Below are 56,002 nucleotides of genomic sequence, written 5' to 3' on the forward strand. Positions count from 1 at the left end.
CCCCGCGGAACCGGGGCGGGGGCGCGCTTGGGCAGGGCGGGTCGCTCCTGCCCGCGGTCCTCGGGCTCCTCTTCGCGCGTCATCCGTCCCCTCCTCCACCGTCGCCGGGGTTCCTGAGCGACGCGCTCAGCCGGGCGGCCAGCTTCGGGGACAGAGCGCTGTCCGCCCGGGGCGCGGGACGCATACCGCTGGTGCCGGGCCGCCGTTTGGTGAGCGGCCCGGCCTCCGGGGCGGTCCGCTTCCTCTCGGGCAGGCGGCGGGTGAGGCCCCCTTCGGACCGGCGCGTCCCGGTGTCCACCAGGCCTGTGGCGGCCAGCCGGGCCAGGTCGATCATCGCCCCGCTCACGTCGCGTCCCAGCACGAAGGCGAGGTCGCGGGGGGTCCGGCGTCCGTCGGCACGGGCCAGGAGGTCCCGGTGTGCGGCGGAGGGCGCCTTCTCCGGGGGCGCGGCCGCCACCGGGCGCAGCCGGGCGAGGTCGGCGGGTGGGCCCCAGAGCCGTTCGATGGCGCCGTGGCGCCGTGCGGCCTCCTGCACGGCCCAGCCGGGTTCCCTGCCCTCGGCGAGGAACAGCGGGGGCGGTGGGGCGCCGGGCCGGACCTCGCCGCCGCGGTTGGACGGGCTCAGTCCGAGCACGAAGACGCCGTCGAGGAGGGCCCGGACCAGGGTGAGTTCCAGCAGCGCACCGCTGACGTGTCCACCGGTGCGGAGTTCGGCACCGAGGTCGCCCGTCGTGAGCGCGTGTTCGCGGACCGGTGCCCAGGTCCGGCCGGGCACGGCCCCGGAGCGGAGCAGGAGCGTGTCGGGGCCGGGGGCGCCCGGGGTCTGGGCCGCGACCAGCAGGCCGTCGCGGAAATGGAGCGTGGTGTCGGGCGGACCGAACACGAGCAGCGCACCGGTGAAGGACTCTTGGTGGAGTCCGCGCATGTCCGCCGCCAGCCCCCCGAACAGGGTCGGCCCGGCTTGGTGGGAATTCATACCAGCAGGGCCCCCGACCGCCCGTCGAGTTCGCGCCGCGCCAGGACCAGGTTGGTACGGGACCGGTCGAAGACCACGCTCAACAGAGGCCCGTCCGTACCGCCACCCGGAACGGGCACCGGACGGACGACATAGTGGTGTTCTGAGGTGGTCACCACGATGCTCTCGGCCTCCGCATGGCCGTGGCCACTTCCGGCCAGTTGGGCCTCCTGCGCCATTTGGTAGACCTCACTAACACTCTCCGCGGGAAGCAGGAGCGACCGTTCCCCGGCCCCCGCGAATACGTGCCCCGTGGCCCGGTCCACCAGCATCACCGCACGTGAGCCCGCACATTCCAGGACGTTCTCCACCGCCTCCACAAGCCTTGACACAGTCCTCCCCGAGGCACCGCCCGCAAATTCTAGGATCGCAATATATAGGGCAAAAGCCGCCTACCGGCAAACCTGTGCATAACAATCACCTGGTACACCAAGACTGCACTTACGGTTGACCTATTAACGTAGGTACTTTTTGTGGACTTAGGTCATCAAAGCGCCGGGGCTCCCGGGCACCGATCCCAAGGAAGTTGTATGGACACCGAAACCGCCGTCAAGGAAGCCCTGAGCGTCGAGGGGGCCATCGGTGCCGCCCTCGTCGACTACGAGAGCGGCATGTGCCTGGAAGCCTCGGGCGGTGGGCACGGGTTCGACCTCGAGGTCGCGGCCGCCGCCAACACCGAAGTGGTCCGCGCCAAGGTCCGTGCCCTGGGGACGATCGGCCTCGACGACCGGGTCGAGGACATCCTCATCACCCTGGGCGAGCAGTACCACATCATCCGCCTGCTGGAGCAGAGCAGCGGTTCGCTCTTCCTGTACATGGCCCTGGACCGCCAGCGCGGCAACCTGGCGCTGGCCCGCCACAAGCTCCGCAAGATCGACGGCGCACTCGACGTCTGAGCACCGCGGTCCTCTGGCGCTCGCCCCGGCACGGCGGTCAGTGGTCGCTGTGCCCGCCCCCGTGACCCTGCCCGCCGCCGTCACCGTGCCCGTCGGCGTGGTCGTGGCCGCCGTCCAACCCCAGGTCGCGCTCGACCTCGTCCTCCGTGCCCGGTTCGACCACCAGGAACTGGCCCATCATCCCCTGGTCCTCGTGTTCCAGGAGGTGGCAGTGGTACATGTACGGCGTCTCGGGGTCGACGTGCTCCCCGAACTCCACCGCGATCCGGACCGAGGTCTGGGGTGCGACGTAGACGGTGTCCTTGCGCCCCCGCAGCTCCGGCGGGGGCTCCGCACCGTCGATGTCCAGGACCCGGAACGCCACGTCGTGGATATGGAAGTTGTGCACGACGCTCGGGTTCTCGATGGTCCAGATCTCCGTGGTGCCGGCCGGGACCACCTCGTCGACCCGGGACATGTCCATGGAGTCCCCGTTGATGTGGGCGGTGCCCTCGAGGCTGAAGACCCGTTCGGTGGCCCCCTCGGGCGCGGTGATCTCGGGGGTGGTGGCGAGCTCAGCGGGAACCGGGTCGCTGGGCTCCAGTTCCTCCGCGGCGGTCAGGCGCAGGATGTCGAACTCGTCGTCGGAGCCGGACAGGCGGTCCTCGGCGAAGCTCCCGGCCTGCTTGGGTGCGTAACTGCGCAGCACGACGTCGTCTCCCGGAGCGAAGTCGACGACGATCTCGGCCCGCTCGCCGGGTGAGAGTCGGATCCGGTCCAGATCCACCGGTTCGTCCAGGAGACCGGTGTCCGTGCCCACCAGTTGGAAGGCGCGGTCGTCGTCGAGCCCGAAGTTCATCGAGCGCGTGTTGGAGCCGTTGAGCACCCGGAAACGCACCCGTTCGCCCTCCACCTCGAAATAGGGGTCATGGGTGCCGTTGACCAGGATCTCGTCGCCCATCAGCCCGTAGGTGGCTTGGGTCCACAGCGGGCCGGTCGCGTTCAGGTCGAGTTCGCCGTCGGAGCGGAAGGCCCGGTCCTGGACCACGAGGGGGACGTCGTCCACCCCGTAGTCGGCGGGCAGCCCCTCGGTGACGTCGTCGTCCTCCACGATGATCATCCCGGCGACGCCCCGGTAGACGTGCTCCGCGGTGGCTCCGTGGAGGTGGGGGTGGTACCAGAGGCTGGCCGCCGGCTGGTCGACGGTCCACTCCGCGGCCCACTCCTCCCCCGGTTCGATCTCCTGGTGCGGTCCTCCGTCCATGGCGGCGGGCACGCGCATGCCGTGCCAGTGCAGTGTGGAGGTCTCGGGCAGGTCGTTGGTGACGTCCATGGCCACGTCGTCGCCCCGCTCCAAGCGCATCGTCGGGCCGAGGTAGGCGCCGTTGACGCCCCAGGTGCCGGTCTCCTGCCCGGGCAGGAACTCGCTGGTGCCCTCCTGCATGGTGAGGTCGAAGCGCTTGCGCCCGTCCTCGTCGACGGAGGGCTCGAGCTCCGGCGGCACGTGTAGTTCGTTGCCGAAGGAGAGCTCGCCGACGTTGCTGACCCGCAGGGCCGAGTACACCCAGACCCCGCCTCCGGTGACGACGAGTGTGAGCACCGCCGCCACCGAGACCGTCCACTTGACGATTCTCCAGGGCAGGCCTGAACGTCCGGGCATGGAGTTCCTCCGGGGGTAGGGGGACGTGGTAGGTAAACCTTGTCACCCGGGCGTTCCAGGAACATCCGGATTTCCCCTGGGAGCCACCCCCGGCCGACCCCGTTTCCCCTCTCGGGGATCTGCCGGACGCACACCTGGCGAGGTCAGCAGCTGCGGCCCATGCCCTGCTCACTCGCCGGTCCTGACCGCTTCCGGTCACGCGCCCCCGTAGCCGCGGAGAACACAGCGGGACCCTCACCCCTCACCAGGTGTGCGGGCAAGCGCCAGGTCGACGGCTGTCCAGGCCATGGCGATCGCCCCGTCGACCACCGCGCGGTCCGCAGCCCCTGAGACCGCGGCGTCAGTGAAGCCGGGCTGATGGTTGACCGCTGGCAGACAGTCCAACCCGAGCATCGGGTGGATGGTCGGCACAGTGTGGGAAACGTTGCCCATGTCGGTGGCGGCGCCACCCATCGCTCCGGCCTCGGGTTCGACGGTTCCGCGTCCGAGGACCGCGGCGTTGGCACGGTAGAGAGACAGCAGGGCAGGGTCGGGTACCAGGTCGGCGTAGTCCGGACCGGACGGCTCGACGTCCAGTTCGCAACCGGTCGCCAAAGCACCCGCCTCGAAGCACCGCAGAACCCGCCGTTTCAGCTCAGCCAGGCCCTCCAGCGTGTCCGAGCGGACGATCCACTGCCCGCGGCCGGTGTCGGGGATGACGTTGGGCGCTGTCCCGGCCTCCGTGACGATGCCCTGGATGCGGTCGGTCCGCCGGGTCTGCTGCCGCAACAGCCCGATGGCGACCTGGGCCACGGTCATGGCGTCGGCGGCGTTGACACCGAGCTCCGGGTATGCCCCGGCGTGGGAGGGCTGGCCGCGGTAGACGACGTCGAACTGCGCGATGGCGGTTCCCGGCATAGCGGCCATGTCGGCAGCGGCAGGATGGACCATCATCGCGGCGTCCACTCCGTCGAAGGCACCGTGTTCGAGCATGTGGACCTTGCCGCCCCCGCCTTCCTCGGCGGGGGTTCCCAGAACCGTCACGGTCAGCCCGAGTTCGGTGGCGAGGGGCGCCAGAGCGAGTCCGGCACCCACCGCTGCCGCCGCGATGACGTTGTGCCCGCAGGCGTGTCCGATCTCGGGCAGTGCGTCGTACTCGGCGCAGATGGCGACGTGGACCGGGCCGGATCCGATGGTGGCGCGCACCGCCGTGTGCAGGCCGTAACACCCGTGCTGTACGGCGAACCCGGCGCCTTCGAGCGCCTCCGCCACCCACGCGCTGGCACGGATCTCTTCGAAGGCGAGCTCGGGGTGGGCGTGGATTCGGTGCGAGAGTTCGTGCAGCATCCCTTCGGACTCCCGGACCCGCTGTTCGATCCCCCTTTTCGCGCCGTCCGCCCACTCGGTAGCGGACGCGGAGGCGATCATCGCGTTCCCCCCTCGGACCGCGGTGCGTGGTGCACCGATGTGGGACGGGTGGCGGCGTCGTAGGAGGCACGCGCTCCGGTGGCACCCATTCCGCTGCTGCCGGCCGGCTCGTAGAGCCGCTCCGGGCCGCCGCCCTGCCACTGGTTGACCCAGACGACACCGGCAGGAAGCGCGGATGCCGCCTCTGCGTGCTCAGGGTCACGGGTGTAGACGGTGGCGGCCAACCCGTAGCTGGAAAGGGAGGCGCGCCGCAGCCCCTCCTCGAAGGTAGGGACGACGGTGACCGGGGCAATAGGCCCGAAGGTCTCCTCCGTCATCACCAGCATCGACTCGTCGACGTCCGTGAGGACCGTGGCGGGGTAGAAGTATCCGGTTCCGGACGGCACCTTCCCTCCCGTGCGGACTGTTGCGCCCCGAGCGACGGCGTCGGTGACGTGCCCGTGGACGATGTCGCGCTGACCGCCGTCGACCAGGGGACCCAGGACCGTGGTGCCGTGGTGCCCGTCTCCGAGGCTGTAGGTCTCAGCGGCCTCGACCAGGGCATCGACGAACCGGTCCGCGACGTCGCTGTGGACGTAGACGCGCTCCATCGACGTGCAGATCTGGCCCGAGTTCGCGAAGGCTCCGAAGGCGACCGCTTTGGCGGTGGCGACCGGGTCGACGTCAGCGTCCACCACGACCGGGTCCTTTCCGCCCAGTTCGAGCACCGCGCGCCGCAGACCGCCTCCGGCACTGGCCCCGACCCGACGGCCGCTGGCCACTGATCCGGTGAAGTGCACCAGTCCGATCCGCTCGTCCTCGACCAGAGCGGCTCCCGCCCTGGCGTCCCCGAGCACGAGGTTCACCACCCCTGCCGGAAGTGTCAGCAGTTCGGCCAGCCGTACCGCGGACGCCGGAGAACGCTCGGAGGGTTTCAGCACGACGGTGTTGCCAGCGATCAGCAGCGGACCGAGCGCGGCCAGCACCATCGGGACGGGGAAGTTCCAAGGGACGATGACCGCGGCCGCACCCACCGGGCGGCGGATCACCTCCGTGCTGGACCCGTCGGGTTTGGCGAACGTCTCGGTGAACGGGTAGCACTCCGCCTCGGAGATGGCGGCACCGAGTCCGGCGACGGCGCTATGGATGAAGGATCGGCCCAGCGCCACGGGTTTGCCCATCTCGTCGCACTCGATTCCGGCGAGTTCCCCGGCGTGGTCGGCGACCGTGTCCGCCCAACGACGCAGATGGGTGATGCGCTCGCCGACCGTGAGCGCCGCCCAACCGGGGGCGGCCCCGACTGCCGCGTCCACGGCGCGGGTGGCGTCGTCGGCCGCACCTCCGGGATGGTAGGCGATGACCTGCTCCGTCGCCGGGTTGACCAGCGGTAGGAACTGGTCGCTGTGCGAGTCCTCCCAGACTCCGCCGATGAGGTTCCGCAGGGTTTTCACGAGTACTCCTTCTGTGGCACGGGTGAGGGGGCGGGTCCGGTCTTCAGCCGATACGGTCCGCCATGAGTTCGCCGGCCATGATCACGGTGAGGTTGGTGTTGGCCCTGGGCACGGATGGGAGGACGGATGCGTCGATCACGCGCAGCCCTTCGACTCCGAGTACACGGCACTCCGGGTCGACCACGGACCCGGGGGCGTCGGAACCGCCCATCCGGCAGGTACTCGTGCCGTGCTGGGCGTCACCCGCGGTGGCCAACAGGTGGTCGTCCAGCCTTGCGTCGTCGTCGACGGCATCGAACAGGGCGCTGTTGAGGGTGTCCAGGGGAGAGGCTGCGATGGCCGTCACCTCGTCGCCCCGCGCCATGTCCAGCAGGGCTCGCACACCGGAGCGCAGTCGGGCGAGGTCCCGGTCGTCACTGAGCATCCGTTCGCGCACCAGCGGATGCACGGTGGGGTCGAGGGAACGCAGGGTGAGTGCGCCGCGGCTGTAGCACTGGTTGACCCACACTCCGAACGCACCTGCGCCGTACCGCAGGTCCGCACCCGCCATCGACAGGACGTTCTGGTTGAGCGACACGAACATCATGTCGTTCGGCTGCTCCCCCGGCCCGTCGCTGGTGGAGCGGACGCAGACGTTGGTGTGCCGATCGTCGGGGGAGGTCAGGGCGGCCTCTTCGCTGAGCGGGATCAGGACCCCAGCCATGGGATGGTCCTGCATACCCTGCCCCACCGGGAGGTCCTGCCGCACCCGCAGTCCCAGTTCACGCAGGTGTCCGGCGGGTCCGATCCCGGAACGCATGAGAATGGTGGGGGAATGGATCACACCCGCGCTGAGCACGACGAGATCCGCGTGCTCACGGTTCCGGGAGCCGTCTGAGAGCACCTCGACACCGACCGCGCGGTCGCCCTCGAAGAGCACACGGTCCACGACGGAGCCGCCGCGGACGGTGAGGTTGGCCCACTCCCGGGCGGGCTCCAGATAGGCGTCGTTCGTGGAGACCCGTCGGCCCGAGCGGGAGTTGATCGGGTACGGGGAGACACCGCTCGTCCCCGGCGCGTTCACGTCGGCGCACCAACCGTGGCCCGCCGCCAGGGCGGCCGCGGACAGGGCGGTATCGACTGAACCCCAGTCACGCCGCGCGGTCCGGTGCACCGGCGTCGGCCCGCCCCGGCCGTGATGGGGCGCGTCCCCGAACTCCTCGTCGTCCTCGAGTTTCGCGAAGTAGGGCAGGACCTGCTGCGGTGACCATCCGTCGCACCCCCAGGCGGCCCAGTCATCGAAGTCGTCCATGGGAGGGCGGATGGCGATCTGACCGTTGACGGACGAGCTACCGCCTGCTACGCGCCCCCTCCAGTAGGGCGCCGCCTCCTGCTGGTCCGTCCGGTGGGCGTCGAGCCCCGGCCACACGAGGTCCTGAAGGGCTTCCGGGTCCAGGAGGGCTCGGCCCGGGTTGGGAGACCGCCATGCTTCGGGCATCTGGGCCGACCGGTAGTCCCGACCGGCCTCCAGCAGGAGGACCCGCCGCCCGCGTTCCGCCCAACGGTGTGCGAGGACGGCACCGGCCGAACCCGCGCCCACAACGATGACATCCCACCTGTTCACGGTCATACCGAGCCTCCTGGCATGCTGTAGCGAGGGTGCGGCCCAAGGAAGAGCTGGTCAGCCGCCCACCCGGCCAGTGTGTCGCGTGCCATATTCTCAGTCAATACTGAACGTTCATTTTTATTTGAACACAGGAGGTCCCAGCATGCCCTTCGAGACCGACGGCGCCGATCGGGGGGACGACCCGCTGATCGACGAGTTCGGCGCCTCCATCAGCGGGGTGATGGGGTGGCCTCCGATGGCCGGCCGCGCCGCCGGGGTTCTGATGATGAGCAAGGGGCCCCTCACGCTGAGCGAACTCCAGGAGTCACTCGGCGCCAGCAAGGGTTCGGTATCGGAGACCACCCGCCTCCTGATCACCAACGGCACCGTCGAACGGTTCAAGGCGCCCGGTAGCCGACAGTTCGCCTACCGCTGGCGTGAGGACGCCTGGGTGGGATGCCTCGAACACCAGGTCCACCAGGCGGCCCAGCTACTCGAGGTGGCGCAGGGCATGGCGGACCGGTCTGGGGAGATGGCCGAGGAACAGCGTCGCAGGGTCGACGACATGCACGCCTACTACACGTTCATCGTGCAACGACTCGAAGAGGTCTTCCAGGAGTACAAGGCGTCAAGGGAAGGAGATCCGCCTACTCACCCGTGAAGGTCGGCTTGGTGCGGTCGAGGGAGGCGGTGACCCCGGCCTCGTTGTCCTTGGTGCCGAGCAGCTTGGTCTGTTCGACGACCTCCCGCTCCAGAGCCGCGGGGAGGGCCGCCAGCAGGTCGGCGCGCATCGTCCCCTTCATCGAACGCACCGCCAGCGGGGCGGAGGCGGCGATCTCGCGTGCGTAGCCCACGGCCTCCGCGCGGATGTGGTCCTCTCCCACCAGCAGGTCGGCCAGGCCCGCCGCGTGGGCTTCGGCTCCGGTGACCCTCCGGGCGGTGTAGAGCATGTCGGCTGCCTTCTGGCCGCCGACGATGCGGGGCAGGGATGCGGTCAGACCGAACCCCTGGTGCAGGCCCAGGAGCCCGAAGTTGGCGTGAAACCGCGAGGAGGGCGCGGCGACCCGGAAGTCCGCCGCGCACGCCAGTCCGAGTCCTCCGCCCACGGCCGCGCCCTGCACCGCGGCGACCACGGGTACCGGCAGGGAGAACAGGCGCAGCCCTTGCCCGTAGATGGCGCTGAGGGTCCGGACCGGCTGCTCGCCGACCCCGCCCGCGGCGAAGTCCACCCCGGCGCAGAAGTTCTTGCCCTCCGAGCACAGGACCAAGGCCCGGCAACCCTTTGGACCCGCGAGTTCCTCGGCCGTGTCGGCCAGTTCCGTGAGGACCTCGAGGTCGAAGTGGTTGTGTGGCGGGCGGCGGATCTCCAGGACACCGACGTGGCCGTCGATGTGCACGGACAGGTCCTCGCTCATGGGGCTGCCTTCCAGTTGTTCGGGGCTCGCGGCCGCACGGGATCACTCCCGCTCAGTCCACGGTTGACCAGCGACGAGGCTACCGGGCGCCCGCCTCCGAGGAACGGCGGGCGCCACCCATCCCATCAGCGGTGCCCCGGCGGAAGGCTGCCGGGGCACCGGTCAAGCCGCGACACGACCGGCTCAGGCGAACCGGGGCATGATCTGGTCGTGTACCAGGCGCAGCTGGGTGTTGACGTCCGCTGCACCCTCCAGGTCGCGGCCGGTGAAGGCCTTGACCAGCGCCCGGTCCGTGACGGCCAGGATCATGTGGTTGACCCCGCTCGGGGCGATGTTGTCGGCGAGCTTGGCCGCGCACTCCTCCGGTGTTCCGGCCACGGAGAGGCGCTCTGCGAGGTCGGGTGTGGTCAGCTCGACCCCCCGGGCCAGGTCTCCGGCACCGATGGCGTCGATGATGGGCTTGACCTCGGCCGGTTCGACTCCGTTGCGGCGCAGCTGCTCCTCGGGCATCGACGAGGCGTAGATACCCACCATGCTGCGCGCCGCGTCCTTGGCCGCCGCCGAGTCCGGCCCGGTCGCGAAGACCACCCAGGCGCCGATGTCCAGGCCCTTCCAGTCCTTTCCGGCGCGCTCGGCACCGATCCTGATGTTCTCGATCGCGTAGTCGTAGGCCTCCCTGGTATAGCTCAGGGCGTGGTGGCAGCCGTCGGACAGCTCCCCCGCGGCCTGGAAGGACTTCGGCCCGCGCATGGCGCCCAGCTTGAGCGGCACGCGGTCCTGCACCGGGCGCGCGAAGGTGAACAGCCCGTTGTAGGTGAAGAAGTCGCCGTCGAAGGTGATGACCCCGTCGTCGAGGAAGGTGCGCATCACCCCCAGCCCTTCCTTGACCCGGGAGAGCGGGCGGTTGCGGGCCCAGTCGATGCCGTACTGGGCGAGCAGCCCGAAGTTGCCGCTGGAGAGCACGGCCTCCGCGCGCCCGCCGGAGAGTTCGTCCAGCGTCGCCACGGCCTGCGCGATCAGAGTGGGCTCGCGCAGCACCACCGAGGACACACTCGGCCCGAAGCGGATGGTGTCGGTCTGGCCCGCGGCCGCGGCGAACAGCAGCCACAGGTCCTTGTGCCAGGTCTCGTCAGCCGCGTAACAGGCGTAGAAGCCCAGTTCGTCGGCGAGCCGGATCGATTCCAGCGAGTCGGCCAGCGGGTAGTCGGGAAGCATCACGTAGCTGAATCTCATGGCGTTCGCCCTCCCGGGGCATCCGGGCGCTGAAGCTCGTTCCTAGCCGTCCAGGCTGCTCATGACGTGCTTCACGCGGGTGTAGTCCTCGAATCCGTACTGGGACATGTCCTTGCCGTGCCCCGAGTTCTTGAAGCCGCCGTGCGGCATTTCGGCGATCAGCGGGATGTGGCAGTTGATCCACACACAGCCGAAGTCGAGTCGGCGCGAGACGCGCAGCGCGCGCCCGTGGTCGCGGGTCCAGACACTGGAGGCGAGACCGTAGTCGACCCCGTTGGCCCAGGCCACCGCCTGGTCCTCGTCGCTGAACCGCTGCACCGTGATGACCGGCCCGAACACCTCGTTCTGGATGATCTCGTCGTCCTGGAGCAGTCCGCCCACGACGGTGGGGTCGTAGAAGTAGCCGGGGTCGCGGGCCCGCCGTCCGCCCGCCAGCACCTCGGCGTGACCGGGCAGGCGGTCCACGAACCCCGAGACCCGCTGGAACTGCGCGGCGTTGTTCAGCGGCCCGAACGCGACGTCCTGGTCCGGCGGCCCGGTCCGGGTCTGCTTGGCCTGTTCGGCGAGCTCACCGAGGAAGTCGTCGTGCACCCCGGGCCCGGCCAGGATCCGGGTGGCCGCGGTGCAGTCCTGCCCGGCGTTGAAGAAACCGGCCTCCGCGATCGCCTCCGCTGCCGCGGCCGGGTCGGCGTCGTCGAACACGATCACCGGCGCCTTGCCGCCCAGTTCCAGGTGGGTGCGTTTGAGGTCTGCCCCTGCGGCCTGGGCGACCTCCCGGCCCGCGCGGACGCTGCCGGTGATGGACACCATCTCCGGCACGGGGTGGGCCACCAGCTCCCGGCCCGTGTCGCGGTCTCCGCAGACCACGTTGAACACGCCCGGAGGCAGGTGCTCGGCCATGACCTCGGCGCTGAGCAGGGTGGACAGGGGCGTGGTGTCGGAGGGTTTGAGCACCACCGTGTTGCCCGCGGCGATCGCGGGTGCCCACTTCCACACCGCCATCAGCATCGGGTAGTTCCACGGTGTGACCTGGGCGCACACCCCGACGGGCTCGCGGCGGACCCAGGAGGTGAACCCGGCCATGTACTCGCCGGCGGAACGGCCCTCCAGGTTGCGCGCGGCGCCGGCGAAGAACCGGACGGCGTCCAGGACCATCGGGATCTCTTCCTCAAGGGTGAGGCCGACGGGTTTACCGGTGTTGCGCGACTCCGCGCGCACGAACTCCTCCGCGCGCCGCTCGATGTCCTCCGCGATCCGGAACAGGGCGAGCTGGCGTTCGGCCGGTGTGCTGTCCCGCCACCGGTCGAATGCCTCCGCCGCGATCCGCACGGCCACGTCCACATCCTCGGGTCCGGACAGCGGTGCGCGTGCGAAGACCTGCTCGGTGACCGGGTCGACCAGGTCGTAGGTGCGCTCCCCCACCGCGGGGCGCGGGGCCCCGCCGACGAAGTTCTCCAGTATCTGGGGTTCTCCCGGCATCGGTTCCTCCTCGTCTGCCCTTCTTTGGGCCCGTGGTCACTCGTCGATCTCGGCCAGGACCTGTGAGCCGGACACGACGGTTCCGGCGAAGTGGCGGTGCATCCACTCCAAGTGGTCGCCGCGGGCCCGCATGATCCGCAGCGTGTCCCAGTTGGGGAAGGTCTGCTGCACCACCCACTCGTCCATCAGCCGCGGATCGACCTCGAAGAGGTCCTCGAACCGGGTGACGGCGACCTCGCTGGCCCGCTCGGCCTCGGGCGGGGTGAACTGTTCGGCGTACCGGAACGGCCGGGCCGCCCCGTTCTCCGCGCTCATCGGTGACCTCCCTGGTCGGTGTAGGCCCGGTCCAGCAGGTACTTGCCGGGGTTCATGATGTTGTTGGGGTCCAGGGAGCGTTTGACGTCGAGCATCACGTCGAACCCGCGACCCAGTTCCTCGGGGACCAGGTCGACCTCGCCCTCGCGGCAGGACCCGTGGCAGGCACTGATGGATCCGCCGTACCGGAGCGCGACGGCGGCGATGTCCCGCTTGGCCTTGACCCACATCTCCCAGGCCCGGTCGTTGAGCTGCTGCTCCCAGATGCCCACGTCGATCTCGGTGAGGTAGTCGACGCCGGTGGGACCGCTGGTGTAGCAGAAGGTGCCCCAGTCGTCGAAGACGTCGGTGCGCGAACGCAGCTCGGCGATGATGGCGTGCCACTCCCGCGTGACCTGGGGCAGATTCGTGTAGTTGACGGCGGCGTCTTCGCAGTGCCAGCTCATCGGGATGACCTGGCCCGAACGGGTGCGCCCGTGCAGGGGCGTGGCGTAGCGGTCGTGGCGGGCCGCCCAGTCGCCCTCGGAGATCTCGTCACCGAGGTAGCGGGCGCCGTGGTCGCGGGCGATGCGCATCAGTCGGCGTGCGCCGACGCGTACCTCGTCCTCGTTCCCGTAGAGCACTCCGCACGCCAAGGCACGGACGTCGGCGGGCTGCGGGATGTAGGCCTCGTCGTCGCGGCGCAGGTAGGCGACCTTCCACTCGTCGAACAGGACCGCTCCGGCGAAGGTGGCGACCCCCGCACGGGCCAGGGCGCCGACACACTTGTAGGCGCTGTCGTAGTCGCTGAAGGCGAAGAACGGCGAGAACTCCGCCTCGGGTTTCGGGTGGAGTTTCAAGGTGGCCCTGGTCGCGACCCCGAGCGTGCCCTGGTGGCCCATGAACAGGTGCTTGAGGTGGTAGCCGCTGGAGCTCTTGCTGATCTTGCCGCCCGCCCCGTCGCCCACGTGCATGACCTCACCCGTAGGGAGCACGTGGTCGAAGCTGAGCACGAGGTCGCGGGTGTGTCCGTAGCGCGACCCGATCAGCGACCAGCCGCTCGTACCGATCCGCCCGCCGACCAGGGAGCACGGGTAGGACGCGGGGTCGTCGGGGTAGATCAGACCGTACCGCGCGAGCTCCTCGTTGAGTTTGAGCATGCTGATGCCGGTGCCCACGGTGCAGGTGCGGTTCTCCGGGTCGATCTCGTGGATGCCGTTCATCCGCTTGACGTCGATGACGATGCCCCCGCGCGCGGGCACGGCGCCGTCGGTCAGCCCGGTGCCGCCATCCCTCGGCACGACGGGGATCAGGAAGTGGTTGGCGAGCTTGACGACCTCGACGACGTCCTCGGTGCTCTCCGGCAGGACGGCGAGATCGGGCAGGCGTTCGGCCCAGCGGTGGACTGGGAAGGGCGCCGGAACCCTGGCCCGGTTGAACCGGTCGGGTCGGCTGGTGAGGACCTGGTCGTCGCGCAGGACCCGGTGCAGGGCCTCGATGACGGGTGCGAGGGTCTCCTCGGTCATGGTGCTCATGAGTCGCCTCCCCCGCGGCTGCCGCCGACGGTGATACCGACGGATTCGGCGAGCAGCTCGTGGATGTCGACCACGTCGATATCGCGCTCCCGTCCGGCCTCGCCAAGGGGGCGCTCCGACCACGGGCAGGCGCTGACGAGGGTGTCGACCTCCAGCTCGGCTGCTTGGTCCAGCCTCCGGGCGCTGATCGCGGCGGTCAGCTCGGGTTTCTCCACAGGAAGCCCTCCCCCGCCTCCGGAGCAGTAGGACCACTGGGTCACCCGGTCGACGTCGTTGAACTCCAGGCCGGGGATGGCGCGCAGGATCTCGCGGGGCTCGGCCCACACGCCCTTGCGCTTGTTGAGCCGACAGGGGTCGTGGTAAGTGATGCTGCGCTCGATCGGCACGGTGGGTGTCAACCGGCCGTTCCGGAGCAGTTCGGCGAACAGCTCCACGAGCAGGACGACTTCGATGTCGTACTCTTCGCCGAAGTAGGCCGGGTAGTCCTCCGTGAAGGTGATGTAGTCATGCGGGTCCAGGACGAGCACCCGCTTGACCCCGTGGGCGCGCCAGTCGTCCAGGTTGTGCCGGGCGAAGCGCTGGGCCTGCTCCCGGTAGCCCATCTCAGCGGCGGGGCCGCCGCAGCACCACTGCTCCCCCATCAGCCCGAACTCCACGCCCGCCGCTTGCAGCAGCTGCGCGGCGGCCCGCGGCACCGAGGTCCGGTAGAAGGCGGCCTCGCAGTCGACGAAGAGGATGGTCTCGCCGCCGATCGGCAGGTCGAGGCCGTCGGCCCAGTCGCGTACGCGCTCCTGGCTGACGGCGTTGTCGCCGAGGACGGGTTCGTGGGTGCGCTCGTCAGTGCGCTGGTTCCAGGTCCGCCACTCGGGCTGGTGTACTCCGCTCTCCACAGCGAAGGAGCGCACTGCCTTGACCACGTCCACGGTCCGGGTGCGGAACCGGTAGAAGTCCCCGGTGAAGAGGGTGTTGGGACAGCGCAGCTCACAAGCGCCGCACTGGGTGCAGTTCACGTAGTCCGAGGCGATGTCGGCGACGTCCATCTCGCCCTTCTCCATCGCCACGACATTGGCGTGGAAGGCGGTCGGGGTCCACGACTCGTTGCGCGTGACCTGCATGACCGGGCAGACCTCCCGGCAGAACTTGTGCCCGGAGGAGAAGCAGTTGTAGGAGGCGTCGCGCCACTCCTCGACGAACTCCCGTGTCCTCTCGTCCCGTTCGGCTGAACGGGGCTCGGGCACCACGACGTCCTCGACCGGGATCATCGGCAGCGGCTGGGCACCGGGTGTGTGCGGACCAGAGTGAGGGTCAACCATGGGGACTCCCGGCAGGTTAAAACCTATGACTTTATATTTCACAGGTTCACTACCCATGTGTGTCCCGCATCACACGACCTTCAAGGCAGACTGGATACCTCCACCACGAGAAGAAAGCTGGTCTGGTGAGCCGACTCTCCACATCCGCCCGACGAGTAGTCTTCGCCCCGCTCGACGACGGCACGGGACGCGGCGAGGCGGTGGCCCGCAGGCTCGCCAAGGCGATCTCCCTGGGATTGATCGCCGACGGCGAGCAGCTTCCCTCAGAGTCGGACATGGCCACCGCGCTCAACGTGTCCACCGTGACCCTGCGCGACGCACTCTCCAGCCTGCGCGGCCAAGGACTCGTCGAGACCCGCAGGGGCCGCGGCGGCGGCAGCTTCGCCCGCGCCTCCGCCGAGATCCTCGGGGACCGCGCCTTGGCCCGCCTCCTGGAGATGGCCACCCCCGACCTGCGCGAGCTCGGCGACTACCACGCCGCCATCTCGGGAACCGCCGCGCGCCTGGCAGCCGAACGCGCCTCCGCGGACCACGTCACACGCCTCCGAGACATCGTGTGCCGCCTCGCCGAGGCCAGCGCCCCCGGCACCCAGCAACGGCTCGCCGGCCGATTCCACATCGAGGTCGCCGCCACAGCCCAGTCCGTGCGCCTGACCAGCCAGGAATTCGACGTCCAAGCCGAAGTCGGAGCACTCGCCTGGGTCCCGAACCACACGGCCCGCACCCACGGGGAAACAGTGGACACCCACCAAGCGGTCACCGACGCCATCGAGGCCCACGACGGCACACGCGCCCGCGAACTCACCGAACAACACGTCGAAGCGCTTACCCAAGGGCTCATCGAAATCCACTTCAACCTGGTCAAAGCCAGAAGCTGACCTACAAGGGGTGGTGTTTCCGCCTGTCCGGAGCTATGAAAAAGAAAGGTGGACCACGCCCGAGGGAGGGAGCCCGATGACCGCGCCTCAGCCCGCAGACCCCCATCCCGCTGACATCGTCACCTGGATCGCCGAGATCATCGAGGACGTCTTCACCCCGCTGGAGTCCCTCCGGCAGGACCTCATCACGTGCCACCGCTCCGCCGACCATCAGCTGACCTGCAAGGACCTGGCCAGCATCCGCCCCAGAGTGGTCGACTGGCTCAGCAGCCAAGAACTCGTCATCGGCGCGGGCGCCATCATCGCCCCCGGCCTCCTCGCCGACCAGCCCCGCAGGCTCGAATGGTGGTCCGGCCGACCCGATCCGGTCTTCCTCGACGTCGACCTCAACCCCGAGAGCCTCGATTTCTACGACTACGCCTGCGCCGAATGGTTCCGTGAACCCCGCACAACGGGCCGCCGCCACATCACCGGCCCACACGTGGACTTCGGCGGCACCGACAGCTACATCCTCACCTTCACCGTCCCCGTGTACTCGCAAGAGAGCTTCCTCGGCGTAGTAGGAGCCGACATACTCGCCGCCCACCTGGAATCCCGCCTGCTACCCGTACTCATCAGCCTGGACTACGAAGTCGTCCTCCTGAACGCCGAACGGCGCGTCATCACCTCAACCACCCCGTACCGCCCTTCCGGAACCCTGTGCGCCCTCCCCGACCAGGGACACAGCCTCCCCGACTCCCCCTGGCGCCTCCTGTGCTCACCCGGGCCCCGGTAGCCCCAGCCCCAAGTGGCCAAGGAGGCGCCACGGGCCCTGGGGCGCTGCGGGAACTTCCACGGACACCCGAATTCCTTCCCGGGCACGGACTTCCGGACAGAAAAAAGCGGACGTATCACCCTTTTCGCCTTGATTCTGCTGGATATTTGACCTGGGGGTGGATTGTGAGAGGGCGCCTACCTACTGTGGGCCTCCCGACGTTCAGTGGGGGCACCGTGCGTTAAGGCCCCCGATCTGCGGCCCGCGACCAGGAGCGTGATCGTGTGACCACCGCCCACGACATCCCGGATCTGCTCTCACCCGAGTTCCTCGCCGACCCCTACCCCGCCTACCAACTCCTCCGCGAGCACGACCCGCTGCACTGGCACGAGCCCACCGGAAGCTACGTCATCTCCAGGTACGCGGACGTACGCCGCGCCTTCAAGGACGGGGACTTCTCCACGGACAACTACAGCTGGCAGCTGGAACCGGTCCACGGGCGCACCATCCTCCAACTCGACGGCCGCGACCACGCCGTGCGCCGCGCCCTCGTCGCTCCCGCCTTCCGAGGCCGGGACCTGCGCGAACGCTTCCAGCCCGTGATCGAACGGAACAGCCGGGCACTGGTGGAGTCCTTCCGGCTCGACGGCCGCGTGGACCTCGTCTCCCAGTACGCGACACGGTTCCCGATCAACGTCATCGTGGACATGCTCGGCTTGGACCAGTCCGACCACGACCGCTTCCATGACTGGTACACCGCGATCATCGCCTTCCTCGGCAACCTCACCCAGGACCCGGAGGTCAACGCCGCCGGTCTGCGCACGAGCGAGGAGCTCGCGGCCTACATGCTCCCGATCATCCGTGAGCGCCGCGAGAACCCCGGCGACGACCTTCTCTCGACCCTCTGCCTCGCGGAGGTGGACGGTACCCGGATGACCGACGAGGAGATCAAGGCGTTCGTCAGCCTCCTCCTGGCCGCCGGCGGGGAGACCACCGACAAGGCCCTGGCCGGCCTGTTCGCGAACCTCCTGGCACACCCCGAGCAGCTCGACGCGGTGCGCGCCGACCGCTCCCTCGTGCCCCGTGCCCTCGCCGAGTCGTTGCGCTTCACCCCGCCCGTGCAGATGATCATGCGTCAGCCCGTGCGCGACGTGGAGATCGCGGGCGGCCGGGTTCCCGCCGGTTCAACGGTCACTTGCCTGATCGGGGCGGCCAACCGGGACCCCGCTCGCTTCTCGCACCCCGAGAGCTTCGACCTGTTCCGCGAGGAACTCTCCGGCACCACGTCGTTCTCCGCCGCGGCCGAACACCTCTCCTTCGCGTTGGGCCGACACTTCTGCGTCGGCGCACTGCTGGCCGAGGCCGAGGTCCGGGTGGCGGTCGACGACCTGCTCGACGCCATGCCGGACATGCGCCTGGCCGAGGACACCGAGCTCGTCGAGCAGGGCCTGTTCACCCGGGGCCTGCGCGAGCTGCCGTTGGTGTTCACCCCGGTCCCCCGTCCGCGCAGCGCGCCCTGACTCGGAGGCCCGGGGTCTTGGGGGTTCGGGGTCCGGTGCCTGGGACCTCAACCCCTACACGACAATCGGACTGAACCGCGCGGGCAGCTCGAACAACCCGCGCATCCAGACCGACGGCCGCCACCTCAGCTGCTCCGGTTCCACACCCATCCGTACGTCCGGCAACCGGTCCAACAGCGACTCCACGGCCGTGCGGGCGATCAGCTCCGCGACCTCAGGGGCTGGAAACGGGCACCCGTGCTCGCCGTGGCCGAACGACATCTGGGCCTGATTGGTGGCGTGGATACCGAGGTCCCCGGTGTTCAGCCTCGGGTCGCAGTTGGCCGCGGCCAGCCCCAGCACCAACAGGTCGCCCTGCTGGATCAGCCGGCCACCCAGTTCACAGGACTGGACCGCCCACCGGCCGATGAAGTTCTGGGTGGGGGTGTTCTTCCAGAGGACCTCGTTGAGCGCTTCACCGGAGCTGCTGCGCCCGCCTTGCAGGGTGAGGGAGAACCCGTCGTCGAGGAGCATGAGGCGGAGCGTGTTGCCGATCCAGTTGCCAGTCGGTGCCTGGGCGGCCGACATGATGACGAGCAGGTCGATGACCACCTCGTCGTCGGTGAGCCCGGCCGGGTGGAGGAGCAGCCGGGAGGGGACGTCGTCGCGCGGGTGGGCCCTGCGCTCGGTGACGATCCGCCGCATCGTGGCCTGCACCCGCTGATGGGCCGCGGCGGCTTCGGCCGTGACGTCCAAGGATATGAGGTTGTCCCGGACCATGCCGGGGACCTCCTGCCCCGACAACCCGTAGAGGCGGGCGATGACGCCCGCCGGGATCTGGTGGGCGTACTGGCTGACCAGGTCGGCCTGTCCGTCCCCGGCGAACTGGTCGATGAGCCCGTCGGCGACCTGCTGGCACAGCAGCCGCAGGTCCGCGCGGTCGGTGGCGTCGAGGGCGTCGCCGATCGCCCCTGCCCGCCTCTGGTGCTCGGCCCCCTCGGCGAACATCACCGAGGGGGTCCACATGACGTACGGCATCAGCGGCCAGGCGTCGTCGATGTGGTCCCACATGTTCCAGCGGCGGCAGTCGCGGGCGAACCACGCAGGCCTGCCGGTGACGTGGTGCAGTTCCCGGTAGCCGAGCACGAACCACGCGGGGATGTCGCCGTCGAGCAGGATGGGGGCGACCGGGCCGTAGAGGCGCCGCATCTCCTCGTACAGGGACACCGGGTCCCTGGCGATGTCGGGACCGTAGAAGCGCATGGCCTGCCGGTGGTCCGGCGACAGGGGCGCGGGCGCGGGTCCCGAATCGAGGTGCGGGCGGAGCGCCCCGTCGGCCGCGACCGGCCCCTGGGCTCCCGAGGTGCTGTTCAAGGTGACTCCTTCGTGGGCAAGGGCTGGGCCGCCGTCGGCTCGCCTGTGGCCGACTCCCTCGCGGCCGGTTCCCCACCCGCAGGCCCCGGCGGACGGCGCCTGGCCAAGTGGTGGACGAGGGCGATGAGGATGTCGCGGCTGGACTCGCGGCGGCGCGCGTCGCACTCCAGCAGGGGGACGTCGTTGGACAGGTCCAAGGCGCCCCGGACCTCTTCCAGGCTGGGTCCGGGACCGAAACGGTTGACCGCCACGATGAACGGTGTCCGGTGGTGTTCGAGGCGGTCGATGGCGTACCAGGAGTCCTCCACCCTGTCGGTGTCGACCAGGACGACCGCGCCGAGGCTTCCGGTGAAGAGCTGCTCCCACAGGAACCAGAAGCGCTTCTGGCCGGGTGCTCCGAAGAGGTAGAGGACACGGGTGGCGTCCACCGTGATCCGACCGAAGTCGAAGGCGGCGGTCGTGGTGCGTTTGTCCCGGACCGCGGTGAGGTCGTCGGTCTCCGCGCTGGCCTGGGTCATGATCTCCTCGGTGCTCAGCGGGCGCATTTCGCTGACCGAACCGACCATGGTCGTCTTTCCCACACCGAACCCGCCCACGATGACGATCTTGAGCGCGCTGCTCGCGGTGCTGGCGAGGGGAGGCCGCCCCGTGGCCGCCGCCCCGGCCGTCGCAGTCGCCGCGGCTATCCGGGTCGTCTGTTCAGAGGCGTTGGAGGGCAAGGAGCACCTGCTTCAGGGTGTCGGGGTCGTGTCGTGGCCCCTCCTCGGGGGTGGAGGGTACGGGATGCCGGGCGCTCACCGCCCCGGTGTCCAGCAGGTCGACGAGGAGGATCCGCACGACGCTCACCGGGAGCCCGAGTTCGGCGGAGATCTCCACCACGGCCGTCGGACGGGTGCACTGCCGGAGGATGTCGGCGTGCTCGGACTGCATGCCCGACGCGGGATCGGATTCGGCCACGACGAGGGCGACCGAGTCGAGGGAGGACTCGTCGGTTCCGCCACGGCCGCCGGTGACCGTGTACAGCCGGTCCGGAGCCTCCCGGTTCAGGGGGTCCGCGCTCATCGCGACTGGTCCGCCCCGGGGCCGCCGCGTCGGGGAGCGGCCGTCAGGTGGCCCCCGATCTGGTCGACCAGCTCGTTCATACGGTGGCCGACCTGGCCGACGTCGGCCTCGTATCCGGCGACGACGGCGAGGTGGGCTCCTTCTCCGGCTCCGACGATGAGCAGGAGCCCGCCGCCGTACTCGAGCATGGCCTGTCCGGCGCCGGTTCCGTCACCGAACTCGGCGGAGGCGCTGAGCGAGAGGCTCTGGACCCCGGCGCAGATCGCGGCGAGCTGGTCGGCCCGGTCCACGCCCAGTTCGGCGGTGTGGCACATCTTGAGTCCGTCCCTGGACAACACGAGGACGTGCCGGATACCCGGTGCCCTGTGTCGCAGGTTCTCCAGTAGCCAGTCGAGGCTGGGGTCCGTTGTGGTCATGGTCGCGCGGGGCAGCGGTCCGGACTCGGAACGTCCTGGTGCCCCTCCCTCCGTTCCTCTTCGGTCAGGTGTCCGTCTGTGCGCGGGCGAAGCCGTATCCGTCAATCGCTCTCCCCGGAGATCTCCTCGGGCTCACCACCGGGCTCCCGGAAAGCGGCGAACCGGGTGGGGGCCTGCTCCCGCGCACGGGATTCGAGGGGAGTGCGCTTCGTGGGGAAGAGCTGTTCGGGGTTCTCCCGGACCGCCTCGGCCAGGGTGTGGCCGCGGCGGCGCCGGGGGAGGTTGACGGGCTTCTTGACGGTGCCGGTGGAGGCGTCCTCACCGGTGGCGGCCCCGTCACCGCCGTCGTTGCCGTGGGTACCGCCACCTGAGGTGACCTGGGTGCCCGCGTCAGTGGGAAGGCCGGGGTTCTGCTGGGGTCCCGTGGCGGTCCGGGTTCCGTCGCGCCGGGGCAGGGGCGGACGGTGATCGTCGGTCGGCGCTGCGGCCGCGGACGCATCGGCCGCTGCCGGGACCCCGGACTCACCGGTCACGGCCGGAGGCTCGGACTCACCGGTCACGGCCAGGGCCTCCCCCGCCGACACGGGCACCCCGGCGGCAGCCCCTGAAACACCCCCGGCGGCAGAGGACTCACCGGCCGCTCGAGGCCGGCGCTTGGGCATCCGGGGCTCGGTGAGCAGGTTCGGCGGGATGAGGACGACCACGCCGATGCCTCCCCTGGCCGACGGGCGGAAGCTCACCGTGAGGCCGTACTTGTCGGCCAGACAGCCCACGACGGCCAGGCCCGTCTTACTGCCGGGAAGGGTGGACAGGTCGCGCGGTTCTGTGATCACGCTCTCGGCGACCCTGCGCTCACGGTGGCGCATGCCCAGACCGCTGTCCTCGACGGTGATGGCGACCCCGGTGTCCTCCTCCTCGACGTAGACGTGGACGTCTGTCCCGTGCGCGGAGAAGTTGGCGGCGTTGTCCATGAGCTCGGCCAGCGCCTGCATGACGCCCTCGGCCGCGTACCCGACCACCGCCACCCGGCTGGTGAAGTGCAGGCGCACACGCCGGTAGGCGGTGATCCGTCCCATCGCGCCGCGCAGGATGCTCTCCATGATGATGGGGCGGGTCCAGCGCCGCCCGGAGCGGCCATGGGCCAGGACGACGAACTTGTCGGCGAGGCGGCCGGTCCGGGAGACGTTGTGGTCGACCAGCAGGAGGTCGCTGAAGATGTCGGACCGGTCGCCGTAGCGGTCCTGGAGTTCGCGTAGTTGGGCGAGCAGGGTGGTCAGGTGTGCCTGGATCCGTGCGCCTGAGGAGGCGGCCGAGGCCAGGGCGGTGGCGGTGCGGCGTTCGGCGGCCAGGATCTCGTCCAGGATGCGTCCGCGCAGGTGCGCAACGGGTTCGTGGATGTCGTGGAACTCGCGGTTCAGGGATTCGGCGGCGGTGGGGCGGTCCTCGTGGATCCGGCGGATGATCCTGGGCAGCCCCGCGTCGGCCAGGTCGGTGACCTCTTCCTCGATTTCCACGCGGGTGGCGCGGTCTTCGGCGGCGCGGCGTTCGGCGCTGGCGACCTGGGTGGTGACGGCTCGGGCGAGCCGGTCGACGGTCGGGTGGGTGGGCCGGAGGTGCTCGTCGAGCACCTCCTGGACCGATCGCCCCTCCCGGGTGGCGTGGGCGACGGCGGGCAGGAGTACGTCCACGGCCCAGCCCGCCTCAGCTTCCAGGGTGCGTGCTCCGCCGCTGACCCGGGTCCCGTGGTCTCGGGCGTTGCGTGCTGCGGCAGCGTGGTACGCCGCCAGGGCCAGAGCGGCGCACAACAGGATCCCGGAGACGCCGCCGATCAGGGCGATGGCCGGGCGGGACGCGTCTGGGCTCTCGATCACCGTCCAGGACCAGGCGGGGGCGGTCAGCGCGGAGGCGACCAGGAGTGCGACGAGAGCCTGTTGTCCGGGGCGCAGGCGGCTGCGATTCCGGTCGGACGGGTGTGCTGCCATGGTTGGATTCCTCGCGGCGTGCGTGCGAACGGAGGCGTGCGGCTGGAGGAGCCGTTGCCGTCCCACCGGCCCGTGGCGCGGGCAGGGGAAATCAACCCGGAAGCCCGGATAAGGGGGTTTCCAAAGCGGTTGGATTTCACGTTAGCCCACGCACGTCAAGAGTGGGGGCATTCTTGGCACGCACCCACTCCCGCCAGCACAAAAACAGCTTTCGCGCACTATTTAAAATATCCTATGCAATGACATGGCACGTTTTATTACCTCAGAACCCTGAAGGGCGAAATCGGGCTTTTGAGAAGTTTCTTGCGCGGCGGCACACGATGACCCCGGCGCTTCACGTCGCGCACCCCCGGACCGCTTCCGGACCCTGACCCCGGCGCGCAGCACACCCCGCCCTGCCCCGAGCTCACCCCCGAGCTTGGCCCGGCTCGTTACTCACGTTGGAAAACACTCCCCCCGCAACACCCACACTTCGCACCGTAGCCAGTGGTCCACGGTATTTACATCGATGTAAGAATGTGCTCATATGGGCCCCTAGTGACCCTGCTCACACCGTCGGCTGTCACCTTCGACGAGGGGAAACCACGTGCAGACGCCCATGACGCCCGGCGACGGGACCACCGCGAACCAGCGCTCCGAGACCCCGCGCCCCGAGTACCCCCGGCCGCAGTTCACCCGCACCGAATGGCTGTGCCTGAACGGCACCTGGCAGTTCGAGATCGACCGGGCCGACAGCGGCCTGGAACGGGGGCTGCGCGACGCGGACCTGTCCGGCAGCATCACCGTCCCCTTCTGCCCGGAATCGGAGCTCTCCGGCGTGGGCGACACCGACTTCATGGAAGCGGTCTGGTACCGGCGCACCGTGCGCATCCCCCGCTCCTGGGCCGGGCGGCGCACCCTGCTGCACTTCCAGGCCGTCGACCACGACACCACCGTGTGGGTCAACGGCGTCGAGGCCGCACGCCACCGCGGCGGTTTCACCCCCTTCACCGCCGACCTGCACGGCGTCGCCGAACCCGGAGAGGAAGCCGTCGTGGTGGTGCGCGCACGCGACACACGCCACGGCCCGCAGGCACGCGGGAAGCAGTCCACTTGGTACGGCAACTCCGGATGCCACTACACGCGCACCACCGGGATCTGGCAGACCGTGTGGATGGAACCGGTCCCCGAGACGCACCTGCGGCGCCCACGCGTCACCCCCGACCTGGCCAACGGGGTCTTTCACGTGCGGATGCCCCTGTCCGGACTGAGGGAAGGGCTGCGCGTACGCGCCGTACTCGCCGACGGCGACGGGGAGGTCGCGGCGGCCGAAGCGCGCGCCGACCGCGACGCCGCACCACACGCCACCCTCACCGTCCCGGAGAGCAGACGCCGGGCGTGGTCGCCGCGGGACCCCCACCTGTACACACTGCGCCTGGAACTTCTCGACTCCGACGGTTCGATCGTGGACAGCGCGGAGTCGTACGCGGGGCTGCGCTCGGTGTCCGTCCAGGGCAAGTCCGTACTGATCAACGGTGAACGCGTCTTCCAGCGGCTCGTCCTCGACCAGGGCTACTACCCCGACGGGCTGATGACCGCGCCCGACGACGCTTCGCTCGTACGCGACATCGAGCTGGGGCAGCGGGCCGGTTTCAACGGCGCACGCCTGCACCAGAAGGTCTTCGAGGAGCGCTTCCTGTACCACGCCGACCGGCTCGGTTACCTGGTGTGGGGCGAGTTCGGCGACTGGGGCTGCGGTGACGCGGGCCCGGCCGCACAGGACAACCAGCGGCCCGGTCCCTCCTACGTGGCGCAGTGGCTGGAGGCCGTGGAACGCGACTACTCCCACCCCAGCATCGTCGGCTGGTGCCCCCTCAACGAGACCTTCCAGCAGCTGCACGACCGCGTCACCGTGCTCGACGACGTGACCCGGGCGATGTTCCTGGCCACCAAGGCGCTCGACCCCTCGCGTCCCGTGGTCGACGCCTCCGGGTACTCCCACCGTGTTCCCGAGACCGACGTCTACGACTCGCACAGCTACGAGCAGGACCCCGAGGCGTTCCGGGAGCAGATGCGCGGCCTGGACGAGGACTCCCCCTACGTCAACCTCGGCGACGGCGGCGGCCCCTGGTCGGTGCCCTACCGCGGGCAGCCCTACTTCTGCAGCGAGTTCGGCGGCATCCGCTGGGACCCCGACACGGCCTCCGGCACCGACTCCTGGGGCTACGGCAGCGACCCGGGCACTCCGGAGGAGTTCCACACCCGTTTCGAAGGCCTGACCGGCGTGCTGCTCGACGACCCGAACATGTTCGGCTACTGCTACACCCAGCTCACCGACGTGTTCCAGGAACGCAACGGCATCTACCGGTTCGACCGGAGCGAGAAGCTCGACACGGTTCGTGTCGCCGCTGCCCAGCGGCGGACCGCCGCGTTCGAGAAGGACGGCCCCCGGCCCGCCTGAAGCTACTGAGGCACACGTGCCCCTGAGGAACACCCGGCCGCCCCCAGCGGTCACCCCCCCACGGCGCCCCAGCGCGCAGAGTCGACCGAGGAGGTCGTCGATGTCCCCTTCACCCGGAGGATCCAGGAAATCCACCGGATCCGTATCCCCCCTGACCCGGCGCCAGGTGCTCCTCGGGGCCGGTGCGGCCGCCCTGGGCGGCTCGGCCCTGGGCTGTACCCCCGGCGGCACGCGCGACTCCACCGAAGTGCGCTTCTGGAGCCTGTTCCAAGGCGGTGACGGCGCCCGTTTGGAGAGCATGCTCGCCGACGTGCGGGAACAAGCACCCCACCTGAGCGTCACCCCCAGCACCCTGGCCTGGGGCCCGCCCTACTACACCAAGCTGGCGGTGGCATCCGTCGGCGGCCGCGCGCCCGAGAGCGCGATCATGCACCTGTCCCGGCTCCCCGGGTACGCCCCCGGCGGGCTGCTCGACCCCTTCGACCTGGACCTGCTGGCCGAGTTCGGGGTCACCCCCGAGGACTTCGTGCCCGACCTGTGGGAGCGCGGCATCCACGGCGGCGCCGCCTACGCGGTCCCCCTGGACACCCATCCCATGATCCTCTTCTACGACACGGAGATGGCCGACCAGGCGGGACTACTCGACTCCGAGGGCAAACTGCGCGAGCTCTCCTCCCCCGAGGAGTTCATCGAGGCCTCACGGGCGCTCGCCGAAGCGGGCGGCGGCAGCGGCGTCTCCTTCGGCCACGTCAACGACGACGCCCAGGGGTGGCGGCTGTTCTGGAGCCTGTACGACCAGACCGGGGCGACGATGAGCCTTCCGGAGGGCGGGCCCGCGGAGTTCGACCGCGACGCGGCGCTGCGGGTGTACACCTTCCTCGCCGAGCTCCTCGACGGCGAGACCTCGGAGGCGACCCAGTCGTACCAGAGCGCTCTCGCGGGCTTCAGCTCCGGACGGTCCGGCATGATCATCGTGGGCGAGTGGGAGCTGCCCTACCTGATGGACAGCGTCGAGAACCTGGGCGCCGCACCGTTCCCCACCGTCTTCGAGCAGCCCGGCAGTTACGCCGACTCCCACGCCTTCGTGCTGCCCCGGCAGAGCGACCCCGACCCCGAGCGGGTGCGCGCCGCCCACGAGTTCGTGGCCCTCATGGTGCGCAACAGCCTGACCTGGGGCGAGGCAGGACACGTGCCCGCCTACACCCCGGTCGCGGATTCTGCCGAGTACCAGGCGCTCACCCCGCAGTCCGACTACGCGGCCGCTGGTGAAGCGCCGGTCCTCGACCCGGAGGTCTGGTTCGCGGGTGCGGGTTCCCAGTTCCAGACGGACACGAGCGAGGCGCTGCGCACGGCGCTCACCGGTGCGGGGCCCGAAGCCGCCGTCGACCAGCTCGGCGATGCACTGGACTCCTGGGTGGCGAGAGCCAACCCCTCGGAAGGGGGCTCCTCATGAGCGCGCCCGCCGACACCACCACCCGCCCCCGTACGGACGGCAGCGCCCCGGGACCCGCGCCCGGCCCCATGCGCAGGTTCTGGCAGCGCGCCTCGGACTCGAGTCTGACCTTCCTGCTGCCCTTCCTCGCCGTGTACGCGGCCTTCCTGGTGTGGCCGCTGCTCAGTGGCCTGTGGATGAGCCTCACCGACATCGCGCTCAACGGTGCCGGAGGGGCCTTCGTCGGTCTGGAGAACTACGCTGAGGCGCTCGGCGATCCGATGGTGTGGCGGACGCTGGGCAACACGGTCTTCTTCACCGTGATCACCACGGTCCCCTTGGTCGCGGTCGCCTTGGCCATGGCGGTCCTGGTGCACACAGGGCTGCCCGGGCAGTGGGTGTGGCGCCTGTCGTTCTTCATGCCGTTCCTGCTGCCGGTGGCCACCGTCGCCCTGGTGTGGGACTTCCTTTTCATCGAGGACTTCGGCCTGTTCAACGAGGTACTCAGAGCCCTCGGGGCGGAGGGTCTGGGCTGGCTGACCGACGACGGCGTGGCCATGTGGTCGGTGGCCCTCACCACGGTGTGGTGGACCGTCGGCTTCAACTTCCTGCTGTACCTGGCCGCTCTCCAGTCGATCCCGGACCACCTGTACGAGGCCGCAGCACTGGACGGCGCCGGCGCGTGGGCCCGGCTGCGGTACGTCATCGTCCCCCAGCTGCGCAACATCACCGTGGTCGTACTGCTCTTGCAGGTCCTGGCCTCGTTGAAGGTCTTCGACCAGATCTACCTGTTGACCATGGGCGGGCCGGGCGACTCGACCCGTTCCCTGCTGCTCTACATCTACGACGTCGGGTTCACCGGCTACCGGTTCGGGTACAGCGCGGCCGTCTCCTACCTCTTCCTGGCGCTGGTCCTCGTCATCGCCGCCGTCCAGCTATGGCTCACGACGCGGAGAAAGGCCTGACATGACCGTGGAAACCCCCACCACCCGTTCGGGCCGACGGGCCGAGCGCTCCCGCGAACGCGCCAGGCAGCGCGACCTGGTCCTGGGCGGCGGGCTCGGACCGAGGATCGCGGCCATCACCGTGCTGGTCCTCCTCGCGGCTCTGTGGCTGCTGCCCATGCTGTGGTCGCTGGTCACCTCGTTCCAGTCCGAGCAGGACGCGATCGCGCTCCCGCTGACCCTGCTCCCCGAGTCGGGGTTCACCCTCGAGCAGTACCGCGACCTCTTCGCCGCGGGCAACGTCCAGGTGTGGATGTTCAACAGCCTGCTCATCGCCGTGCTGGTCACGGTCTTCACCCTCGCGGTGGCGGCACCGGCGGCCTTCGCGATGTCCCGCATGGCGTTCCGCGGCCGCACGGCGCTGATGTTCTTCACCGTCGCCGCGATCGTGGTGCCGCCGCAGCTGCTCATCGTGCCGCTGTTCCAGCAGATGGTGGCGCTGGACCTCGTCGACACCTACGCTGCGGTGATCCTGCCACAGCTGGTGATGCCGATCATCGTGTTCATCCTCAAGCGCTTCTTCGACGCCGTACCACGCGAACTGGACGAGGCGGCGCGGATCGACGGGGCCTCGTACTGGCGGCTGTTCACGACGGTCATCCTGCCGCTGTCCCGGCCCATCCTCGCGGCCTCGGCGATCTTCGTGTTCATCTCGGCATGGAACAACTTCCTGTGGCCCTTCATCGTCACGACGGATCCGGCGCTGATGACGCTACCCGTGGGCATCCCCAACATCCTGGACTCCTACGGGACCTTCTACGCCGCACAGCTGGCCTCGTCGATGGTCGCCGCGGCGCCGATGGTCGTCGTGTTCCTGCTGTTCCAGCGGCACATCGTCCGCAGCGTGGCCACGACGGGCCTCACCGGCCAGTGACGGCCGCCGACACGCGGGTCAGACCGTCAGGAAGAGGACGGCGCCGACGGTCAGGGCCGAGTTGAACAGGGCGGAGCGCACGCGTGTGCGCGACTTGTCGTCGTCCGCCCGCCAGGGCAGGTCCGGCCAGCGGGCGGCGACGGCGGCCAGGCCCACCGCGCTCGCGGCCGCGTTCACGAACCACAGGGCGGGCGGGACGACCGTCCACACCATGAGCAACAGGGTGACGGCCACCAGGAGGAACAGGATGGCGGAATGGGCGACGACGTCCCAGCGGTCGAGGAACGCGTGTTTTCCGCTCCCGCTCCGAGCGGAGCGCACCAAGCCTCCGGCGTTGACCACGAGCAGCACTGTCATGAGGGCCCAGATCGCCAGGCCGGTCCAGATGTCGATCACGCTTCCTCCAGAAGGTCCAGGGCGATCTGGTCCACCGGCACCTGGCTGTCCGAAAGGACGATCACCGCCCGGTCGGCCTCCCGGTCGAGGGCCAGCATGGCGGAGAACCCGCGACCCAATCCGTTGTGCCAGGTCACCTCGTTGCCGTCGTGGTCGGTGACGAACCATCCCAGCCCGACCCTGTCGCCCGCGTCCTCCCAGCGCGGTTCCAGAGCGTCCAGACCTGGGGCCTCGTCAGCCAGCAGGGCGCGGGCGAGGCGCCCCATGTCCTCTCCGGTGGAGTACACCCCGCCCGCGGGGGCCCAGGCGGCATCGGCCCAAGGGGCGAACGGGCGACCGTTCTGCCCGTACCCAGTGGCAGCTTCGGCCGGTACGTCCGCGGCAGCGGCGGGAACGACCGTGTGATCCATTGCCAGGGGGTCGAGGATCCGCTGGTGGAGAAGGGTCTCGTAATCGGTTCCAGCGGCCGCGGCCAGGGCGTGGCCGAGAGCGGAGACCCCGAGGTTGGAGTACTCGAACTCGCCCCGGTCTGTAAGGTCCGAGGCAGCCACCATCTCGACCAGTTGGTCGGGATCGGCGGAGTAAGGCTGGCGGTTGCGCATGTTGTCCAGGAACATGCGGATCCCAGTCAGCACTTCTGGTGGATTGTTGGGGAGTCCGGACTGGTGCCCGGACAGCTCAGCCAAGGTCACGGAGGCCGCGGGTGCGTCCCCCAGGGCCAGGAGGGAGCCGAGTTCGGTGTCCTCGGTGACCTCCCCGCGCTCGACGGCGTCGGCCAGGAGCAGGCCGGTGATGGCCTTGGAGATCGAGGCGAGCTCGTAGGCGGTCTCCTCACCCGCTCCGAAGTAGGCGCCCCGGGTCTGGTCCCCGTCGACCTCCACGACGGCGGCGGTGGCCCGCGGGTCCGCTTCGAGGAGCGGGGTGGCCCGTTCGACCAGTCCGGGGTCGCCGGTGGTCTCCGCGGACAGGGCCGGGGGTTGCGGTCGAACCGCGAACCCCGCGGCCAGGACGGCGGCGGCGGTGGTCGCGGCGATGACTCGGGACCGGGTTCTGGTCCGCACGGTGTCCTCTTCTCTCCGGTGGTCAGGAACCCCGTGCGGCGGTGAGGATCACCAGCAGGGGGATCACCCGTTCCGAGGGGATGAGGTAGTGCCCCCGCTTGCGGGTGTTGAGCCAACCCGCGGAGGCCAGCAGGTTGACGTGGTGGTAGATCTGGCCGGTGGTGCCGAACTCCGCGCGCTCCTTGAGCTGGGCGACGGTGTCGACCCCGGACCAGACCGCGCTGAGGATGCTGAGCCGGACGGGGTTTCCCAGCGCGTCGAGGCTTCCGGCCATCAGCGACCAGTCCTGGCCGCCCATCTCGGCGACGGACGCACCGTACTGCCACTCGACCGGTCCGGCCCCGGTCTGGGCGATCCCGGCGTAGACCACCTCACCGCCTTCGAGGGCGCGCTCCCTGAGCGCTTCCAGGGCGAAGAAGCGCTGCGTGTAAGCCGTCTCGGCGGACGCGGTTCCACCTTCCTCGGCATGCTGTTCCAGCTCGGCGACGCGGGCTTCCAGCGCGGCGACGCGGGCTTCCATGGTTCGTTCTGACACGGCACCAGCGTACAGGCTTATACGTTGTTACGTAAATACGTTCTTCCGGCTTATTAGCCGCAATGGAAGTCGCGGCCGCGCTCACTCCCGCACCCCAAGGGAGGGGCACAGGCACGACTGGGGAGTTTGCCGGATCGGGGAGAACCTGTTCCCTGGCCCTTACCGGCGGTCCCCGATCATGTAGGAGCGGCGTTCGGACCCGCCCGCACACGACACCCGAGGGGCCGTGCCCACCGGACCCATCGGTCCGCCGGACGGCCGGTAAGGAAGACCCATGCGGACGCAGCCCAACGGTTGGCAGTACTTCGTCGCTACGCTGCTCATCGTCATCGGTGCCATCAACGTCATCCAGGGCCTCGCGGCTATGTTCACCCCCGACTTCTACCTGGCCGCCGAAGCACAGATGCTGGTCCTCGAATACGAGGCCTGGGGCGTCCTGCTCGGCCTGTGGGGTGTGGTGATGGTCGTCGCCGGACTCGCGGTCCTGTCCGGCAGCACCTGGGCACGCGCCTTCGGTATCGTCCTCGCCTCGTTGAACGCCCTGGCCCAGTTGGCCTTCCTGATCGCCATGCCGCTGTGGTCGGTGGTGGTCATCGCCATCGACGTCCTGGTCATCTACGGCCTCACCGCGGGTTGGCCCTCCGCGATCGGCGGCGATCGACGGGAGGGGTCCAGCGAGTCCGTCTACCGGGCCGGGTACCGGGCCGCGCACGAGAAGCCCAAGGCGGCACCGCGCCCCACCTCGTCACCCGAGCAGGGCGGACAGCGCCAGCAGCCCACCAACTGACCGGTTCCGGCTGACCGGTTCAGTACCAGCTGGTTCACCGGCCTGGGGCACGAGCTCGGAAACGGGCTGCCCGGGCCGGGTCCACGGTCGGCGGAAATCCCCTGTGGACGACCGTTCTCGAAGCACGACAGTGCCTAGACTCAGAGGTATGGCCCACCCCCAGCACCACAACACCACCAGTGTGTCCGCGTCCGTGATGACCCACCCCTCCCGAGCGGCGTCCGCTCGGAAGGTCGCCGCCAGCACCGGCCTCCCGCTGAGCGGCGTCGCCCTCGACCCGCGGCCCGACGGCCCGCCGACCGCCCTGCGCGGAGCGAGGGTGGCTTTCGGGGAGGCAGCTCGGTACGACACCACCCACCACCTGGTCCTCCAGGACGACGCGCGCCTGGCCGACGGGTTCGCCGGAACCGTGGACCGGTACCTGGCTGCCCACCCGGAGGCGGCCGTGTCGTTCTTCGTCGAGTGGGGTTCGCGGACCGCCACGCTGGCCCGCTGGGCGGTGTTCACCGGAGCCGGGGCGGTACCGGTGGTCAACCCCTACGTGCCCACGGTGGCCCTGGCCCTGCCCTCGGAGCTGTCCGCGGAACTCGGCCGGTTCCTGGAGCGCGAGGCGGTGGACGGCGAGCCCGACGACCGGGCGGTGCTGCGCTTCGTGCGGCGCGCGGGTACGACGCCCCTGGTGGCGGTACCCAACCCGGTGGAGCACGAGGACCTGCCCAGCCTGGTGGGGAACTCCGGACACGGGACCCGGCGCTCGGTGTACTTCGCCCCGGGCCCGGTGGCGGCCTTCGACGCTTCGGTCCTGGAACCACCACGACCACTGCCCCACCTCAACTGGACCACAGGACAGGCGGTCCTGGTCGATCTGGCCAACGACGTTCCCGAGGCTCACGTACCCGTCGCCGAGGCGCTGGCCTCGTGGGGCGCCACCGAGGCGGGGCTGGCCGCTGCCCTGGCCGCGCAGGCCAGCGCGGGTCCGTTGGGCGCGCTGGTACCGGAGCCGCACCTGACCTCGGTCTGGCACACGGCGGTGGCCAACGGCGCCGTGTTGGAGAGCCGGTGGCCCGGCGTGGTCGGCGGCCTGCGCGCGCGGCTGGGCGAGGCTCCGGTCGAAGGGGTACTGGCCTCCCTGGTGCCGGGCGCCCTGCGCACCCGGGTCTCCACCGAGAAGCTGGGGGAGCACCGGCACGAGGTGGCCGAGCTGGCCCTGGCCGCCCTGGAGTACGGGGCCGAGCACTGCCCCGCCCCGAAGGAGGCCCTGTGAGCACGGACCACCCCGTGAACGCGAACGTCAGGATCTCGTGCGCGGTGATGACCCACCCGCGCCGTGCCGGGGCCGCCCGTCGGCTGGCCGACACCCTGCCCGAACTCTCACCGACCGTGGTCGCCGACCCCGCTCCGGACGGGTCCCCGTCCACGCTGCGGACCTCCCTCGCCGCCTGGTCGGCCGTACCTGACTGGGCCACGCACCACCTGCTCCTGCAGGACGACGCCGAGCCCGTGCCCGGCATGGTCGAAGCGCTGACCGCGCTGGTGGCCGTCCGGCCGGAGGCGCCGCTGAGCCTGTTCTGCGAGTGGGGCTCGGCCACCGCCACGATGGCCCGCTGGGCGGCCCTGGGCGGGTACGGGCTGGCCGACTGCGTGGACCAGTACGTGGCCACGGTCGGTTTTCTGCTGCCCGCCGAGGTCGCCCGTGAGCTGGTCTCCACCGTGACCCACGAGGGACAGGAAGACGAACCCGACGACGAGGCACTGGCCCGCTTCCTCGAGCGCACCGGGCGCTCGGCCCTGGTCACCGTGCCCAACCTGGTGGAGCACGACGGCGACCTGAGCCTGGTCGGCAACGGCCACCGGATGGGAGTGCGCCGCTCGGTCCTGCTCCGCGAGGCGTCGGACCCCGCGCCCTCCACCCGGGTGCTGCGGGCTCCGGAACTGGTGCCCTTCGTGAGCTGGCGCAGGGCCCGGTCCTCAGCGGCCTGTTGGGACCCGGACCGGCGCAGGCACACCGGCCACCGCGGACACCTGCGCGCGGAGCTGGAGCACACGGGGATCCCGCACGCCCTGCTGGTCCGTGACCTGGATACCTGGTTGGACACGGAGGCCGGGCAGCGGCTGGAGGGGAGCCTCGGTTACGGACTGCCGCACGAGCTGTGGCTGACCGCCGCCGCCCTGGCCGCGTGGGCCCCGCTCCCCTGTTCCGTCCTCGTCGACCCGGCACCAGCGGCCCGCCGGGCGCTCGCCACCCTCGCCCCGGGCGGCCTGAGAACGGTGGTGCCACAGGTACTGACCGACCCCTCCGCCCGCGACGACCTGACCGCGCTGCTGACCGCCGCCCACGCGTTCGGCACCGGCACCCGCGCGGCCAGGTCTCCGGCTGTGCGCTAGCGCTCCTTGGGGTGTAGCTGGCTGGTGACCGCGAGGCGGTTGTAGAGGTTGATCATGGAGATCGCGGACATCAGGGCGGCGATCTCGGTCTCGTCGAAGTGTTCGGCCACCTCGTCGTAGGCCTCGTCGGAGACCCCGTGCCCGCCCAGTTCGGTCATCTCGTCGGTCAGGGCGAGCGCGGCCCGCTCCCTCGCGGTGAAGCGCTCCCCGGCCTCGTGCCAGGTGGAGACCAGGAAGAGCCGCTGCTGGGATTCCCCCTCCTTGAGGGCCTTCTGGGTGTGCAGGTCCACGCAGAAAGCGCAGCCGTTGAGGACTGAGGAGCGGAGTTTGACCAGTTCCAACAGTCCGACGTCCAGGTGGTCGGCCACGATGAGGTCGATCTCGTCAAGCTTCTTGTAGACCTGCGGGAGCTTCTTCGCCCAGAGCACGCGATTGCCAGCCATGAGGGCCTCCTCCTTGCCGTCGAACACCGTGTCGAACCAGATGCTACGTTCTCGTTTCCGAAGAACGCGTACCACCCGAGGAGTCATCCCCTAGGGCGAGTACCCGCGTCGGAGCGCAGCGGGGACCGGGGCGGGCGCGGCCGGGACCGGAGGCAGTGGCGGAGCCACCCGGCTGACCGGCCCGTGAACGAGGGCCCACCGCGAGAGCGGTCAGGGCGTTCCGGCCCACTCGGTGAGGACGTTTCGAGTCTGCGCCGCGGAGGGGCGTTCGCCGCTCCAGGCGGCGTACCCGTCGGGACGAATCAGGAGGACGTCGGCGCCCTCGGGCAGGTCGCCCTCCACCCGCAGAGTCTGGACGCGGTCCGCCCAGGGTTCGGCGGCTGCGGCCGGGGCGCCGCCGGCGGTCGTGTCGAGCAGGGTGAACCGGGTGGGGTCCACCAGCTCGTACAGGCGGGCCGGTGCACCCTCGCTGACCAGCGGCAGGTCGGCCACGCGCTCGCCGTGGGCGGCGGAGGCGGCCACTTCCGCGGGTCGGTCGTAGCGCACGCCCAGCCCGGAGAGGAGGCGGCGCATCGCTCGGGCGATCCTCGGGACGCGCAGCAGGCGCGGGGCTACGACCGGGCGGATGGCGCGGACCGGGGCCGGTGCGACGGCCATGCGCTGGATGAGGTCGGTGACGCGCAGGGTGGCGCGGCCGACCGGGTGGCGTTCGGCCGCATAGGTGTCGAGCAGCCAGGGCGGCGCCCATCCCCGCTCCAGGGCCACGAGTTTCCAGGCCAGGTTGGCGGCGTCCTGGATGCCGGTGTTCATCCCCATCGCGCCCAGCGGTGAGTGCACATGCGCCGCGTCCCCGGCGAGCAGGACCCGGCCGACCCGGTAGTGGTCGGCCTGGCGCCGTTCGCTCAGGAACCGCGTGGACCAGCGCATCTCGGCGATGGAGACCGCACCTCCGGAGATGCGGCGCACGGATTCGTCCAGCTCGTCGAAGGTGACGGGTTCCGCCAGCGGCACGCCCTGGCGCCTGCGGTCCCAGATGGTGGCCCGGTACCAGCCGTCGCCGTAGGGCGGCAGCAATACCACCCCGTCGGACCCCATGAACGGGTTGACCGCCAAGGGCAGGTCCTGCTCTGTGCGCACGTCCGCGAGGATGATGTGCGTGTCGTAGCTGCGTCCGCTGAACCCCACTTCCAGGAGTGCGCGGACGGTGCTGTGCGCACCGTCGGTGCCCACCGCGTAGGAGGCCCGTTCGGTGTGCTCGCCGTCGGCGGTGCGGACCGTGAGGGTGACCCCCTCTTCGTCCTGGTCGAGCCCGGTGACCTCGGCGCCCCGGAGGACGGGTACACCCAGGCGTTCGGCGCGGCGCTGGAGGAGGGCCTCGGTGCGTGCCTGCTGGACGGTGAGTACGTACGGGAACCGGCTTTCAGGGTGGCGCATGTCGAGAAGGAGTTCCCGCTTTCCCATCGTGGGGCGGACTTCGGGGACCGGATGGCCCTGTTCGACGATCTCGTCCGCGATGCCCCGCATGTCGAAGAGCTCGAGAGTACGGGCGTGGAGGGCGAAGGCACGGGTCAGGTTGGACTCTTCTGCGCGCTTCTCGAGGACCGTGACCTCGACCCCTGCTTCAGCGAGGTCACCCGCGAGCATGAGGCCCGTCGGCCCCGATCCGATGACCATGACACTCATGGCGCCTCTCCTTCAGGAGGATGATCCGGTACTCTGAATACCGAAACTCTAAGTACCGATACTATGAGTATCAGAATTGCTGTCAAGGGCCCTGGGAGAAGTGGATGAGCAAGGGACGCGGAGGGCGCCGCCCGGACCCCGCCGCCGACGAGGCGATCCGGCGGGCAACGCTGGATCTGCTCCTGGAACGCGGGTTCGAGTTGACCTTCGACGAGGTGGCCGAACGCGCGGGCGTGGGCCGCAGCACCGTCTTCCGCCGCTACGCCACCAAGCAGGAGCTCGTCCTGTCAGTCGCTGAGCAACTCACCATCGGGCAGATCGACGTGCCCGACACCGGCTCGCTCCGTGGTGACCTGACAGCGGCTATCCGGGCCGTCTACGGGGTATTCGGCACACCCGCAGTGAACTCCTTGGCCCGGCACATGCTCGTGTCCGGCCTCCAAGGGCAGGTCGGGGCCCGGATCCTTCGCCCCATGCTCGAACAGCGCGTCGACCTGGTCACCGAAGTGCTGCAGCGTGCCGTGGACCGAGGCGAGATCGGCGGGACCGGCCGGGCACGGCTGGTCGCCGACCTGCTCACCGGCGTGATCATGGCGCGCATGGCCACCGACCTGCCCCTACCCGAGGACGACGAGCTCGAGGCCCTGGCCGCCGCGATGGCCGCCGCCGCGGGCACCCCTGGCTGAGCCCGGGGAACAGGACCCGCAGGCGCTCAGTCCTCCGGGGTCTGGGCGTCGTGGGTGAGGAGCGCCAACTGGATCCGGCCCGACAGGTCCAGTTTGGTGAGGGCGCTGGACACGTGTGCCTTGACCGTGCCCATGGACATGTACAGGCGCTCGGCGATCTCCACGTTGGACAGCCCAGCCGTCACCGCTTCAGCCACGTCGCGTTCCCGGTCGGAGAGCAGCGCCAGCCTGGCACGGGCACGCTCGCGTCGCGTGGGCACCTCGGAGGCCTCCCCCGGGGCGTCGCCGGCCGCGCGGTCCATGAGGGTGCGCGCCACGCCGGGCGACAACACCGGCTCCCCCGACGCGGCCCGGCGCACCGCCTCGACGATCCTCGCCGGGTCGGTGTGCTTCAGCAGGTAACCGGCGGCGCCCGCACGCAGGGCCCGGACCACGGTGGCGTCGGCGTCGAAGGTGGTGAGCACGATGACCTGCGGCCCGGAGCCCGCCGAACGGAGCTCCTCGGTGGCCGCGATCCCGTCGACCCCGGGCATCCGCACGTCCATCAGGACCACATCCGGCCGGTGCTCGGCCACCGCCGCGGCCACCCCCGCACCGTCGTCCACCCCGCCCACGACGTCGATGTCGCCGTCACCGGAGAGCATCAGCTGCAGGCCGGAACGGACCAGGGCATCGTCGTCCACCAATAGGACCCGGATCGGAGCGTTCACGGCCACCACTATGACACCTTCCGACGATCGTCCCCGGACGTGCCCGACTCCTGGCTTTCCGGCCAGGGCAGCACCGCGGTCAGCTGGAACCGGCCGCGCGCCGGGCCGTGTCTCAGGTGTCCCCCGTCCAGGTGCACCCGCTCGGCCAGCCCGGCCAGCCCGGCCCCCGCGCCGGGGATCTCCCGCGCGGCCCGTCCGACCGGCAGCACGTTGCTCACCACGACCACCAGGCCGTGGCCCGGGGCTCCGCTCACCGTGACCGCGACCTTGGCACCCGGGGCGTGCTTCCTGCTGTTGGTCAGCCCCTCCTGCACCACCCGGTACGCGGTGCGCTGTACCTGCTCACGGGGTTCGGCGTCCTCGGCCAGGTCCGAGGTGTAGACCACCCGCTCCCCCGCCTCCGCTGCCTCAGCCACCAGACGGGGAACACCGTCCAACCGCGGCTGGGGCGCCGCCTCGTCCTCGTCCTCCGGGGCGAGGTCCTCGGCGCGGAGGACGGAGAGGATGTCGCCGAGCTCGTCCAGGGCCCGGTGGGCGTTGTCGCGGATCACCCGCACCGCCGAACCCACCTCCGCCGGCTCCAGCTGCGCGGCCTCGCCGCTCTCGGCCCGCTCCGTCCGGTAGGCCAGCGCCCCGGCGTGCACGGACAGCAGGGACATGCGGTGGGCGACGACGTCGTGCATCTCGCGCGCGATCCGGCGGCGTTCGGCCAACCGGGCGGCGGTCAGGCGTTCCTCGTGCAGCCGGCGTTCGCGTCGCACGTCCTCCCGCAGCCGGTCGACCAGGCTGCGCCGGGAACGGATCGCGGCGCCCACGGCCACCAAGGCGCTCAGCAGCAGGACGATCGAGACCATGGTGAAGACCGAGTCAGCGGTACCGTACGGAACCAGCGCCACCCACGGCAGGGACAGGACCATGGCCAGCAGGGCCATACCCCCCGCCTGGGCCAACGGCCGGTAGATCGCCAGCCCGACCAAGGCCACCATCAGCACGCCGAGCACCGACGTGGAGAACGAGGAGACCAGGACGACACCGAGCGCCACGCCCAGCGGGTACCGGCGCCGCCACCACAGGGCGGCGCAGGCTGGCGGGAGGCAGGCCAGGTCCAGCCACAGGAGCCAGCCGGGAACCCGGTCGGCCGGGTGGAGGTCGTTGGCGTACCCGCCGAAGCTCATCAGACCCCACACCGCCGCGAACGCGATCAGGAGGGTGTCCACGCCCAGGTCGCGGCGGCTGCGGCGCCTCGGCTCCATGTGCCCCTCCCCGCTCGGTCTCGCCGGACGGTTCCAGCCTAGATCGGCGGCCCGCCCCGGTGCCTCGACCACGCGGCCAGGGAGGACGACGACGGGCCTGGCCACATGGCCGGGGGCCGTGTCCGTGTGGCCGATGCGCGCGCGGCACGGGCCGTCGGAGGATGGCGGGTATGACGAACACCGACGTGCGCGCGTCCGACGCACCAGTGGCCGACGTACCAGCGCTGGAGCTGGACGGGCTGACCAAGACCTTCAACGAGACCCGGGCCGCGGACGGTGTGAGCCTGTCCGTACCGCGCGGCACCATGCTGGGGCTCGTCGGCCCCAACGGTGCGGGCAAGACCACGTCGCTGTCGATGGCGGTGGGGCTGCTGCGCCCCGATTCCGGCACCGCCCGGGTACTGGGCGTGGACGTGTGGCGGGACCCGGTGGGGGCCAAGCGGCGGATGGGTGTGCTGCCGGACGGCCTGTCGCTGCCGGAACGCCTCACCGGCGGCGAGCTGCTCGACTACTGGGGGCGGCTGCGCGGGCTGGGCCGCGAGGTGACCCGCACGCGCGCCGAGGAACTCCTCAAGGTCCTGGAGCTGGACGGCGCGGAACGGGACGGCGTACTCGTCGCGGAGTACTCGACCGGTATGCGCAAGAAGATCGGCCTGGCAACGGCGCTCCTGCACGCTCCGGAGGTGCTGGTCCTGGACGAGCCGTACGAGGCGGTGGACCCGGTGTCGGCGCGGGTACTGACCGCGATCCTGCGCCGGTTCACCGACGGCGGCGGCGCCGTGGTCATCTCGAGCCACGTGATGGCCCTGGTGGAGCAGCTCACCGACCGGGTGGCGATCATCGCTGAGGGCCGCGTGATGGCGGACGGCACGCTCGAACAAGTGCGGGGCGCCGACGCCACCCTTGAGGACACGTTCGTGCGGCTGGTCGGGGCCCGCGAGGTCAGCGAGGAGGACCTGACGTGGTTGAACTCCTGATCCGGCTCAAGTTCGCGCTGGGGCGGCACACGGGCGGGGGCAGTCGGTGGTTCACGGTCGGCCTCCTCATCGGGGGGACCGCGCTGACCTGGTACCTGGCGCTTGCGGCCGTCTCCGCCGAGGTCCGGTCCACCCTGCTCATGATCGTGTTCGCGGTGTGGGGGGCGGCTTGGCTGCTCGGCCCGGTCATCACCAACGGGGTGGGGGTGCTGCGCTCGCAGTACTTCACCCTCCTGCCGCTGGACCGGGGCAAGGTGGGTTCCGGCCTGCTGGTGACGATGTTCGTCGGTGCGGGTGCGCCGCTGACCCTGGTGGCGGTGGCGACGGTGGCGTGGCACGCGTGGGCCGTGGATCCGGCCGTGATGTTCCTGGGACTGCTCGGCATGCTGATGCTGGTGGTCTTCATGGTGTCGCTGTCCCGCCTGGCGTTCCGGGCGCTGGGCGCGGCCATGCACAGCCGGATCGGCATGGAGATCGCGTCGGTGCAGTGGGGCCTGCTCGTGGCCGCGATGTTCTTCGGCTGGGTGGCGGTCCAGCCCGCGATCGCGGCGGCACGGAGCCTGACCGAGTTCGGGCTGGAGGGTACGGCGGCGACCGTGCTGGCGGGGATCCCGACCTCCTGGCCGGTACTGGCGGTGGACGCGGCCGCCGCGGGGGCTTGGGGTGAGGCCTTCGGCTGGCTCGGCGCGTTCGCCGCGCTTACCTTGATCACGGCTCTGGCCACCGTGCGGCTGCTGGCGCCGAGTGTGGCCTCCCGCGGCGTGCGGAGGCGGTCGCGGCCGCTCGGTTCCCGTGTGTTCGACGGCGGGCGCTCGTTCCTGCCGGACACCCCGCTGGGCGCGGTAGTCGCTAAGGAGCTGCGGCACTGGTTGCGTGACCCGTGGCGCGGCCTGGAACTGCGCTCAGCCCTCTACGCGGGGCTGTTCATCGGCGTGCTCGGGCTAATCAGCTACCTCCCGCAGATCGCCCCGTTCGCGGGTGTGCTGGCCGTGCTCATCATGGGCATGGGGAGCGGGAACATGTACGGGCACGACGGCAGTGCCCTGTGGCTGACCGTGGTCGGCCAGGACCGGGACACGCTCTGGGCCGACGTGCGGGGCAGGCAGATCGCGATCGCGCTGCTCATCACCCCGGCGGCGGCGCTGCTGAGCACGGCGGCGGTGGTCACCACTGGAGAGTACTGGTCGGTGCCGTTCGTGGTGGCGGGACTGGTGGTGTTCGCCGGGGTGACCAACGGACTGTCGGCCCTGTTGTCCGTGGTGACGGTGACCCCGGGTGTGGACCCGCACAAGCGGGTGGACGCGAACGATACGGGGGACAACCAGATCCAGGTTTGGACCTCGCTCGTGGCCGTCCCGCTGCTCTCGGCCCCGACCATCGCGGTCGCCGTGTGGGCAGGGCTCCAGGGGATGCCGTGGCTGGCGGTGCCGGTGGCCGCTGCCAACGGACTACTGGCCGCCTGGCTGCTGGGCAGGATCGCCTACCGGCGGTTGGAGAAGCGCCTACCCGAGACCTTCACCCGGATCCGGTACGGGAAGGCGATCGCCGCCCAGTCCGTCCCGAAGTCCGGCGGAAGCCTGCTGGACCAGTTGGAGCGCGGTGCGCTGGCCACCAACGAGGACATCAAGCCCACCGGTTCCTGACGGCCCTGCACCCCGGGCCGCGTGGACGGCGGCCCGGGGCGCGCGCACCAACATCGGCGGGGCGGCCCCATGGGCTGGCCAGCTTCTTGACCTGGAGCGCGCTCCACGCCCTAGCGTGAGCCGCATGACCACGAAACAGAGCAAGACCGGTTCCGGCTTCGGGATGCGCAGCACCGCAGCCGAGGTGCTCGAAGGCATCGACCTCACGGACAAGATCGCACTGGTGACCGGCGGATACTCCGGCATCGGGCTGGAGACCACACGGGCCCTCGCGGGGGCGGGTGCCCGCGTGGTCGTCCCTGCGCGCAGGCCTGAACAGGCGAAGGAGGCGCTCACGGGAATCCCGGGTGCGGAGGTCGCCGAGCTAGACCTGGCGGACCTGGAGAGCGTGCGGACCTTCGCGGACACCTTTCCGCACGACCGGATCGACCTGGCGATCAACAACGCCGGGATCATGGCCTGCCCGCACACCGAGGTCGGTCCCGGTTGGGAAGCGCAGTTCGCCGTCAACCACCTGGGGCACTTCGCCCTCGTCAACCGGCTCTGGCCCAGGATCTCCGACGGCGCACGGGTGGTGTCGGTGTCCTCGGGAGGGCACCACGGCTCGGGCATCCGCTGGGACGACCCGTGGTTCACCCGGGGCTACGACCGCTGGGAGGCCTACGGGCAGGCCAAGACCGCGAACGTCCTCTTCGCCGTGCACCTGGACCGGCTCGGCCGTGAGCACGGGGTGCGCGCCTTCTCCCTGCACCCCGGAGCGATCCTCACCCCGTTGCAGCGGCACCTGGCCAAGGAGGAGATGGTCGAGGCCGGGTGGATCGATGAGACGGGCCAGGCGGTCGACCCCACCTTCAAGACGCCCGAGCAGGGCGCCGCCACCCAGGTGTGGGCGGCCACCTCCCCCCAGCTCACGGGCATGGGCGGCCTGTACTGCGAGAACTCCGACATCGCCGAACTCCCCGAGAAGGCCGACCCGGACCGGGGCGAGGGCGGGGTCGCCGCCCACGCCGCGGACCCCGAACAGGCCGCGCGGCTGTGGGCCTGGTCCGCCGAGCTCACCGGAGTGGACGCCTTCGCGCGCCCCTGAACCCGCTCAGCTCCCGCGGTCCCGCTTCTCGGGCAGGCCCAGCAGGCGGACGTACATCGCCGTCAGCTCCCGGGCCGCCCGGTCGCGGTCCTCCGGTGCGGCGGCCAGACCGTCGGCGAACGCGGCGACCATGCCCCCGGCCGCTTGGGCGACCGCCTCCGGCGGGGCCGCCGGGGCCGCCGTGCCCCGTTCGACGAGGCGCCGGGTGTAGCGCGCGGACCGGTGCCGTGGCAGCCCGTGGATCTCCTCCCACAGGGCCCTCATCGCCGGGTCGGCGAGCGACTGGTGCTGCAGCACCGTGATGAACGCCAGGTGTTCGGTGTAGGCGTCCAGGAAGGCCGTGATGGTCGCCGCCGCCACCGCGTGGGGGTCGTCAGCGTCGATTCCGTCGAGCTCCTGGCTGGCCAGGAAGCGGTCCCGGACCAGCCCGGCCAGGACCGCGAACACCTCCTCTTTGGAGGCGAAGTAAACGTAGAAGGTGGCCCGGCCGACCCCCGCCTCGGCGGTGATTCCCGCGACGGTGGTGCGCGCGTAGCCGCTCCGCTCGAACACCCTCCGCGCCGCCGTGAGCAGTGCGGCCCGGGTGGCGCTGTCGGCTCGGTCGTACTTGACGCGGGTCGCCCACTCCTTCTTCTGCATGCGGCCGAGTATTCCAGAACGCCGATCGTTGACATCAGTGTCAACGCGAGTGCAGACTCGGGTCACCCCACCGGTCGAGGAAGGAATCCCCGTGTCCGCACCGTCCCGCCTGCTCGTCGCCAACCGGGGCGAGGTCGCCGTGCGGGTGCTCCGCGCCGCCGCGTTGCTGGGCCTGCGCACCGTCGCCGTGTACTCCGCCGAGGACGCCGGGTCCGCACACGTCCGTCTCGCCGACGAGGCCCGGCCGCTCGGAGCCTCGGGACCGGCCGCCTACCTGGACGCCGAGCGCCTCGTCGCCGTCGCCCAGGAGACCGGGTGCGGGCTGGTCCACCCCGGTTACGGGTTCCTCAGCGAGGACGCCGGCTTCGCCGCGCTGTGCGCCGGGTCCGGTCTGGTCTTCGTCGGCCCCTCACCCGACACCCTCGCCCTGTTCGGTGACAAGGCGCGTGCCCGAGCCCTGGCCGAGAGACTCGACGTCCCCGTCCTGCCCGGCACCACCGGCCCCACTTCCTTGGCGGAGGCCCACACCTTCCTGGAGGAGCTCGGACCCGGCGGGGCGGTTATGGTCAAGGCGCTGGCGGGCGGCGGCGGGCGCGGCATCCGCGCGGTCACGGCCCCGGAAGACCTGGCCTTCGCCTACGAGCGCTGCCGTTCGGAGGCCGAGACCGCGCTGAGCCGCGGCGACCTCTACGTCGAGCAACTTCTGCTGCGGGCCCGGCACGTCGAAGTGCAGGTGATCGGGGATGGAACCGGCGCCGTGACGCACCTGTGGGAGCGCGAGTGCAGCGTCCAGCGCCGCCACCAGAAACTGGTCGAGACCGCTCCCGCTCCGGGTCTGCCCGACGGTCTGCGCACCCGCCTGATCGACGCCGCCCTGGCCCTGGCCCGGAGGGTCTCCTACTCCGGCCTGTGCACCGTCGAGTTCCTCGTCGAGGACACCCCCGACGCCTCCGCCGCGGCCGCCTCCCCCACAGGGGAAGGCGCCCCCGCCTTCCACTTCATCGAGGCCAACCCGCGCCTGCAGGTGGAGCACACCGTCACCGAGGAGGTCACCGGCGTCGACCTGGTCGCCGCCCAGCTCGGGGTCGCCCTGGGCCGCACCCTCGCCGAACAGGACCTCGGCCAGGACTCCGTCCCCGCCCCGCGCGGCTGCGCCGTCCAGGCCCGGGTCAACCTGGAGGCCACCGGCCCAGACGGCTCGGCGTTGCCCACGTCAGGGACGCTGACCGCCTTCGCTCCGCCCACCGGCCCTGGGATCCGGGTGGACACCCACGGCGCGGTCGGGCACAGCGCCGTGGACGGCTTCGACCCGCTGCTGGCCAAGGTGGTCGCGCACGCCCCGCGCGGCGGGCTAAGCGCCGCCGCCGACCTCGCCGACCGCGCCCTGGCCGAGTTCACGGTGACCGGAGCGGAGACCAACACCGCCTTCCTGCGCGCGGTCCTGCGCCACCCGGTCTTCCGATCCGGCAGAGCCACCACCGCCTTCGTGGACGACCACCGCACCGAACTCCGTTCCGAGGCAGCGCGCGACTCCGCGGACGGGACGGTGCACGGCGCGGCCGATGGCCGAGGCCCCGCCGCCGACCACCTGGCCGCGCCCTTCGCCGCGACCGTCGTGTCAGTCGAGGCGGTACCCGGCGACCGGGTGCGGGCCGGAACACCGCTGCTCGTGCTGCAGGCGATGAAGATGGAGCACGTCCTGGCCGCCCCCGTTTCCGGAACGGTCGGCGCGTTCCGCACCGCCGTCGGGGCCGCCGTCGCCGAGGGCGACCCGCTCGTGGGATTCGCCCCGGACGGCGCCGAAGCGCAGGCCGGCCCGGTGGAGGAGGAGGTCGACCCCGACCACATCCGTCCCGACCTCGCCGACGTCCTCGAACGCCACGCCCTCGGTACCGACGAGCGCCGCCCCGACGCCGTGGCCAAACGGCGCCGCCTGGACCGCCGCACCGCCCGGGAGAACATCGCCGACCTGTGCGGGGCGGGCGGATTCACCGAGTACGGCGCGCTCGCCGTCGCCGCCCAGCACGGCCGCCGTTCCGAGGAGGACCTGGCTGCCGGCACCCCCGCCGACGGCATGGTGACCGGGGTGGGCCGGGTCAACGCGGACCGCTTCGACGCCGCCGACTGCGTCGTCATGTCGTACGACTACACGGTGCTGGCCGGGACCCAGGGAGTCATCAACCACCGGAAGACCGACCGCATGCTGGAGGCGGCGCACCGCCGACGGCTGCCGGTCGTACTGTTCGCCGAAGGCGGCGGCGGTCGTCCCGGCGACATCAACCCGAACTCCGCCTCCTCGCTGGACGTCACCACGTTCTCCGCCATGGGCCGCCTCAGCGGACGCGTGCCCACCGTCGGGGTGGCGTCGGGCCGCTGCTTCGCGGGCAACGCCGCCCTCCTGGGCTGCTGCGACGTCGTCATCGCCACCCCCGACGCCACCATCGGTATGGGCGGTCCGGCGATGATCGAGGGCGGCGGCCTGGGCACCTACCGGCCCGAGGAGGTCGGCCCGGTCGGCGTCCAGGAACCCAACGGGGTCATCGACCTGCTCGTCGAGGACGACGGGGCGGCCGTGCGCGCAGCCCGCGACTACCTCTCCTACTTCCAGGGCCCCGTGGATGACTGGGAGGCGGGCGACCAGCGACCGCTCCGCCACGCCGTCCCGGAGAACCGGCTGCGGGTCTACGACGTGCGCCGCGCGATCCACACCCTCGCCGACACCGGGTCCGTCCTGGAGCTGCGTCGCCGCTTCGGCCCGGGCACGGTCACCGCGCTCGTCCGGGTCGAGGGGCGCCCCATGGGCCTGATCGCCAACGACTCCGCCCACCTGGGCGGTGCCATCGACGCCGACGGCGCCGACAAGACCGCCCGTTTCCTGCAGCTGTGCGACGCCCACGGGCTCCCGGTGATCTCCCTGTGCGACACCCCGGGCTTCATGGTCGGCCCGGACTCCGAGCGCACGGCCACCGTCCGGCACTTCTCCCGGCTGTTCGTCATCGGCTCCCAGCTGCGTGTTCCCCTGGTCACCGTGGTGCTGCGCAAGGGGTACGGGCTGGGCGCCCAGGCCATGGCGGGCGGCCACTTCCGGGCTCCCGCGGCCACCCTGGCCTGGCCCACCGGCGAGGTCGGCCCGATGGGCCTGGAGGGCGCGGTCCGGCTGGGCTTCCGCCGCGAGCTGGAGGCGATCGAGGCCCCCGATGAGCGCGCCGCCACCTTCGACGCGATCCTCGCCGAGGCCTACCGGCGCGGCAAGGCCACCAACGCAGCCGCCGTGTTCGAGCTGGACGACGTCATCGACCCCGCCGACACCCGGCGGTGGATCACTGCGGCCCTCGCCGAGGGGCCCGGGCGCGCGCCCCGCCACGAGGCACCGACCCGGTACGTCGACCCCTGGTGACCGCCAGGGCCAGGACCAGACCGGAAGCGGCCGACAGGGCCGCGGCCACCGGCACCAGTCCGGCGCTGACGGCCACGGCGAGGCCGCCGACCACCCCGCCGAGCGCCGCACCCACGTACACGGCGCTGCTGAGCACCGCCATCGCCTGGGCTGCTGCCCGCTGCCCGACCCGCTCCAGGGTCAGCGCCTGGACCGTGGTCGGCACCGCCCACGCCGCCGTCGACCAGCACACGAGGAGCACGGCGGCCACCCCGATCGGCACCGGCCCGGCCTGCCAGAGGAGCGCGAAGGCGGCCATCGTCGCGCAGAAGGCCCCGCAGGCCAGCCCGAAGGCCCACCGGGCACCGACCCGGTCGGCCAGGCGCCCCGCGCACAGGGTGCCCGCCACGCCGCCGACACCCGAGGCCACCAGCAGGGCGGCCAACTGGTGCGGGGTCACCCCGGACAGCGCGGCGAGGAAGGGCGCCAGGTAGGTCTGGAAGGCCAGGTTGCCCGCGACCACCAGGACGGTGACCGCCAGCAGGCCCAGGACGGCGGGGTTGAGCAGGGGGCGCAGCACGGTCCCCGGCCGCTCGGGGACCGCGGCAGCGCCCCCGTCCCCGTGGCCAGTTCGTGACTGCTCAGTTCGCGGTAGGGAGCGGGCCACCAAGACCAGCGCGAGCACGCCGAGCAGGCCGCAGAAGACGAACGTGGCCTGCCAGCCGAAGGCGGCACCGATCCACGTCCCGGCGGGCACACCCAGCAGGACCGCACCGGTCAATCCGGTCATCACCGTGGCCAGGTAGCGTCCCCTGCGCTCCCCCGGCGCCCGGGTGGTGGCCGCGGCCAGGGCTGCGGGGAGCACGACGGCGGCGGACAGCGCGGCGATCACCCGCAGCCCCACCAAGAGGGGGAAGTCGTCCACCCACGGGACCACCAGGTTGGCGGGGATGAACACGGCCAGGGCCGCCAGGAGAACGCGCCGCAGCGGCAGCCGGGCGAGGAGGACCGCCCAGAGCGGGGCGGTGCACGCGTAGACCAGCGAGTAGACGGTGACCAGCTGGCCGGCGACCGCTTCGGAGACCCCGGTGTCCGAAGCGATCGCCGGGAGGACCCCGATGACGATGAAGTCGTCGGTCTGCACGGCGAAGGCCGACAGGGCGAGGGCGAGGAGCCAGACGGGAAGGGTGCGCATCCAATAAAGGTAACAAACGTTACCCTTATGCTTGTGCCAGAGTTGGGGCACTACCAGCGTTGGGGACAAGGAGGCGCACATGCCCCGGAAAGCCGATCCGGCGCGCCGCCGCGAGGTCCTCGACGCCGTCATCGAGCAGCTCGCGCACACCGGGATCGCCGGGTTCACCCTGCGCGGCCTCGCCCAGGGCCTGGGACAGAGCACGCGTGTGCTCACCCACCACTTCACCGACCGGGAGGACCTGCTCACCGCGGTCCTGGCCCGCCTGGACGAACGCCAACACCGGGCCCTGCGCGCCACAGAGGGATGGGCGGACCCGGCGGTCCCGGTCAGCGACGTCGTCCGCGACGCCTGGCGGCGCAACCTCGAGGACGAACCGCACATGACGCGGCTCATCCGGGAGATCGAAGGGCTCGCCGCCGCCGGGCGGCTACCGGCCCCCAGCGCGGATTTCGTCCGCGGCCGCGCGGAGTTCGTCGCCTCCTGCCTGAGCTTGCGCGGGGCACCGGCCGACCAGGCCCTCACCCTGGCCACCCTGTTGAACTCGGCCTTCTCCGGCCTGGAAGCCGACTACCTCGCCACCGGCGACCGGGACCGCACCGAGGCGGCGCTCGACCGGCTCTGCGCCTGGGTCGACAGCCAGGCACACGCGCTGCGCTGAGCGGCGACGGCAGCGGCAGCGGCAGCGGCAGCGGCAGCGGCAGCGGCAGCGGCAGCGGCAGCGGCAGCGGCAGCGGCAGCGAACCAATCCGAACCGTTCACCCGCCCCAGCCGACGGCTCAGTCCTCGACCGGGACCCGGACCCTCTTGAAGACGGGGACCAGCCCGTCGAGGAAGGCCGTGAGCGCCAGCTCGAAACTGTCCTCGTCGATCTCCGCGGCGACCTCCGCCAGCCGGTGGGCCTGCGACAGGTTGGGATAGCGGTCCTGGTAGACCCACACGTCGTCGTCGAACCCGCGCGCGAAGGAGTTGGTGGCGGCACCCACCACGAGGTACTTGGTGGAGGCCCCGATCATCGTGGCGTAGCGGGGCGGCCAGCCCGCGCCCACGAGCCCGCCGTGCACGGCGTCGGCCCGGCGCAGGGCCTCCTCTCGCCGACCCGGACCGGCGGCGATCACCGGGAGGAGGTTCGGGTGCTCGTCCAGGGCCGCACGGTAGGAACGGGCCCAGACGGCCAGGCCCTCACGCCAGTCGCCGCCGTCGAAACCGGTGACGTCGATACGCGTGGTGACGACCTCGGCGACATCGCTGAGCAACTCCTCCTTGGTGCGGTAGTGGCTGTACAGCGAGGCGGCCTGTACGGCCAGCTCCTGGGCGAGTCTGCGCATGGACAGCTTCTCGAGCCCGTCCCGGTCGATGAGCGTGAGCGCGGACTCCCGGATCGCGGGTTTGCTCAGGATCGGGGTCTTGGGTCGGGCCACGGAAAGGTTCCTCTTCTGCAGTACGCCGTCACGTGCCGGTCCGTCCGGCGTTCGCGCTGATCATCGCATGACCGCTCTCCGCATTCTGCCGTCTTGCGGATCAGCGGGACCGGCCGGGTCAGCGGTTGCGCCGAGCCGACCCGGGATCGGTGCTTTCACCTGCACACCCGCACGGTTCACCTCATCCCTTGCGTGGGCGGCCAGGAACACCGTACCCTCAAGTAACCGAACAGCGTTAGGTTAAATGGGAGCAACCGTGATCGATTTCTCACTGAGCGAAGAGCAGCGCGCCGTCCAAGGGTGGGTGCGGACCTTCGTCGAGCGGGAGCTCATGCCGCTGGAGAACGACGTGCTGCGCCGCGAGCGCGAAGGCCACCCGCCCGGCCTGACCCACGAGGAGAGCACCCGCCTGCGCGCCCTGGCACGCAAGTCGGACTTCTGGGGCGTGGCCACCCCGGAGGAGTACGGGGGCATGGGCCTGGACCCGGTCAGCGAAGCCATCATCGAGATCGAGCTCGGCCGGACCTTCCTCACCTTCAAGTTCGGCGGCGAGGCCGACAACATCCTCTACTACGCCAACGAGGAACAGCGGAAGCGCTACCTCCTCCCCACCATCGAGGGCGAGCGCAAGTCCTGCTTCGCCATCACCGAACCCGGCGCGGGCTCCGACGCCAAGGCCATCCGGGCCAAGGCGGTCCGCGACGGCGACGAATGGGTGATCAACGGCGAGAAGACCTTCATCACCGGCGGCAACGAGGCCGACTTCGCCCTCGTCTTCGCGGTCACCGACCAGGAGAAGGGCGCCAACGGCGGCGTGACCTGCTTCCTCGTCGACCGCGACATGGGGTGGACCTCCGAGCCCATCGACACCATGGGCGAGCGCCGCCCCGCGTCCCTGATCTTCCAGGACGTGCGCGTACCGCACGAGAACGTCCTCGGTGAGGAGGGGCAGGGCTTCGCCCTCGCCATGAAGTGGATCGGCAAGGGCCGCTACCTACTGCCCGCCCGCGCGCTGGGCGGCTGCGAGCGCCTGCTCGACATGGCCCTCGACTACGCGAAGACCCGCGAGACCTTCGGCGCCCCCATCGCCGACCGGCAGGCCATCCAGTGGATGATCGCCGACTCCCAGACCGAGATCGAGGCCCTGCGCCTGCTGGTGCTGCACGCGGCCTGGCAGGTCGCCGAGGGCAAGGACTCCCGGCACGCGCAGTCGATCGCCAAGCTGTTCGGCGGTGTGAAGGCCAACGAGATCGTCGACCGCGTCATGCAGATCCACGGCGGCATGGGTTACACCCGCGAACTGCCGATCGAGCGCTTCTACCGCGACGTCCGGCTGCTGCGCATCTTCGAGGGCACCGACGAGATCCAGCGCCGCACCATCGCCCGCGACCTGCTCAAGGGCCATGTAAAGGTGGGCGCAACCCTCGGGTAGGGAGCGGGACAGTTCAAGGGCCCGTGTCGAACGTGGGAGCTCGGCACGGGCCCTTGCTATATCTGCTGACCTCAGGGCCAGCCGACGGGTTAGTTGACGTCGACCAGGTCGACGACGAACACCAGGGTCTCCCCCGGCTTGATGACGCCGCCGGCGCCGCGGTCGCCGTAGGCGAGGTGCGGCGGGATGACCAGCTGACGGCGGCCGCCGACGCGCATGCCCAGGACACCCTGGTCCCAGCCGGGGATGACCTGGCCGGAGCCCAGGCGGAAGGTCAGCGGCTCACCGCGGTTCCAGCTGGCGTCGAACTCCTCGCCGGTGGAGTGGGCGACGCCCACGTACTGCAGGCTGACGGTCTTGCCGTGCCCGGCCTGGTCGCCCTCGCCGACCTGGATGTCGGTGATCTGCAGGTCCGAGGGCGCCGGGCCCTCGATGAAGTCGATCTCAGGACGCTCAAGCGCCATGGTGGGGTCCCCTCGTTGAGTGACGGAAACTGGAGGGGCCCAGGTTATCGCTGACGACCAGTGTTCCCCGACGTCAGCGGTCAGTGGTTCCGACGCCGACCGTCAGTGGTCCCCGACGGTCGCGGCGACCACGTGGCCGTGGCCCTCGACCTTGATGGGCCCGCTGTCGGCCTGGACGAAGACGGACTCCCCGCGCCGCAGGGCCATCCCCTCACCGACCTCCGGGACCAGCTCCACACTGCCGTGCAGGGCCAGGACCACGGTGGGACCGTCACCGGGCAAGTGGGCGGTTATGCGGCCGGGACCGATCTCGTGCAGGGCGAACTCCGGGGCCGCCGGGCGGAACTCCCGGCGGCCGTCGAGGAAACCCGGCTGCGCGTAGGGGATGGGCAGCACGGAGAAGTCCACCACGTCGAGCAGCTCGGGGGCGTCGACGTGCTTGGCGGTCAGGCCGGCGCGGAGCACGTTGTCGGAGCTGGCCATCACCTCCACGGCGGTCCCTTGGAGGTAGGCGTGCAGGTTCCCCGCGGGGAGGAACAGGGCCTGGCCCGGCCACAGGGTGACCCGGTTGAGGAGCAGGGAGGCGACGGCGCCCGGGTCGCCGGGGTAGCGCTCGGCCAGGTCCACGACGATGTCGGCGTGGGCTCCGCGCCTGCCGCGGCCGGACCACTCCCGGACGAACGCGCCGATCATCCGGCAGCGGTCGGACTCGGGCAGGCTCAGCAGCCGGGTGAGCGCGGCGCGGAGCGCGGCGTGGTCGTCGGAGACGGACAGGTCCTCGCGCAGCCGGGTGGCGAGTTCGCTGCGCAGCCCCTCGAGGTCGGCGACGGTGGCGGCGGGCTCGCGGAAGCCGCACAGCGCCTCGAAGGGTTCCAGGGCGAGGAGCAGTTCGGGCTTGTGATGCGGATCCCGGTAGTTGCGGTGCGGTGCGTCGACCGGGATCCCGGCACGTTCCTCGGACTCGTAGCCGGATCGCGCCCGGGCGGCGTCCGGGTGCACCTGCAGGGACAGCGGTGCCTCGGCTGCCAGGTATTTGAGCAGGTACGGCAGGCGGGCCCCGAAGCGCTCCGCGGTCCTCGGGCCGAGCACGCGGTGGGGATCGGCCGCGATCAGCCCGGGCAGTGACGTGGAGCCGTCTTCGCAGTGAGCGGTGCTGGGCGCTCCGTGGTGGGCCCCCAGCCACAGTTCGGCCTGGGGTGTGCCGTCGGGCTCGGTCCCCAGCAGACGCGGGATGGCAGCGCGTGCTCCCCAGGCGTACGGCCGTACCCGGTTGGTGAGCCTGTGCATCCGCTCCCCGCTTTCCCGTCTGCGTGTGCGCACCCCGAGGACGTTCCGGCGAGGATAGGACAAGTCTCGCGAAGAGAAGTCACCTGGTCGACACGGCACGCCCCACTCCTCGCGGTCGCGCCCACCTTGCCAGGTGAGCGGGCCTCCGACTGTCCTGCTGGTCCGGTTACGGCAACGAAGTTACTCGGAAGTAAACCACGTTCCGGGACACGTGAACAGCACCACATCGTCTCCTTCCAGAGACAACCTCGGACTCCCCGGGGACAACGGCCCCCGCACCGGACCAGGACCTACTGCCACTGCCCTTCGCCGAACGGAAAAGCAGGTGCGTCCGAGGGCGCGTGGCCGCTAGTCTGCCGCCATCCCGCGACTTCCAGGAACGACGAGGAGACCGGCCTGTGCGCCTACGACAGGGAGGCCCCGAGGACACCTCCGAGATTCTGCGGATGTTCGACGAGGCGGTCGCGTGGCTGACCGAGCGGGGATCCGCGCAACAGTGGGGAAGCCGCCCGTGGTCGGAGATCCCCGAACGGGTGGACCTGGTCCGGGGGCTCGCTTCGAAGGGCCTCTGGATAGCCGAGGCCGACGGCGCCGTCGCGGGCACCCTGGCCATCAGCGAGGGCGCTCCCGAGTACGCCCCGCCCGCCGGTGAACGCGAACTCTACGTGCGCTGGCTCCTGGTCGACCGTGCCCACACCGGCCGCAACGTGGGCGGAAGGCTGCTCGACCACGCCAGGCAGCGGGCGCGGGAGCTGGGGATCAACCTGGTGCGGGTGGACTGCTGGTCCGGCGGTGACGGCGCGCTGATCCGCTACTACGAGGGCCAGGGATTCACCCCGACCGTGCGCGTTCCCGTGAAGGACAAGGAAGTCCAGGTGTTCGAGGACCGGCTCTGATGCGGGAACCGGCTCTGACCCGCCCCGCACCCCGGGTCAGCGTTCGCGGCGCACCCGGTCCGAGGCCTCGACAAGGCGGTCGATCACCTGGCTCGTGAGTTCGGGGTCGGGCTGGCCGAGCCCCGCGATCGAGGACATGTACATGCCGTCCCCGGCCAGGCGGATGGTCTCCGCCAGGACCGGATCGGTGAGTTCGGCGTGCAAGAGCTCGCCCCAGCGGTCGAACAGCTCCTTGACCAGGGTGGCGGCCTCCGGGGGGATGTCCTCCTTGCTGCGCAGGGCGGCGATGACCGCCCAGTAGAGCTCCCTCTCCTGGGTGCTCTGCGGCAGCGACGTGCGCAGGAAGTACCGGACCACGCCCTCCTCGCTCACCACCGCTTCCTGGAACTCCTCCTCGGCCATGGCGCGGATGCGCTCCATGAGGCCGACCATCATGGCCGCCTTGGAGGGGAAGTGGTAGAGCAGTCCTCCCTTGGACACTTCAGCGGTGCGGGCCACCAGCTCCAGGGTCACGGAAGAGTAGCCGTCGCTGATCAGGATGTCCTGCAGGGCGTCGAGGATGCGGTCGCGCGTATTCGAAGTGCTCACGATTGACACTGTACCGGCCGGACGGTACTGTACCGTCCGGACGGTTGAAGAGTCCCGCAGTGGGCCCAGAGCCCGCTCGGTCGACCAGACTTCCCGTCCGGCCCGGACAGCTCCACAGCCCCCACCGGGCCCCTCCGCGCCCTCATGCCGAGCGGCGCACAAACACGTCATCCGATACGGCAACCACGCGAACCGATACGAGGGAAAGATGAGTTCCGCCAAGGCCGGAAACGGCTCCAACCGCGCGCACCGGGGCGACGGCGGCCCGCCCGCGCTCGCCGGCCCGCGCGAATGGGCCGCGCTCGCGGTCCTGGTCCTACCGGTGGTCCTGATCTCGGTCGACATGACCGTGCTCGGGTTCGCCGTGCCAGCCCTGAGCGAGGCCCTGAGCCCCACCGCCGGCCAGCTGCTGTGGATCATCGACATCTACGGCTTCATCCTGGCCGGGCTGCTGATCACGATGGGTTCGCTCGGTGACCGGATCGGACGCCGACGCCTGCTCATGATCGGGTCGGCCGCCTTCGGCGCGGCCTCCCTGTTGGCCGCCTTCGCGCCCACCGCCGAGATCCTGATCGTCGCCCGGGCCCTGCTGGGTGTGGCGGGCGCCTCCCTGATGCCCTCGACCCTGTCCCTGCTGCGCAACATCTTCCTGGACCCGCGCCAGCGCCTGCTCGCGATCGCGATCTGGGCCTCCGGGTTCTCCGGCGGCGCCGCACTCGGCCCGGTCCTTGGCGGATGGCTCCTGGAGCACTTCTTCTGGGGCTCGGTCTTCCTGATCAACCTGCCCGTGATGGCGCTGATCCTGGTACTCGTGCCGCTGCTGGTGCGTGAGTCGCGCAACCCCGACTCCGGCCGGATCGACATGCTCAGCGTCGTGCTGTCCCTGGGCGCCATGCTGCCCGCCGTCTACGGCATCAAGAAGCTGGCAACCGGCGGCTTCGACGCCGTGTCCATCGTCTCGCTCGTGGTCGGCCTGGCCCTGGGGTACCTGTTCGTCCGCCGGCAGCAGAAGCTCAGCGACCCGCTGATCGACGTGGACCTGTTCCGGTCCCGCGTGTTCAGCGTGGCCGTGGCCACCAACCTGATGATCGTGTTCTCGATGGTCGGCTCGCTGTTCTTCCTCACCCAGTACCTCCAGCTGGTGCTCGGCGTCTCGCCGATGCGCGCCGGCCTGGTGCTGGTCCCCGGACTGATCCTGTCGATCATCGCCGGTCTGGTCGCCGCCCGGGTGGCCCGCCACCTGAGCCTGGCCGTCGTGATCGGGGTGTCCCTGATCGTGACCGCCTCGGGTTTCGCCACCCTGGTGCTCACCCCGGCCGACAACGTCACGCAGGGCGTCGTGCTCGTGGGTACGGCCTTCGCCCTGATCACCCTGGGCACCGGCTTCGCCGAGACCCTCACCAACGGCGCGATCATGTCGGCCGCGCCGCCCAAGCGGGCCGGTGCCGCCTCCGCGATCTCCGAGACCGCCTACGAGATGGGCGGTGCGCTGGGTGTCGCGGTACTGGGCAGTGTCCTGACCGCGTTCTACCGGAGCCACCTCACCGAGGTCGACGAGGCACCGGCCGCCGCGAACGCCGCCGCCAAGGAGACCCTGGGCGGGGCCGCCAACGCCGCCGAGGACGTCGGCGGTGCGGCCGGTACCGCGCTGATGGACTCCGCGCAGCTGGCGTTCACCGACGGTATGCACCTGACCTCGGCCATCGCTGCGGGGATCGTGCTCGTGGCCGCCGTCCAGGCCTGGTTCCTGCTGCGCGGCCGGGGCAACCCCGCCGTGGAGACGCCCGCGGCCGAGGTGGTCCGCCACGAGACGCCCGGCACGGCCCCGGAAACTGAGGGTGCCAAGAGCACCGAGAGCGCCCCGGCGTCCGCCTCCGCCAGCGGAGGCAGCGCGCAGGAGGAGCTATAGCGGCAGCTGACGTCAGGCCCCCGAGGGACACCCTTCGGGGGCCGACGTGTGTCTGCGGCTGATCGGCCCGTGGTCGCCCCGGTGGGGCCAGTGGGGGCCCTGGGGCCGGTGGGGCCTCACGGCAGGGACAGGAGCTCCACCTCGCCGCCGGACCAGCCCGGCGGCACCACCGCGAAGGCCTCGGCCAGGGCGG

Annotated in this window: 51 protein-coding genes; 21 read left to right on the forward strand and 30 right to left on the reverse strand. The window is 70.7% G+C overall.

Going from position 1 to position 56,002, the window contains the following annotated elements; all coding sequences use genetic code 11:
* Positions 1–79 precede the first annotated feature (79 nt).
* Both ACYVD1_RS21655 and ACYVD1_RS21660 read right to left on the reverse strand, forming a co-directional pair.
* Positions 80–976: a hypothetical protein gene (locus tag ACYVD1_RS21655; protein ID WP_460775838.1), complete on the reverse strand. Its 897-nt coding sequence runs from the start codon at positions 974–976 to the stop codon at positions 80–82.
* Positions 973–1,347: a hypothetical protein gene (locus tag ACYVD1_RS21660; RefSeq protein WP_460775841.1), complete on the reverse strand. Its 375-nt coding sequence runs from the start codon at positions 1,345–1,347 to the stop codon at positions 973–975. Before ACYVD1_RS21660 ends, ACYVD1_RS21655 begins: the two co-directional genes overlap by 4 nt.
* A gap of 198 nt (positions 1,348–1,545) precedes the next feature.
* Here ACYVD1_RS21660 and ACYVD1_RS21665 point away from each other — a divergent pair, with 198 nt between their 5' ends.
* Positions 1,546–1,911: a hypothetical protein gene (locus ACYVD1_RS21665; protein WP_460775844.1), complete on the forward strand. Its 366-nt coding sequence runs from the start codon at positions 1,546–1,548 to the stop codon at positions 1,909–1,911.
* A 37-nt stretch (positions 1,912–1,948) separates the two neighbouring features.
* On the opposite strand, the gene ACYVD1_RS21670 is transcribed toward ACYVD1_RS21665, so the two are convergent.
* The 4 genes from ACYVD1_RS21670 to ACYVD1_RS21685 form a co-directional block, all read right to left on the reverse strand.
* Positions 1,949–3,550, reverse strand: coding sequence for a multicopper oxidase family protein (locus ACYVD1_RS21670; protein ID WP_460775846.1), 1,602 nt, complete (start codon positions 3,548–3,550; stop codon positions 1,949–1,951).
* Positions 3,551–3,784: 234 nt separating this feature from the next.
* Positions 3,785–4,957: a M20 family metallopeptidase gene (locus tag ACYVD1_RS21675; protein WP_460775848.1), complete on the reverse strand. Its 1,173-nt coding sequence runs from the start codon at positions 4,955–4,957 to the stop codon at positions 3,785–3,787.
* Positions 4,954–6,387, reverse strand: a complete 1,434-nt coding sequence (locus ACYVD1_RS21680; protein ID WP_460775850.1) for an aldehyde dehydrogenase family protein — start codon at positions 6,385–6,387, stop codon at positions 4,954–4,956. Before ACYVD1_RS21680 ends, ACYVD1_RS21675 begins: the two co-directional genes overlap by 4 nt.
* 43 nt (positions 6,388–6,430) lie before the next feature.
* On the reverse strand, positions 6,431–7,996 hold the full coding sequence (locus ACYVD1_RS21685) for a GMC family oxidoreductase (RefSeq protein ID WP_460775852.1): 1,566 nt from the start codon (positions 7,994–7,996) through the stop codon (positions 6,431–6,433).
* 139 nt (positions 7,997–8,135) lie between these two features.
* Here ACYVD1_RS21685 and ACYVD1_RS21690 point away from each other — a divergent pair, with 139 nt between their 5' ends.
* On the forward strand, positions 8,136–8,633 hold the full coding sequence (locus ACYVD1_RS21690) for a GbsR/MarR family transcriptional regulator (protein WP_460775854.1): 498 nt from the start codon (positions 8,136–8,138) through the stop codon (positions 8,631–8,633).
* On the opposite strand, the gene ACYVD1_RS21695 is transcribed toward ACYVD1_RS21690, so the two are convergent.
* From ACYVD1_RS21695 to ACYVD1_RS21720, 6 genes are all read right to left on the reverse strand, one after another.
* Positions 8,620–9,387 (reverse strand): enoyl-CoA hydratase/isomerase family protein, encoded by a 768-nt coding sequence (locus ACYVD1_RS21695; protein ID WP_460775856.1) that lies wholly within the window; start codon positions 9,385–9,387, stop codon positions 8,620–8,622. The two genes, ACYVD1_RS21690 and ACYVD1_RS21695, sit on opposite strands and share 14 nt — an antisense overlap.
* A gap of 183 nt (positions 9,388–9,570) precedes the next feature.
* Positions 9,571–10,620, reverse strand: a complete 1,050-nt coding sequence (locus ACYVD1_RS21700; RefSeq protein WP_460775858.1) for an LLM class flavin-dependent oxidoreductase — start codon at positions 10,618–10,620, stop codon at positions 9,571–9,573.
* A 42-nt stretch (positions 10,621–10,662) separates the two neighbouring features.
* Complete coding sequence (locus tag ACYVD1_RS21705) at positions 10,663–12,099, reverse strand: gamma-aminobutyraldehyde dehydrogenase (protein WP_460775861.1); 1,437 nt, start codon at positions 12,097–12,099, stop codon at positions 10,663–10,665.
* A 36-nt stretch (positions 12,100–12,135) separates the two neighbouring features.
* Positions 12,136–12,414: a hypothetical protein gene (locus tag ACYVD1_RS21710; RefSeq protein ID WP_460775864.1), complete on the reverse strand. Its 279-nt coding sequence runs from the start codon at positions 12,412–12,414 to the stop codon at positions 12,136–12,138.
* Entirely contained in the window at positions 12,411–13,928 is a 1,518-nt protein-coding gene (locus ACYVD1_RS21715) for an FAD-binding oxidoreductase (protein WP_460775866.1), read from the reverse strand. Before ACYVD1_RS21715 ends, ACYVD1_RS21710 begins: the two co-directional genes overlap by 4 nt.
* Positions 13,925–15,241 carry a (Fe-S)-binding protein gene (locus ACYVD1_RS21720; RefSeq protein WP_460775868.1) on the reverse strand — a complete coding sequence of 439 codons (1,317 nt, stop codon included), beginning with the start codon at positions 15,239–15,241 and terminating at the stop codon, positions 13,925–13,927. Before ACYVD1_RS21720 ends, ACYVD1_RS21715 begins: the two co-directional genes overlap by 4 nt.
* 125 nt (positions 15,242–15,366) lie before the next feature.
* Here ACYVD1_RS21720 and ACYVD1_RS21725 point away from each other — a divergent pair, with 125 nt between their 5' ends.
* The 3 genes from ACYVD1_RS21725 (at position 15,367) to ACYVD1_RS21735 (ending at position 18,393) form a co-directional block, all read left to right on the forward strand.
* Positions 15,367–16,119, forward strand: coding sequence for a FadR/GntR family transcriptional regulator (locus tag ACYVD1_RS21725; RefSeq protein WP_460775870.1), 753 nt, complete (start codon positions 15,367–15,369; stop codon positions 16,117–16,119).
* Between the two features lie 76 nt (positions 16,120–16,195).
* Positions 16,196–16,894 (forward strand): cache domain-containing protein, encoded by a 699-nt coding sequence (locus tag ACYVD1_RS21730; protein ID WP_460775872.1) that lies wholly within the window; start codon positions 16,196–16,198, stop codon positions 16,892–16,894.
* A 263-nt stretch (positions 16,895–17,157) separates the two neighbouring features.
* On the forward strand, positions 17,158–18,393 hold the full coding sequence (locus ACYVD1_RS21735; protein WP_460775874.1) for a cytochrome P450: 1,236 nt from the start codon (positions 17,158–17,160) through the stop codon (positions 18,391–18,393).
* Positions 18,394–18,447: 54 nt separating this feature from the next.
* Here ACYVD1_RS21735 and ACYVD1_RS21740 read toward each other — a convergent pair whose 3' ends face one another.
* The 5 genes from ACYVD1_RS21740 to ACYVD1_RS21760 form a co-directional block, all read right to left on the reverse strand.
* A complete protein-coding gene (locus ACYVD1_RS21740; RefSeq protein ID WP_460775876.1) occupies positions 18,448–19,746 on the reverse strand; it encodes a cytochrome P450 in 1,299 nt (432 codons plus the stop codon).
* Positions 19,743–20,465: a GTP-binding protein gene (locus tag ACYVD1_RS21745; RefSeq protein WP_460775878.1), complete on the reverse strand. Its 723-nt coding sequence runs from the start codon at positions 20,463–20,465 to the stop codon at positions 19,743–19,745. Before ACYVD1_RS21745 ends, ACYVD1_RS21740 begins: the two co-directional genes overlap by 4 nt.
* A complete protein-coding gene (locus ACYVD1_RS21750; protein ID WP_460775880.1) occupies positions 20,446–20,808 on the reverse strand; it encodes a DUF742 domain-containing protein in 363 nt (120 codons plus the stop codon). The genes ACYVD1_RS21745 and ACYVD1_RS21750 overlap by 20 nt, the downstream gene beginning before the upstream one ends.
* Positions 20,805–21,224 carry a roadblock/LC7 domain-containing protein gene (locus tag ACYVD1_RS21755; RefSeq protein WP_460775883.1) on the reverse strand — a complete coding sequence of 140 codons (420 nt, stop codon included), beginning with the start codon at positions 21,222–21,224 and terminating at the stop codon, positions 20,805–20,807. Before ACYVD1_RS21755 ends, ACYVD1_RS21750 begins: the two co-directional genes overlap by 4 nt.
* A 101-nt stretch (positions 21,225–21,325) precedes the next feature.
* Positions 21,326–23,206 carry a sensor histidine kinase gene (locus ACYVD1_RS21760; protein WP_460775887.1) on the reverse strand — a complete coding sequence of 627 codons (1,881 nt, stop codon included), beginning with the start codon at positions 23,204–23,206 and terminating at the stop codon, positions 21,326–21,328.
* Between the two features lie 586 nt (positions 23,207–23,792).
* Here ACYVD1_RS21760 and ACYVD1_RS21765 point away from each other — a divergent pair.
* The 4 genes from ACYVD1_RS21765 (at position 23,793) to ACYVD1_RS21780 (ending at position 28,956) form a co-directional block, all read left to right on the forward strand.
* Complete coding sequence (locus ACYVD1_RS21765; protein ID WP_460775889.1) at positions 23,793–25,646, forward strand: glycoside hydrolase family 2 protein; 1,854 nt, start codon at positions 23,793–23,795, stop codon at positions 25,644–25,646.
* 100 nt (positions 25,647–25,746) lie between these two features.
* Positions 25,747–27,099, forward strand: coding sequence for an extracellular solute-binding protein (locus ACYVD1_RS21770; RefSeq protein WP_460775892.1), 1,353 nt, complete (start codon positions 25,747–25,749; stop codon positions 27,097–27,099).
* Complete coding sequence (locus ACYVD1_RS21775) at positions 27,096–28,043, forward strand: carbohydrate ABC transporter permease (protein WP_460775895.1); 948 nt, start codon at positions 27,096–27,098, stop codon at positions 28,041–28,043. Before ACYVD1_RS21770 ends, ACYVD1_RS21775 begins: the two co-directional genes overlap by 4 nt.
* Position 28,044: 1 nt before the next feature.
* A complete protein-coding gene (locus ACYVD1_RS21780) occupies positions 28,045–28,956 on the forward strand; it encodes a carbohydrate ABC transporter permease (protein WP_460775898.1) in 912 nt (303 codons plus the stop codon).
* 18 nt (positions 28,957–28,974) lie between these two features.
* Here the strand turns inward: ACYVD1_RS21780 and ACYVD1_RS21785 are convergent, their stop codons facing one another.
* Genes ACYVD1_RS21785 through ACYVD1_RS21795 form a run of 3 tightly spaced genes read right to left on the reverse strand, consistent with a single transcriptional unit; the run spans position 28,975 to position 30,948 of the window.
* The gene (locus tag ACYVD1_RS21785; RefSeq protein WP_460775901.1) at positions 28,975–29,352 is read right to left on the reverse strand and encodes a hypothetical protein; all 378 of its coding nucleotides are present in this window, start codon (positions 29,350–29,352) and stop codon (positions 28,975–28,977) included.
* Positions 29,349–30,413 carry a serine hydrolase domain-containing protein gene (locus ACYVD1_RS21790; protein ID WP_460775905.1) on the reverse strand — a complete coding sequence of 355 codons (1,065 nt, stop codon included), beginning with the start codon at positions 30,411–30,413 and terminating at the stop codon, positions 29,349–29,351. The genes ACYVD1_RS21785 and ACYVD1_RS21790 overlap by 4 nt, the downstream gene beginning before the upstream one ends.
* A gap of 22 nt (positions 30,414–30,435) precedes the next feature.
* Positions 30,436–30,948: an ArsR family transcriptional regulator gene (locus ACYVD1_RS21795; RefSeq protein WP_460775908.1), complete on the reverse strand. Its 513-nt coding sequence runs from the start codon at positions 30,946–30,948 to the stop codon at positions 30,436–30,438.
* 274 nt (positions 30,949–31,222) lie between these two features.
* On the opposite strand from ACYVD1_RS21795, the gene ACYVD1_RS21800 reads away from it, so the two are divergent.
* From ACYVD1_RS21800 to ACYVD1_RS21810, 3 genes are all read left to right on the forward strand, one after another.
* Positions 31,223–31,735 (forward strand): DUF7144 family membrane protein, encoded by a 513-nt coding sequence (locus tag ACYVD1_RS21800; RefSeq protein WP_460775910.1) that lies wholly within the window; start codon positions 31,223–31,225, stop codon positions 31,733–31,735.
* 148 nt (positions 31,736–31,883) lie between these two features.
* The gene (locus tag ACYVD1_RS21805; protein WP_460775912.1) at positions 31,884–32,999 is read left to right on the forward strand and encodes a hypothetical protein; all 1,116 of its coding nucleotides are present in this window, start codon (positions 31,884–31,886) and stop codon (positions 32,997–32,999) included.
* Positions 32,996–34,120: a hypothetical protein gene (locus tag ACYVD1_RS21810; RefSeq protein ID WP_460775915.1), complete on the forward strand. Its 1,125-nt coding sequence runs from the start codon at positions 32,996–32,998 to the stop codon at positions 34,118–34,120. The genes ACYVD1_RS21805 and ACYVD1_RS21810 overlap by 4 nt, the downstream gene beginning before the upstream one ends.
* Here ACYVD1_RS21810 and ACYVD1_RS21815 read toward each other — a convergent pair.
* Entirely contained in the window at positions 34,117–34,563 is a 447-nt protein-coding gene (locus ACYVD1_RS21815) for a carboxymuconolactone decarboxylase family protein (RefSeq protein WP_460775918.1), read from the reverse strand. The genes ACYVD1_RS21810 and ACYVD1_RS21815 overlap by 4 nt on opposite strands.
* A 210-nt stretch (positions 34,564–34,773) precedes the next feature.
* Positions 34,774–36,246 (reverse strand): FAD-dependent monooxygenase, encoded by a 1,473-nt coding sequence (locus ACYVD1_RS21820; protein ID WP_460775920.1) that lies wholly within the window; start codon positions 36,244–36,246, stop codon positions 34,774–34,776.
* A 104-nt stretch (positions 36,247–36,350) separates the two neighbouring features.
* On the opposite strand from ACYVD1_RS21820, the gene ACYVD1_RS21825 reads away from it, so the two are divergent.
* Positions 36,351–36,932, forward strand: coding sequence for a TetR/AcrR family transcriptional regulator (locus ACYVD1_RS21825; RefSeq protein WP_460775924.1), 582 nt, complete (start codon positions 36,351–36,353; stop codon positions 36,930–36,932).
* Between the two features lie 26 nt (positions 36,933–36,958).
* On the opposite strand, the gene ACYVD1_RS21830 is transcribed toward ACYVD1_RS21825, so the two are convergent.
* On the reverse strand, positions 36,959–37,651 hold the full coding sequence (locus ACYVD1_RS21830; RefSeq protein ID WP_460775927.1) for a response regulator: 693 nt from the start codon (positions 37,649–37,651) through the stop codon (positions 36,959–36,961).
* Positions 37,651–38,895 carry a sensor histidine kinase gene (locus ACYVD1_RS21835; protein WP_460775930.1) on the reverse strand — a complete coding sequence of 415 codons (1,245 nt, stop codon included), beginning with the start codon at positions 38,893–38,895 and terminating at the stop codon, positions 37,651–37,653. Before ACYVD1_RS21835 ends, ACYVD1_RS21830 begins: the two co-directional genes overlap by 1 nt.
* A 170-nt stretch (positions 38,896–39,065) precedes the next feature.
* Here ACYVD1_RS21835 and ACYVD1_RS21840 point away from each other — a divergent pair, with 170 nt between their 5' ends.
* From ACYVD1_RS21840 to ACYVD1_RS21850, 3 genes are all read left to right on the forward strand, one after another.
* A complete protein-coding gene (locus tag ACYVD1_RS21840) occupies positions 39,066–39,872 on the forward strand; it encodes an ABC transporter ATP-binding protein (protein WP_460775933.1) in 807 nt (268 codons plus the stop codon).
* Positions 39,857–41,515 (forward strand): hypothetical protein, encoded by a 1,659-nt coding sequence (locus ACYVD1_RS21845; protein ID WP_460775936.1) that lies wholly within the window; start codon positions 39,857–39,859, stop codon positions 41,513–41,515. Before ACYVD1_RS21840 ends, ACYVD1_RS21845 begins: the two co-directional genes overlap by 16 nt.
* A gap of 124 nt (positions 41,516–41,639) precedes the next feature.
* Complete coding sequence (locus tag ACYVD1_RS21850) at positions 41,640–42,602, forward strand: SDR family NAD(P)-dependent oxidoreductase (protein WP_460775939.1); 963 nt, start codon at positions 41,640–41,642, stop codon at positions 42,600–42,602.
* 6 nt (positions 42,603–42,608) lie between these two features.
* Here the strand turns inward: ACYVD1_RS21850 and ACYVD1_RS21855 are convergent, their stop codons facing one another.
* Positions 42,609–43,241, reverse strand: a complete 633-nt coding sequence (locus ACYVD1_RS21855) for a TetR/AcrR family transcriptional regulator (RefSeq protein WP_460775941.1) — start codon at positions 43,239–43,241, stop codon at positions 42,609–42,611.
* Positions 43,242–43,332: 91 nt separating this feature from the next.
* On the opposite strand from ACYVD1_RS21855, the gene ACYVD1_RS21860 reads away from it, so the two are divergent.
* Positions 43,333–46,638 carry an acetyl-CoA carboxylase family protein gene (locus tag ACYVD1_RS21860; protein WP_460775945.1) on the forward strand — a complete coding sequence of 1,102 codons (3,306 nt, stop codon included), beginning with the start codon at positions 43,333–43,335 and terminating at the stop codon, positions 46,636–46,638.
* On the opposite strand, the gene ACYVD1_RS21865 is transcribed toward ACYVD1_RS21860, so the two are convergent.
* Positions 46,562–47,812: an MFS transporter gene (locus tag ACYVD1_RS21865; RefSeq protein ID WP_460775948.1), complete on the reverse strand. Its 1,251-nt coding sequence runs from the start codon at positions 47,810–47,812 to the stop codon at positions 46,562–46,564. The genes ACYVD1_RS21860 and ACYVD1_RS21865 overlap by 77 nt on opposite strands.
* Before the next feature lie 79 nt (positions 47,813–47,891).
* On the opposite strand from ACYVD1_RS21865, the gene ACYVD1_RS21870 reads away from it, so the two are divergent.
* Positions 47,892–48,473, forward strand: a complete 582-nt coding sequence (locus ACYVD1_RS21870) for a TetR/AcrR family transcriptional regulator (protein ID WP_460775951.1) — start codon at positions 47,892–47,894, stop codon at positions 48,471–48,473.
* Positions 48,474–48,591: 118 nt separating this feature from the next.
* Here the strand turns inward: ACYVD1_RS21870 and ACYVD1_RS21875 are convergent, their stop codons facing one another.
* Positions 48,592–49,233, reverse strand: a complete 642-nt coding sequence (locus ACYVD1_RS21875) for a TetR/AcrR family transcriptional regulator (protein WP_460753687.1) — start codon at positions 49,231–49,233, stop codon at positions 48,592–48,594.
* Positions 49,234–49,489: 256 nt separating this feature from the next.
* On the opposite strand from ACYVD1_RS21875, the gene ACYVD1_RS21880 reads away from it, so the two are divergent.
* A complete protein-coding gene (locus ACYVD1_RS21880; RefSeq protein WP_460753684.1) occupies positions 49,490–50,665 on the forward strand; it encodes an acyl-CoA dehydrogenase family protein in 1,176 nt (391 codons plus the stop codon).
* A gap of 89 nt (positions 50,666–50,754) precedes the next feature.
* Here ACYVD1_RS21880 and ACYVD1_RS21885 read toward each other — a convergent pair whose 3' ends face one another.
* The gene (locus ACYVD1_RS21885) at positions 50,755–51,129 is read right to left on the reverse strand and encodes an FKBP-type peptidyl-prolyl cis-trans isomerase (protein ID WP_460753681.1); all 375 of its coding nucleotides are present in this window, start codon (positions 51,127–51,129) and stop codon (positions 50,755–50,757) included.
* A gap of 102 nt (positions 51,130–51,231) precedes the next feature.
* Entirely contained in the window at positions 51,232–52,416 is a 1,185-nt protein-coding gene (manA, locus tag ACYVD1_RS21890; RefSeq protein WP_460775954.1) for a mannose-6-phosphate isomerase, class I, read from the reverse strand.
* Between the two features lie 398 nt (positions 52,417–52,814).
* Here manA and ACYVD1_RS21895 point away from each other — a divergent pair, with 398 nt between their 5' ends.
* Positions 52,815–53,312: a GNAT family N-acetyltransferase gene (locus ACYVD1_RS21895; RefSeq protein WP_460775957.1), complete on the forward strand. Its 498-nt coding sequence runs from the start codon at positions 52,815–52,817 to the stop codon at positions 53,310–53,312.
* 36 nt (positions 53,313–53,348) lie between these two features.
* Here the strand turns inward: ACYVD1_RS21895 and ACYVD1_RS21900 are convergent, their stop codons facing one another.
* Positions 53,349–53,900, reverse strand: coding sequence for a TetR/AcrR family transcriptional regulator (locus tag ACYVD1_RS21900; RefSeq protein ID WP_460775960.1), 552 nt, complete (start codon positions 53,898–53,900; stop codon positions 53,349–53,351).
* A gap of 208 nt (positions 53,901–54,108) precedes the next feature.
* Between ACYVD1_RS21900 and ACYVD1_RS21905 the strand changes: the two genes are divergently transcribed.
* Positions 54,109–55,809, forward strand: a complete 1,701-nt coding sequence (locus ACYVD1_RS21905) for an MFS transporter (protein ID WP_460775964.1) — start codon at positions 54,109–54,111, stop codon at positions 55,807–55,809.
* The last annotated feature ends 193 nt before the right edge of the window (positions 55,810–56,002 follow it).

The organism is Nocardiopsis nanhaiensis, from assembly GCF_054778635.1.

Coding starts and splice junctions, on each gene's coding strand:
- ACYVD1_RS21655 (WP_460775838.1), bottom strand. CDS start 976: ATGAATTCCCACCAAGCCGGGCCGACCCTGTTCGGGGGGCTGGCGGCG.
- ACYVD1_RS21665 (WP_460775844.1), top strand. CDS start 1,546: ATGGACACCGAAACCGCCGTCAAGGAAGCCCTGAGCGTCGAGGGGGCC.
- ACYVD1_RS21670 (WP_460775846.1), bottom strand. CDS start 3,550: ATGCCCGGACGTTCAGGCCTGCCCTGGAGAATCGTCAAGTGGACGGTC.
- ACYVD1_RS21675 (WP_460775848.1), bottom strand. CDS start 4,957: ATGATCGCCTCCGCGTCCGCTACCGAGTGGGCGGACGGCGCGAAAAGG.
- ACYVD1_RS21685 (WP_460775852.1), bottom strand. CDS start 7,996: ATGACCGTGAACAGGTGGGATGTCATCGTTGTGGGCGCGGGTTCGGCC.
- ACYVD1_RS21690 (WP_460775854.1), top strand. CDS start 8,136: ATGCCCTTCGAGACCGACGGCGCCGATCGGGGGGACGACCCGCTGATC.
- ACYVD1_RS21695 (WP_460775856.1), bottom strand. CDS start 9,387: ATGAGCGAGGACCTGTCCGTGCACATCGACGGCCACGTCGGTGTCCTG.
- ACYVD1_RS21700 (WP_460775858.1), bottom strand. CDS start 10,620: ATGAGATTCAGCTACGTGATGCTTCCCGACTACCCGCTGGCCGACTCG.
- ACYVD1_RS21705 (WP_460775861.1), bottom strand. CDS start 12,099: ATGCCGGGAGAACCCCAGATACTGGAGAACTTCGTCGGCGGGGCCCCG.
- ACYVD1_RS21710 (WP_460775864.1), bottom strand. CDS start 12,414: ATGAGCGCGGAGAACGGGGCGGCCCGGCCGTTCCGGTACGCCGAACAG.
- ACYVD1_RS21715 (WP_460775866.1), bottom strand. CDS start 13,928: ATGAGCACCATGACCGAGGAGACCCTCGCACCCGTCATCGAGGCCCTG.
- ACYVD1_RS21720 (WP_460775868.1), bottom strand. CDS start 15,241: ATGGTTGACCCTCACTCTGGTCCGCACACACCCGGTGCCCAGCCGCTG.
- ACYVD1_RS21730 (WP_460775872.1), top strand. CDS start 16,196: ATGACCGCGCCTCAGCCCGCAGACCCCCATCCCGCTGACATCGTCACC.
- ACYVD1_RS21750 (WP_460775880.1), bottom strand. CDS start 20,808: ATGAGCGCGGACCCCCTGAACCGGGAGGCTCCGGACCGGCTGTACACG.
- ACYVD1_RS21755 (WP_460775883.1), bottom strand. CDS start 21,224: ATGACCACAACGGACCCCAGCCTCGACTGGCTACTGGAGAACCTGCGA.
- ACYVD1_RS21760 (WP_460775887.1), bottom strand. CDS start 23,206: ATGGCAGCACACCCGTCCGACCGGAATCGCAGCCGCCTGCGCCCCGGA.
- ACYVD1_RS21770 (WP_460775892.1), top strand. CDS start 25,747: ATGTCCCCTTCACCCGGAGGATCCAGGAAATCCACCGGATCCGTATCC.
- ACYVD1_RS21775 (WP_460775895.1), top strand. CDS start 27,096: ATGAGCGCGCCCGCCGACACCACCACCCGCCCCCGTACGGACGGCAGC.
- ACYVD1_RS21780 (WP_460775898.1), top strand. CDS start 28,045: ATGACCGTGGAAACCCCCACCACCCGTTCGGGCCGACGGGCCGAGCGC.
- ACYVD1_RS21800 (WP_460775910.1), top strand. CDS start 31,223: ATGCGGACGCAGCCCAACGGTTGGCAGTACTTCGTCGCTACGCTGCTC.
- ACYVD1_RS21805 (WP_460775912.1), top strand. CDS start 31,884: ATGGCCCACCCCCAGCACCACAACACCACCAGTGTGTCCGCGTCCGTG.
- ACYVD1_RS21815 (WP_460775918.1), bottom strand. CDS start 34,563: ATGGCTGGCAATCGCGTGCTCTGGGCGAAGAAGCTCCCGCAGGTCTAC.
- ACYVD1_RS21820 (WP_460775920.1), bottom strand. CDS start 36,246: ATGAGTGTCATGGTCATCGGATCGGGGCCGACGGGCCTCATGCTCGCG.
- ACYVD1_RS21825 (WP_460775924.1), top strand. CDS start 36,351: ATGAGCAAGGGACGCGGAGGGCGCCGCCCGGACCCCGCCGCCGACGAG.
- ACYVD1_RS21835 (WP_460775930.1), bottom strand. CDS start 38,895: ATGGAGCCGAGGCGCCGCAGCCGCCGCGACCTGGGCGTGGACACCCTC.
- ACYVD1_RS21840 (WP_460775933.1), top strand. CDS start 39,066: ATGACGAACACCGACGTGCGCGCGTCCGACGCACCAGTGGCCGACGTA.
- ACYVD1_RS21850 (WP_460775939.1), top strand. CDS start 41,640: ATGACCACGAAACAGAGCAAGACCGGTTCCGGCTTCGGGATGCGCAGC.
- ACYVD1_RS21855 (WP_460775941.1), bottom strand. CDS start 43,241: ATGCAGAAGAAGGAGTGGGCGACCCGCGTCAAGTACGACCGAGCCGAC.
- ACYVD1_RS21865 (WP_460775948.1), bottom strand. CDS start 47,812: ATGCGCACCCTTCCCGTCTGGCTCCTCGCCCTCGCCCTGTCGGCCTTC.
- ACYVD1_RS21870 (WP_460775951.1), top strand. CDS start 47,892: ATGCCCCGGAAAGCCGATCCGGCGCGCCGCCGCGAGGTCCTCGACGCC.
- ACYVD1_RS21885 (WP_460753681.1), bottom strand. CDS start 51,129: ATGGCGCTTGAGCGTCCTGAGATCGACTTCATCGAGGGCCCGGCGCCC.
- manA (WP_460775954.1), bottom strand. CDS start 52,416: ATGCACAGGCTCACCAACCGGGTACGGCCGTACGCCTGGGGAGCACGC.
- ACYVD1_RS21905 (WP_460775964.1), top strand. CDS start 54,109: ATGAGTTCCGCCAAGGCCGGAAACGGCTCCAACCGCGCGCACCGGGGC.